Consider the following 52,977-nt stretch of genomic DNA (forward strand, 5'->3'; position numbering starts at 1 on the left):
GACGGCGACCGCGTCGCCTGGACCGGTGAGTCCAGGAAAGCACCCCCCACTGACAACCGGGTCGACGTCGGCGGCCGGGCGGTGATCCCTGGCTTCGTCGACTCCCACTCGCACCTGGTCTTCGCGGGCGACCGCACCGAGGAGTTCAACGCCCGTATGTCCGGCCGCGGCTACTCGGCGGGCGGCATCCGTACAACGGTGGCGGCGACCCGGGCGGCGTCGGACGCGGAGCTGGAGGCGGGCCTCGTCCGCTACCTCGCGGAGGCCCTCCGCCAGGGCACCACCACCTTCGAGACCAAGTCCGGCTACGGCCTCACGGTCGAGGACGAGGCGCGCGCCCTGCGCATCGCCTCCGCGCACACGGACGAGGTCACCTACCTCGGGGCCCACATCGTCTCCCCGGACTACGCCGGCGACCCTGCCGCGTACGTCGCCCTGGTGACCGGCGAGATGCTCGACGCCTGCGCGCCGTACGCCCGGTGGATCGACGTCTTCTGCGAGAAGGGCGCCTTCGACGGCGACCAGGCCCGCGCCATCCTTACGGCAGGCAAGCAGAAGGGCCTGCACCCGCGCATCCACGCCAATCAGCTGTCGTACGGCCCCGGCGTGCAGCTCGCCGTCGAACTCGACGCGGCCAGCGCCGACCACTGCACGCATCTGACGGACGCCGATGTGGACGCGCTCGCCCACAGCCGCACCGTCGCCACCCTCCTGCCCGGCGCCGAGTTCTCGACCCGCGCCGCGTGGCCCGACGCCCGCCGCCTTCTGGACGCGGGTGTGACGGTGGCCCTGTCGACGGACTGCAACCCGGGCTCGTCCTTCACGTCCTCGGTGCCGTTCTGCATCGCGCTGGCCGTCCGGGACATGGGCATGACCCCGGACGAGGCGGTGTGGTCGGCCACGGCGGGCGGAGCCAGGGCCCTGCGCCGCACGGACATCGGCCGCCTCGGCCCGGGTGCGTACGCGGACCTGGCGGTTCTCGACGCCCCGAGCCATGTCCATCTGGCGTACCGGCCGGGGGTGCCCCTGGTGTCCCAGGTGTGGCGTCGGGGCCGTAAGGCCGTCTAGCCGTCAGGAGGCGCCCGCCCGCCACCGCTGTGCGTCGCCGCCCTGGTCCGGAATCAGGAACACCGTGTCGCCGCCGTAGGGCGTCACCGCGTGGTCCGGGGCGATCTCCGGGCGGATGACGCCACGGGAGTCGACGGTGAAGCGCAGGTTCTGGCCGTTGGAGCCGTCGACCGAGGAGCACGTCCAGATGCCGACGCCGCGGTAGGTGGAGCCGCGGCTGTCCAGGCAGTAGTCCGGGTCGGCGTACGACTGGAGGACCTCGCTGGAGGCGTCCACGCGCCAGCGCTGGGTGCCGGACGAGGTGCAGGGCGCCGTGATGACGTCCGTGCCGTCGTCCATGACGCCGTCGCGGATGTCCAGGCACAGGCCCGAGGCGACATTCACCACTTGGGCGTACGTGCCGTTCGGCGGGTGCGGCGCGGGTGGCTTCGGCTGGGGTTTCGGGGACGGGGGCCGGGTCGTCCCGGATGGTGTGGGAGTCGGCGTCGGGCTGGGGGACCGGGTGGTCGGGCTCGGGCTCGGCGTCGGTGTGGGCGAGGGCGTCAGCGAGACCGTCGCCGTCACCGTCACCGCGGGCGGAGGGGGAGGGGTGATGACGTCGCTCGCGGCGCGCGCGGATCCCGAACCGTCCGAAGCGAGCAGATAGACCAGCAGCGGGGCCAGCGCCACGCCCACGGCCGTAGCGGCCAGCACGAAGCGGCGCGAAGGCCACCAGCCCGGCAGCCGGGCCGCGCTGCCTGTGCTCTGCTCGTCCGCCTCAGCCATGGCGTACGCCGTACCGCCCCAGGGGAGCAGGCCTTCCGCCAGCGCCGTACGAGGGGTGTCGCGCAACTGCGACAACTCCTCGTACGCGGTGGCGCAGTGCACACAGTGCGCCATGTGGGCATGCAGATCGGCGCTGTGGCGCGGTGTGCCGGGGCGTACCGACTCCTCGATCAGCCGCCGGAAGTCCTGGCAGCGCGGATTGCCGGAGGCGGCCAGCCTGGTCCTCAGGAGTGACTGGCGCAGCGCACCGAACGCCGGTTCGATGCCGTACGCCACGTCCTGCGGGGACAGGCCCAGCAGCCCGGCCGTCCGCTCCGACGGCTCCTGTTCGACGACGCCGTACCAGATCAGCCCCTGCACCCGGACCGGAAGCGCCTGGAAGGCGGCGAGCATCGGCGGCGCGGAGGCTCCGGGAGCGGCCGCGCGCAGATGGGCGAGCAGGGCCGCGTCGAGGCGTGGGGCGCGTTCGTCCGTGGCCCAGGAGGCGGTCACCCGTCCTGCCAGGAGCAGGAGTTGGTGGCGCCAGGGGCCACGCGGATCGCTGCCCCGGGCGGTGTCGCGGGCCGCGAGCGCGAATGCCTGCGCGGTGAGCTGCCGGGCCGCGGTGTCGTCGACTGTGCACAGGCGCGCGTAGGCGAGGACCGCGGGGCGGTGGCGCACACGGAGCTCACGCAGGGCCGGATAGGCGATCGGGGTGTCGCTCCGCAGCAGTTCGGTCAGCCGGGCGTCGGACACCGTACTGTGCATCCCGCCCTCGGTCTCGACGTCGTCGTCGTCCCGCTCAGCCCGGGCCATCCCCCTGCCTCCTTGCACCCTCGTTCTGCCGGCGGGCGTGACCTTGGCTGAAACCTACCGGCTGGTATGGGGGACCATAGTGATGGAAGTTACACCGGAGGAAAAGGGGTTCCCGAGGGTAACAAGGAGTGGAGCGTCAGCGGTCCGGTGGGCGACCGGCAAATACGTGAGATACCGCGGGGCCGGACACAAGTCGCCCGCTGCCCGGCCGGGTTGGCCGGCCGGGCAGCGGGCGGATGGTGACCTGTCTGCGGACTCGGGCCGTCACTCCTCGACGGTGAGCCCCTTCCTCAGCCGCACCAGCGTCCGCGTCAGCAGACGTGACACATGCATCTGCGAGATACCCAGCTCTTCGCCGATCTCCGACTGCGTCATGTTCGCCACGAAACGCAACGACAGGATCTGCCGGTCGCGCGGCGGGAGTTCGGCGATCAGAGGCTTCAACGACTCGACGTACTCGATGCCTTCGAGCCCGTGGTCCTCGTACCCGATACGGTCCGCGAGCGCGCCCTCGGAGTCGTCCTCCTCCGGCTGCGCGTCGAGGGAGCTTGCCGTGTAGGCGTTCGACGCCGCCATGCCCTCGACGACCTCGTCGTTCGAGATGCCCAGGCGATCCGCCAGTTCCGCGACCGTCGGCGCGCGATCGAGCTTCTGCGCGAGTTCGTCGCCGGCCTTCGCCAGGTCCAGACGGAGTTCCTGCAGCCTGCGCGGTACCCGCACCGACCACGACGTGTCGCGGAAGAAGCGCTTGACCTCACCGATGATCGTCGGCATCGCGAAGGTGGGGAACTCCACGCCGCGGCTGAGTTCGAAGCGGTCGATCGCCTTGATCAGGCCGATCGTCCCGACCTGGATGATGTCCTCCATCGGCTCGCTGCGGGAGCGGAAGCGGGAGGCGGCGAACTTCACCAGGGCGAGGTTCAGTTCCACCAGTGTGTTGCGGACGTAGGCATGTTCGTGCGTGCCCTCTTCGAGCGACTCCAGCCGTTCGAAGAGCGTCCTGGAAAGGGCCCGTGCGTCAACCGGGCCCACCTCGTCGTACGGGGGGATCTCCGGAAGGCCGGCCAGACCGTCATGGGGGGCGAGGGCGTCGGTGCTGTCGTGGTCCGGTCGTGCTGTGGGGGGTGTCGACGTCGCCCTCAGGGTCTGCGATGCGTCGAGCCGGGGTGACATGATGTCCTCCATCGTTCTCGGCATATGGCCGCCGATGCCAATACGTGCACTGCGGTGTGCGGCGCCTCCGAAGCCGGCCGTGGTCGAATCTGTGTCCCTACTAGGCCTACCCGCTTTCAACTGCCCACCGCAAGTGCATTATGCGGCGAAATGTCCGATTTAGTGGGGTTGTTCGGGTGTCGAGACACGTGAGGAAGGCGTAGTGTTCGAGAGCGTCCACCAACAGCCACGACGGTCAGGAGAGAGACGGCATGGACCGCGGGACGGTCGGCAGCGCACAGTCGGGCCGGCTTCTGGTCGAAGTCCGGCACGAGGGCATCAGTGCCGTCGTGACCCCGGCGGGTGAGTTGGATCACCACACCGCCGATCTGCTGCGTGAACCCCTCGAGGACTGCCTCGGGAAGGGGTGCTCACGCCTGGTCGTGGACTGCTCACGGCTGGAGTTCTGCGACTCCACCGGGCTGAACGTCCTGCTGGCCGCCCGGCTCAAGGCCGAGGCCGCGGGTGGCGGAGTCCACTTGGCGGGCATGCTGCCGGTGGTGGCCCGGGTCTTCGAGATCACCGGGGCGGACGCCGTCTTCACCGTCCACGAGACGCTGGACGCGGCCCTGGCCGAATGAGCGGCCGGTGTGCCCGCCCCCCGGCGTGTCCCTGTGTGACCAGCGCGTTACGCGTGTCACAGGTTCCGGCCGAATCCACGGGTGTTCCAGCGGTTCGCTCGGGCAGGAGACATTCTGAACATGTCGGCAGCCCGGCCCGAAGCGGCCGTGGCGAGGGCTCGCACGAACGGCACGAGCAACAACTGACGGAAACGCCGTCGACCCACGTACTGAGTCTTGAATCGTGAACTGGTGAATCGGTGAGGTGAAGCGCTGATGAGCACCACCCGGCCCTACCCGCCGGGCGACCGCGGCCCCGAGCCCAGCGGCGCTTCCGGGGCGCCTGCGCAGGGTCCGTCCGCCGAGGGCGCGTCCTCCGGTGCGTCCGGGGAGGAGCCGCCCTCCTCAGGCCGGCAGGTCCGCAGGCTGAGCTTCGAGGGCGAGAGCGGCGTCGTCCCGCTCGCCCGCGACTTCACCCGCCAGGCGCTGTACGCGTGGGGCTGGCTGCCCGCGGCAGGCGCGGACCAGCGGGCCGCCGCCGAGGACGTGCTGCTCGTCGTCTCCGAACTCGTCACCAACGCGTGTCTGCACGCCGACGGCCCTCAGGAGCTGTGGATCGGGTGCGACAACAAGGTGCTGCGCATCGAGGTGTCCGACCGTGGCGCCGGCCAGCCCGCCCCGCGCACCCCGCACCGTGCCGGACGCCCCGGCGGCCACGGGATGTTCATCGTGCAGCGGCTCTGCCTGGACTGGGGTGTCGTAAGGACCCCCGGGGCCGGCGGCAAGACGGTGTGGGCGGAACTCGGCGCCCCCGCTTAACGCTCACCTTCGGTTACCCCGGGTTCGAACCCTTCGTCGTACGTCCCCGCACACCTCACTTCTTGCGCGCCGGATCACCACAGATCCGGCGCGCACTGTGTCTTCCCTCCACACGGCCCCGGGCGTACCTTGACGGCCGATCTGATGTGCCGTCAGGAAATGAGGGGACCGTGACGTACCACAAACGAAGTGCCGCGCTCGCGTCCGCCGCTGCCCTGGCCGGCTCGGCGGTACTGATGGCCGCTCCCGTGGCCCGGGCCGCGGTCGTCGACGTCAACTACCACTGCAAGACGCCGATCGGCGACAAGAGTGCCGTCTCGCCCATAGACATCAAGGGTGCCAGGAGCGGCAGCGGCTACCGGATCACCATGTCCTGGCAGAAGGGCGTCTCCTCCAGCCCGGTCGAACTGGGCAAGGGCGCGATGAACCCGAGCGCGACCGTCGAGCTGGGCGGCGCCGACAGCGGCACCATCACGGTGACCGGTCCCGCCAACCAGGCGGCGATCCCCGCCAACACCCCCATCAAGATCAATGACTTGAGCGGTACGTACACGCCGAAGAAGACCGGCAAGGTCACCTTCACCGCGGGCGTGCTGACCATCACCGCGCTCGGCACGACGACCACGTGCACACCCAGCAACGGCCCGGGGCCGTCGCTGACCCTCGACGTCACCGCCGTGGGCGGCGGTACCCCCGGCTCCGCCTCGAGCGGTACGGACCCAGGAGGGCAGCTCCCGCAGACGGGTCCCGAGGACTCCGTGATCGCCCTCGGCACCCTCGGCGGCACCGTCCTGCTCGGCGGAGCGGCCGGTGTGCTGTGGCTGACGCGCCGGAACCAGGCGGTACGCCGCTGAGGCGCTCCCCGGGTCCCGTACGAGTCGCCGCCAGGAGAGCCGCCCATGCCGTACCCCCGCCCCGTCCTCCGTCTGCCCCTCCTGCCCTTCGCCGTCCTGAGCCTGCTCGTCGCCGCGCCCGCCGCGGTCGCCGACGAGGGCTGGTCCCTCACGCCCGTGACCGGGGGCGCCGACGGGCGGCCGTACGTCTACGCGGAGGGCGGACCGGGGACGGTCCTCGAGGACGCGGTCTCGGTCTTCAACCCGGGCGGGAAGCCGCTGACGGTCCGGCTGGGCGGCGCCGACGCGGACGCCGGATTCACGGTACGGAGCGAGTCGGCGGACACCGGCGCATGGATCGGCTTCGCCCGCACGACGGACGGACGGCGTACTGCCGCGCACACGGTCACGGTGACGGTGCCCGCCCGCACCCGGGCCGATGTGCCGTTCACCGTGACGGTTCCCGTGGGCGCCGCGCCCGGCGACCACCCCGGTGCGATCGTGGCGAGCGCCGACGGCCGTTCCTCGGCCGTACGCGTTCAACTCCGCGTCAGTGGAACCGCGTTGTCCGCGCTGACCGTCGAACACCTGGCCGTGCGTGGCGGAGGGATCTCCTACGAGCTGGTCAACCGCGGCACCACCGTGCTGACCCCGACGCTCGCGGTGCGGGCCGACGGGGTCTTCGGCCGGGTCCTCGACCGCGCCCCGCGCACCCTGCCCCTCCGACTGCCGCCGGGCCACCGGGTCCGGCTGACCGAGCCGTGGCCGCGGCGCCCCGCGCTCGACGCGGTGGATGTGCGGCTCACGGTGACGGCGGCGGGCGGGGCGCACGGTTCCGCGGCGGTACAGGCGGGGTTCGTGCCTTGGGGGCCGGTGGCCCGGGCCGGTGCCGGGCTGTTCACGGCCGCGGGCGCCGCGGTGGCCGTACGACGTCGCAGGCGCCGCCCCTCGGTCCGGGGGACGGGCGACCGGACCCCTGCGGAGGCCGAGTTGACGGGAGCGGTGCTGTGAAGGGGCGTATCCCGGTGCTGCTGGCGCTGCTCGCGCTCGTCCTGGCGCCCTTGGCGGCGGCGCCGGCCCGGGGCGCCGGGCGGCCCGCCGTCACGCTGTCCGCGTCCCAGGCGGGGACGGGCGGTTCGATCACCGTGACCGGTGCCGGCTGGCGTCCCAGGACCCTGCTGATGATCCTGATCTGCGGGCAGTCCGCGCCCTCCCGCGGGGTGGTCGGCGGCACCAACTCCTGCGCCAACGCCGACGGCCGGGCTGTCACGACCGACGCACACGGGGCGTTCCGCAGAAGGCTTCCGGTGGCCGAACCGCCGGTGCCGTGCCCCTGTGTGGTGCACGTCGCCACCGTGACCGGGAGCCAGGCGGACGCCGACGCGATCTTCCAGGTCGCCGGGCACGCCGTGGAGCCCCTGCCCGCCGAGTCCGCCGCAGGGCGGCTGTCGGTGCTGACGGACACCCGACTCGACGGCTCCAGCGGACTGCTGACCTGGTTCGGGGCACCGCCGTCCCGCACGCTCGTGTTCACCGTCGGCAACGTCGGCCCCTCGCCGGTGAAGGATCCCGTCTTCCGGATCGGCACCTCCCACGGGGTCTTCGCCCCGCAGTGGGACGACCAGCAGTGGCGCGGCACGATCGCGCCCGGCGGGAAGGCGCGGATCACGCTGCCGGTGGAGCTGTCGGCGGGTGCCCACGGCGACTACACCGTCTCCCTCGAGTACGGCGGGAAGGTCCTCGCCGAACAGCCGTGGGGCGTCGGCCGCCCCTGGGGCGTGACCCTCTTCTGGATCCTGGTCTGCGTGGTCGTACCGGCCGCCGTGTTCCGCCTCGGCATGGCCGTCGTGGACCGGGTGCGGCCGCGCGGCCGGTCGCGGAGGGCCGTACGCCACCGTGGTCCGCGGCTGTCCGGTTCCGCCTGGCGCATCCCGAGGCCGGGCGCTCCTTCGCCCGCCCCCGCAGCCCGCACCGCTTCGGCCCTGCCGTGGTTCACCCCGGACGCCGATCCGGGGACCGCGGTGAACGGCCGGCTCTCCGCACCGCACGACAGCAGCCCGACGACCCCGACGAAGGGAAACACGTGAGCGCGCAACGGAGAGCCCTGGCGGCAGGGGGCAGAAGCGGCAGAGCGAGCGCGGCCGGAGTGGTGCTGATGCTGGGCGGCGCGGGCATCCTGCTCGGCGTGGCGGCCGCCCCGGCCCAGGCAGCGGAGGTGTCGTACCGGACCGAGTGCATTCCGCCCCCGATCTCCGGGCTGCCCCCGGTCGAGGGCACCACGAAGGTGGAGATCACGGCGCCGGCCCTGGCGAAGGTCGGCGACGAGGTGGCGATCACCTGGAAGTTCGTGCAGGCCGCGTCGAAGAACCCCGATGTGCTCGATCTGGGCAAGGACACGGTCAAGCCGACGGGGACGCTGAAGGCGGCAGGGGCGCAGATCGCGGACATCGCGATGGAGGGGCCCCGGTCGAACCCCCCGATCCCCAAGAACAGCGACATGAAGCTGTCCGACATGACGGGCAGGCTGAAGCTGACCGCGGCCGGCCGGGTGACGCTCACGCCGGACGCGTACGACATCAACGTCGACAAGCCCATCTCGACCGACACCAAGTGCTCCCCCAAGGAGCCGGTGCAGCCGGCCGCGACCATCAACGTGACGGACGGCGGCGGCACTTCGGGCGGTACTACGGGAGGGTCCCCGACGGTCGTCCCCACTCCGCCGACGAGCGTGCCCACGGGCCTGCCGACCGGGTCCTCCTCGGCCACCCCCACGGCGAGCGCGACCGAGACCGGCGGCGGCGCGGGCGGTACCGGCGGCGGGCAGACGGACTTCACCGGCAAGGAGGTCCAGGTCCCCTACGCCTGCAAGACGCCCATCGGCGACAGGAGCGCCACCTCGCCGGTGCAGATCAACGCCAGGAGCAGCGGCGGGAGTTTCGATCTCACGGTGCAGTTCAAGAAGTCGGTGATGAACAGCCCGGCGGACATCCCCAAGGGCTCGGTTAAGCCGTCGATGGAGGTCGCACTGGGCGGCGCGGACAAGGGCACGGTCCATGTCGAGGGCCCCACGAACGCGAGCGCCATCAAGTCGGGCGATCCCATCGAGATCCCGGATCTGACGGGCACCTACAAGCCGGGAGCGAGCGGGCGGTCGACGCTGTCGCCGGGCGTGCTGACCATCGAGGCCCTCGGCACCACCACGACCTGTACGCCGACGAGCACGCAGGTGTCGCTGACCCTGGACACCTCGCAGCAGCCGGGCGGAGCCTCCGGCGGTTCGTCGACCTCCTCCGGCACGTCCTCGGGCACATCGGGCGGCCTGGCCCAGACGGGTGCGGACGACCACGGCAGCCTCAGGGCCCTGGGGCTGGTGGCCGGCACGGCTGTCCTGCTGGGCGGCGCGGTCTTCACGTTCCTGCCCAGGCGCGTCCGCTGAGCCTCCCCGGACGAACGCCGGAGGGCCGCCGCACCCAGCCGGGTGCAGCGGCCCTCCGACGGCCCGCGACGTGCGTCAGTGCACGTCGCCCATGAGCTCCTTGACCTTCTTGCGGTACATCCACACGGCGAGACCGGCGACCACGGCGACCGCGGCCTCCAGGGCCACGATGCCCGTCTTGTTCAGGTCGACGCCCGCGATGGAGAGCAGACCGGTCGTGGCGTCACCGGCGGTGACGGCCAGGAACCACACACCCATCATCTGGGAGGCGTACTTGACCGGAGCCATCTTCGTGGTGACGGAGAGGCCGACCGGGGAGAGCGTCAGCTCACCGACGGTCTGCACGAAGTAGATCGCGACCAGCCACATCGCCGCGGCCTTGTGACCGCCGTCGGCGATCGCCAGCGGGGCCAGGAACAGGAAGAAGGACGCACCGATCAGGACCAGACCCGAGGCGAACTTCACCGCGGTGCTCGGCTCCTTGCCGCGCCGGTTCAGCGCCAGCCACATCCAGGCGAAGACAGGAGCGAGCGCCATGATCATGACCGGGTTGACCGACTGGTACCAGGAGACGGGGAAGTTCCAGCCGAAGATCGTGTTCTTGGCCGAGGCGTCGGCGAAGATCGACAGGGTGGAGCCACCCTGGTCGTAGATCATCCAGAACGCGGCGGCGGCCACGAAGAACCAGATGTAGGCGGACACCTTCGACTGCTCGACGCGGTCCAGATCCTTGTCCCGCTTGATCCGGGCGATGACCATGACCGGGATGACCAGACCGGCGATGGTGATCGGGACCAGCAGCCAGTTCAGGGTGTAGACGCCGGAGAAGCCGACGATGCTGTAGAAGACGACCGCGACAGCCGCCCACAGCGCCGACTTGAGCAGCGTCGAGGACTTCTCCGCCGGGGTCAGCGGCGTCGGGACGACGTTCGAGCGCGCGCTCAGGTGACGGCCGCCGAGCAGGTACTGGCCGAGGCCGAGCGCCATGCCGAGCGCGGCGAGCGCGAAGCCCATGTGCCAGTTGACGCTCTCACCGACGGTGCCGATGACCAGCGGCGCGGCGAAGGCGCCCAGGTTGATGCCGACGTAGAAGAGCGTGAAGCCACCGTCGCGACGGGGGTCGTCCGGGCCGTCGTAGAGGTGGCCGACCATCGTGGAGATGTTGGCCTTCAGCAGACCCGAGCCGATGGCGACGAGGCCGAGACCGGCGAAGAACGTCCCGGACGACGGCAGGGCCAGCGTGAGGTGGCCCAGCATGATGATGGTGCCCGCGACGGCGACCGTCTTGCGGGGGCCGAGAACGCGGTCGGCGAACCAGCCGCCCGGCAGGGCGAGCAGGTACACGAGCGACACGTACACCGAGTAGATCGCGGTCGCGGTGGCCGCGCTCAGGTGCAGGCCGCCCGGGGCGACCAGGTACAGCGGGAGAAGGGCCCTCATGCCGTAGTAGGAGAATCGCTCCCACATCTCGGTCATGAAGAGAGTGGCCAGTCCGCGGGGGTGGCCGAAGAAGGTCTTCTCGGAACCGGGGGTGCCCGGGCGGACCGAGTCCTTCGTCAGGCTGGACGCCATGGTCGTTCCTTGCTGGTCGGGGCGTGCGGCGGTGGGGGTACCGCGTCTCGGCCGGGGCCGAGACCGTGGGTTGCGCGCCCGGTGGGGGGCGGCCGGCACCGGCGCGATCGGTCGTCCACCCCACGCCCACGGGGAGTCCGCTCCGGATCGCGGAGCGGCGGACGGCGATCACCGGGATCCACGCCTCTACGCGCGTAAGTGCGCCCAGGGCCCGGCCACAGGTCATTCCTTTCGAGGCCGGCCGAAACCAGCCCGCACACAAAAAAGACCCTCAGCGTCAAGTGCCCGCCAAAGGTCTCCGGTGGTGCTACAGGCGTTCTGGTCACCATACGGCATGACACTGCCCCATATGGAAGGACATGAGAGGTGAATCACAGGTGATACCGGAACCGCTCATCCCATTCGAAGGCATTCACCTGGATGGCCCCCGGAAGGTGAAGGCGTGACTCCACTCCGTGACCACGGATGTCCCCCTCGTATCGTCGCAGCGCAAGGTAAGAATCCGTCTTCGTCGATCACACCCGCGATCACACCGTTCCTCTTGTCGTGGGCGGACTACCATCACCCCATGACCCGTGTACTGCTCGCCGAGGACGACGCGTCCATCTCGGAGCCGCTGGCCCGTGCCCTGCGCCGGGAGGGTTACGAGGTCGAAGTGCGCGAGGACGGACCCACCGCGCTCGACGCCGGAATGCAGGGCGGCGTCGACCTCGTCGTGCTGGACCTCGGGCTGCCCGGCATGGACGGCCTGGAGGTGGCCCGCCGACTGCGCGCGGATGGCCACACCGTCCCGATCCTGATCCTGACCGCGCGTGCCGACGAGGTGGACACCGTCGTCGGCCTCGACGCGGGCGCCGACGACTACGTCACCAAGCCCTTCCGGCTCGCCGAACTGCTCGCGCGGGTCCGGGCCCTGCTGCGGCGCGGCTCCACCGAGCCCGCGCAGCCGCCCGCCACGCACGGGGTGCGCATCGACGTCGAGTCGCACCGCGCGTGGATGGGCGACGAGGAGCTGCAGCTCACCGCCAAGGAGTTCGACCTGCTGCGGGTTCTCGTCCGGGACGCGGGCCGGGTCGTCACCCGTGACCAGCTGATGCGCGAGGTCTGGGACACCACATGGTGGTCGTCCACGAAGACGCTGGACATGCACATCTCCTGGCTGCGCAAGAAGCTGGGCGACGACGCGGCGAACCCGCGCTACATCGCGACCGTGCGGGGAGTGGGCTTCCGCTTCGAGAAGAGCTAGGCGCATTCGGGAAGAGCTGGGCGCTCTCGAGAAGGGCTGGGCGCTGCCGCCGGGCTCCGCCGGATCCGGTGCGCTCGGGTGGCCGGGCGCGTCACGCCGCCGTGACCGGTGACTTGTGCGGCGTGACGGCTGCGGGTCGTCTGTGGCTGGTCGCGCAGTTCCCCGCTGCCCTCGACGGGGTGCCGCCCGCCCCGGGTGCGGACGCGACTGCGGCACACTGGTCGTCGTAAAGCCATCGCCCGGAGGGCCCCGTGCGTCGTCGTCTCATCCAGTCCACTCTTGCCGTCGTCCTGGTGGTGATCGCCGTCTTCGGCGTCTCCCTGGTGATCGTCGAGACCCGCACGATCAGCAACAGTGCCCAGGAGCGCGTCGACTCCGAGGCGCTGCGGCTGGCCAGCATCGTGGACAGCAGGCTCCTCGGTAACGGGAAAGTCACCTCCGCGACCCTCGAGGACCAGGTCACCGGCGACAAGTACGCGGTGATCGACATCCCCGGCCGGCCCTCCCTCGAGGCCGGTACCAAGCCCGTCGGCGACGTCATCCACTCCACCGCCACGGGCGAGGAGGGCGAGACGGTCCGTGTGGAGGAGCCGCGTTCCGCCGTCACCCGCGAGGTCGGCCGGACGCTGCTGGTCATCGCCCTGGTCGCGCTGCTCGCCATCATCGCCGCGGTCCTGCTCGCGGTGCGCCAGGCCAACCGCCTCGCCTCCCCGCTCACCGACCTCGCCGAGACCGCGGAGCGCCTCGGCTCCGGCGACCCACGGCCGCGCCACAAGCGATACGGCGTACCGGAGCTGGACCGGGTCGCCGACGTCCTCGACTCCTCGGCCGAACGGATCGCGCGGATGCTGACGGCCGAGCGGCGCCTGGCCGCCGACGCCTCCCATCAACTGCGCACGCCCCTCACGGCCCTGTCGATGCGCCTGGAGGAGATCACCCTCACGGACGATCCGGACACGGTGAAGGAGGAGGCGACCATCGCGCTCACGCAGGTGGAGCGGCTCACGGACGTCGTGGAACGGCTGCTGACCAATGCCCGCGACCCGCGCACCGGCTCCGCCGTCTCCTTCGACCTCGACGAGGTCATCCATCAGCAGATCGCCGAGTGGCGCCCCGCGTACCGCAGCGTGGGCCGGGCGATCGTCAGCTCCGGCAAACGGCATCTGCGGGCCGTGGGCACACCGGGCGCGGTCGCCCAGGTGCTGGCCGCCCTGATCGAGAACTCCCTCATGCACGGCGGCGGCACGGTCGCGCTGCGCACCCGTGTCACCGGCAACCAAGCGGTCGTGGAGGTCACCGACGAGGGCCCGGGCGTGCCGCCCGAGCTGGGCTCCCGCATCTTCGAGCGCACGATCAGCGGCCGCAACTCCACGGGTATCGGCCTGGCGGTCGCCCGCGACCTCGCGGAGGCCGACGGCGGCCGTCTGGAGATGCTCCAGGCCAAACCGCCGGTCTTCGGCCTGTTCCTGTCGCGCACCCCGTTGAAGGTGCCGCCGCAGGGCGAGGAGACGGAGCGGACGGTCAGGTAGGGCTCAGGACCCGTGCCTCAGCGGCGGGCGTGCTGGTCGCGGTGGCTCTGCTTCTCGGCCTCCGCGAGTATCGACTCCGCGCCCGCCACGGCCTCCCCGGCAGGCATCGCCTTGAAGACCCAGCTGCGGTAGGACCAGAAGCGGAACAGCGTCCCGAGGCCGATGCCGAGGAACTTGAAGATGTTGCTCTGCAGCGGGCTGTCCCACCCGAACCCGTACGTCGCCACGTACAGCACGCCGTTCTCGATCACCAGGCCCGCCGCGCTGAACACCAGGAACAGCGTCATCTCGCGGGTGCGGCCGCTCTTGTCACGGTCCCGGTAGGTGAAGTACCGGAACCCGATGTAGTTGAAGATGATCGCGACGACGGTGGCGACGATGCTGGCACGGACCACCTGAAGACCGGTGGCGTGCCGCACCAGGTTGAACACCAGGAGGTTGACCAGCAGACCCGCCCCGCCGACGGCGCCGAATTTGGCGATCTCGCGCACCAGGCGGTCGAAGCGGCGGCGCACCGCGCCCCGGGGGTTGTCCTTCAGGCCCGTGGAACCACTGCCCATCGTGTCGCCAGCCCCCGTCGGGTTCGAGTCGGTCGGTCGTTTCGTATCGGTCACAACCGGTGATATCGGTCATGCCGGTCGTATCGGCCGGTCGGCTGAACGCGCCGAGCGGTTCCGTCAACGCCGCCATGCTAACCAGCGCCCGTGAACGGCGCCCACGGACGTCTACATGAGGACGGAAAGAAAGCGACCACGGGGACGGAAACCGGCCGCCGTGGCGTGGCCGATACCCTAGGTGCGTGACGTTCCCGGTAGTCGGCATGGTCGGCGGGGGCCAGCTCGCTCGTATGACCCACGAGGCAGGCATCCCGCTCGGCATCAGGTTCAAGCTCCTCAGTGACACCCCTCAGGATTCCGCGGCGCAGGTCGTAGGTGACGTCGTCATCGGCGACTACCGCGATCTGGAGACGCTGCGCGCCTTCGCGCGGGGCTGTGACGTGATCACCTTCGATCACGAACATGTGCCCACCGAGCACCTGCGGGCCCTCGAGGCCGACGGCATCCCCGTCCGCCCGGGCCCGGACGCGCTCGTGCACGCCCAGGACAAGGGCGTGATGCGCGCGAAGCTCGACGCGATCGGAGTGCCGTGCCCGCGGCACCGGATCGTGGCGGACCCGCAGGACGTGGCCGCGTTCGCCGCGGAAGGCGACGGCTTCCCGGTCGTCCTCAAAACCGTCCGCGGCGGCTACGACGGCAAGGGCGTGTGGGTGGTCCGGTCGGCCGAGGAGGCCGCCGAGCCGTTCCGCGCCGGCGTTCCTGTCCTCGCGGAGGAGAAGGTCGACTTCGCCCGGGAGCTGGCCGCCAACGTCGTCCGCTCGCCGCACGGCCAGGCCGTCGCCTACCCCGTCGTCGAGTCCCGCCAGGTCGACGGGGTCTGTGACACCGTGATCGCGCCCGCCCCCGGCCTCGGCGAGGAGTCGGCGCTCAAGGCCGAGGAGCTGGCCCTGACGATCGCCAAGGAACTCGGCGTCGTCGGCCACCTCGCCGTCGAACTGTTCGAGACCCGTGACGGCCGCATCCTCGTCAACGAACTGGCGATGCGCCCGCACAACTCGGGCCACTGGACCCAGGACGGCGCGATCACCTCGCAGTTCGCCAACCACGTCCGGGCGGTCCTCGACCTCCCGCTCGGCGACCCGCGCCCGCGCGCGAAGTGGACGGTCATGGCGAACGTCCTCGGCGGCGACTACCCGGACATGTACTCCGCGTATCTGCACTGCATGGCCCGCGACCCGCAGCTCAAGATCCACATGTACGGCAAGGATGTGAAGCCCGGCCGCAAGGTCGGTCACGTCAACACCTACGGCGACGACCTCGACGACGTGCTGGAGCGCGCCCGTCACGCTGCCGGCTACCTGAGAGGCACCATCACCGAATGAGCCCTGTTGTTGGCATCGTCATGGGGTCGGACTCCGACTGGCCGGTCATGGAGGCCGCCGCCAAGGCCCTCGACGAGTTCGAGATCGCGTACGAGGTCGACGTCGTCTCCGCGCACCGGATGCCGCGCGAGATGATCACTTACGGTGAGCAGGCCGTGGACCGCGGCCTGAAGGTGATCATCGCGGGTGCCGGCGGCGCCGCGCACCTGCCCGGCATGCTCGCCTCCGTCACCGCCCTGCCCGTCATCGGCGTCCCCGTCCCGCTGAAGTACCTCGACGGCATGGACTCGCTGCTGTCGATCGTGCAGATGCCGGCCGGTGTGCCGGTGGCGACGGTCTCGGTGGGCGGTGCCCGAAACGCCGGTCTGCTGGCGGCCCGCATCCTGGCCACGCACGACGAGGAGATCCTCGGCAGGATGCGCGAGTTCCAGCAGGACCTCAACGATCAGGCCGCCGAGAAGGGCAAGCGCCTGCGCTCCAAGGTCGAGGGATCGACGGCGGGCTTCGGCTTCAACTCGGGGAAGTGACGGGTATGACGGGGACGACCTCGCTGGACGAAGCCCGGGAGCTGCTGCGCGCCTACCCGGTCGTCGACGGGCACAACGATCTGCCCTGGGCGCTGCGCGAACAGGTCCGCTACGACCTGGACGCCCGCGACATCGCCGCCCACCAGAAGGCGCATCTGCACACCGATCTGCCGAGGCTGCGCGAGGGCGGCGTCGGCGCCCAGTTCTGGTCCGTGTACGTGCGCTGCGATCTGCCCGACCCGGTCCCCGCGACGCTCGAACAGATCGACTGCGTACGGCAGTTGATAGCCCGTCACCCGGCCGATCTGCACAGGGCTCTGACCGCGGCCGACATGGAGGCGGCGCGCGACGACGGCCGCATCGCCTCCCTGATGGGGGCCGAGGGCGGCCACTCGATCGCCAATTCCCTCGGCACGCTGCGGGGGTTGTACGAGCTGGGGGTGCGCTACATGACGCTCACCCACAACTACAACGTCGCATGGGCGGACTCGGCGACCGACGAGCCGAAGGCCGGCGGCCTGACGGAGTTCGGCCGTGAGGTCGTCCGCGAGATGAACCGCGTCGGCATGCTCGTCGACCTCTCCCATGTGGCCGCGACGACGATGCGGGACGCGCTGGACACCACCACCGCCCCGGTGATCTTCTCCCACTCCTCCGCCCGGGCTGTGTGCGACCACCCGCGGAACATCCCCGACGACGTCCTCGAACGCCTGCCCGCCAACGGTGGTGTGGCGATGGTGACGTTCGTGCCGAAGTTCGTGCTCCAGGCGGCGGTCGAGTGGACGGCCGCGGCGGACGAGAACATGCGGGCGCACGGCTTCCACCACCTCGACACGACCCCCGACGCGATGAAGATCCATCGCGCCTTCGAGGAGCGGAACCCGCGCCCCGTCGCGACGGTCGCGACGGTCGCCGACCACCTGGATCACATGCGCGAGGCGGCGGGCATCGACCATCTGGGCATCGGCGGCGACTACGACGGCACGGCTTTCACGCCGGACGGCCTCGGCGATGTCTCCGGCTACCCGAACCTCGTCGCGGAACTCCTGGACCGCCGCTGGTCGAAGTCGGACCTGGCCAAACTGACCTGGCAGAACGCGGTCCGGGTGCTGGGCGCGGCCGAGGACGTGGCCCGTGACCTCCAGGCACGCCGCGGCCCGTCGAACGCGACGCTGCAACAGCTGGACGGCTGACGCCGAGGGGGCACCGACCGCGGCCGGTGCCCTGCCGGCCGCGCGCCAGACAAACAGGCTCGGCGCAGGTTACGCGGCGCGCACGAAGCCCGACTGCAACACGGGCTGGTCGAAGAACTCCGCTCCCACAGTCTCAGTCGGTCTCGGTCGGCGACGGCTCGGCGTCAGCGTCTTCCCCGCCCTTGCTTCCCTTGCTGCCCTTGCCGTCCTTCCCGGTCCTTCCGTCGTTCCCGTTCCTCCCGTCCTTCCCGTTCCTTCCGTCAAGACCCCTCCTGCCCTCATGCCCCCTCCTACCGCTATGACCGTCCCTCCCGTCCCGCCCGCGCTTGCCCTCCTTGCCCGGCGGGCCGGTGGGGCCGGCGGGACCGGTCGGGCCGGACGGACCGGAGGGGCCGGGCTCGACGAGGTGTCCCTGGAGGTCGATGTGCTGTGTCCGCAGATCGTCGATCTGCATTTGGTGGGCGATGAGCGCAGTTGACTGCGCGACGAGCGCGACGATCACCGCGGCGCCAAGGGTGCGCCACGGTCTGCGCGGCGTTTTGTTTACGCTGCTCACATTATTCCTCACGCTGTGTGACGACGAAAGTGTAAAGGACGGGGGCTGGAGAGGCGGACTTCCTCGTCGAGTGTCTGTCCCGGGATGACGGGGACCACCGCTCATACGACGTCACGGCCGGATGCCTTACGGAGGAGGCGCAGCTGAGCCTTGTCCCGTAAATGATCTACGGGTGTCGGCCGGCCTGCTCGCCTTCCGTCGTCCGAACCCCGTACGAGAACAGCCCCCGGCATCATGCCGAGGGCTGTGTCGTTTGTGCTGGTGGCCGTCAGGGGAGGTTCCTGGCCATCACGATCCGCTGAACTTGGTTCGTGCCTTCGTAAATCTGCGTGATCTTCGCGTCGCGCATCATGCGCTCCACCGGGTAGTCACGGGTGTAGCCGTACCCGCCGAGGAGCTGGACGGCGTCCGTGGTGACCTCCATCGCCACGTCCGAGGCGAAGCACTTGGCCGCCGCGCCCTGGAAGGTCAGGTCGCTGTCGCCCCGCTCCGACTTGGCCGCGGCCGCGTACGTCAGCTGCCGGGCCGCCTCGATCTTCATCGCCATGTCGGCGAGCATGAACTGGATGCCCTGGAAGTCGGCGATCGGCTTGCCGAACTGCTTGCGCTCCTGGACGTAGTTCTTGGCGTAGTCGAAGGCGCCCTGGGCGACGCCGAGGGCCTGGGCGGCGATGGTGATGCGGGTGTGGTCGAGGGTGCGCATCGCCGTGGCGAAGCCGGTGCCCTCCTCGCCGATCATGCGGTCCGCCGAGATGCGGACGTTGTCGAAGTAGACCTCGCGGGTGGGGGAGCCCTTGATGCCGAGCTTCTTCTCCGGGGCGCCGAAGGAGACACCCGGGTCCGACTTCTCGACCACGAAGGCCGATATGCCCTTGGAGCGCTTGGCCGGGTCGGTCACCGCCATGACCGTGTAGTACTCGGATACGCCCGCGTTGGTGATCCAGCGCTTCACGCCGTTGAGGACCCACTCGTCGCCGTCGCGGACCGCCTTCGTCTTCATGCCGACGGCGTCGGAGCCCGCCTCCGGCTCGGACAGGCAGTACGAGAACATCGCATCGCCCTTTGCCAGCGGAGCCAGGTACCTCTTCTTCAGCTCCTCGGAGCCGGAGAGGATCACCGGCAGGGAGCCGAGCTTGTTCACGGCCGGGATCAGCGAGGAGGACACGCAGACGCGGGCCACCTCCTCGATCACGATGACCGTGGCGAGCGCGTCCGCGCCGGCCCCGCCGTACTCGTCGGGCACGTGGACCGCGTGGAGGTCGTTCGCGACGAGGGACTCCAGCGCCTCCTGCGGGAAGCGGGCCTCCTCGTCCACCGCTGTGGCGTGCGGCGCGATCTTCGCCTCGGCCAGCGAGCGGATGGCGTCACGGAGCATGTCGTGCTCCTCCGACGGGCGGTACAGGTCGAAGTCAGCCGATCCGGCCAAGGTCTCTCACGCTCCAAAACGCTGCGATGCCGACGCTAATTACCGTTAAGTAACCCAAATTTTAGGGGTACGCCCACACGAGTGATACGTGAGCTTGGCGACAGCGGGAAACCTGCCCGCCAAGGGCCCCGGCTATGCTCGGGCACCGATTCACCGCCTTACCTCCTGGAGCACCCCATGAGCCTCAAGATCACCGTGATCGGCACCGGCTATCTCGGCGCCACGCACGCCGCGGCCATGGCTGAACTCGGGTTCGAGGTGCTCGCCCTCGACGTCGTCCGCGAGAAGATCGAGAAGCTCGAGCGGGGTGAGGCCCCCATGTTCGAGCCGGGTCTCGAGGAACTGCTGCACAAGCACGTCGCGGGCATCGAGGGCTCCACCGGGCGGCTGCGCTTCACCATGGACTGGGCCGAACTGGCCGACTTCGGCGACGTCCACTTCGTCTGTGTGAACACCCCGCAGAAGCACGGCGAGTACGCCTGTGACATGTCCTACGTCGACGCCGCGATCGCCTCGCTCGCCCCCCATCTGAAGGCCCCCGCCCTCGTCGTCGGCAAGTCGACCGTGCCCGTCGGCTCCGCGGACCGGCTGGCCGCCTATCTCGCCGCGCACGCGCCCGCCGGGGAGGACGCCGAACTGGCCTGGAACCCGGAGTTCCTGCGGGAGGGCTTCGCCGTGGAGGACACGCTGCACCCGGACCGGGTCGTGGTCGGCGTGCGCAGCGAGCGGGCCGAGAAGCTGCTCCGTGAGGTGTACGCGACCCCGGTCGGCGAGGGCTCGCCCTTCGTCGTCACCGACTTCCCGACCGCCGAGCTGGTGAAGACCTCGGCGAACTCCTTCCTGGCCACCAAGATCTCCTTCATCAACGCGATGGCGGAGGTCTGCGAGGCCGCGGGCGGCGACGTGGTCAAGCTGGCGGAGGCCATTGGCCACGACGAGCGGATCGGGAAGAAGTTCCTGCGTGCCGGGATCGGCTTCGGCGGCGGCTGCCTGCCGAAGGACATCCGGGCCTTCATGGCGCGCGCCGGTGAGCTGGGCGCCGACCAGGCGCTGACCTTCCTGCGCGAGATCGACTCCATCAACATGCGCCGCCGCGGCCAGATGGTGGAGATGGCGCGCGAGGCGCTGGGCGGCGGCTCCTTCCTCGGCAAGCGGGTGGCGGTGCTCGGCGCGACCTTCAAGCCCGACTCCGACGACGTACGCGACTCGCCCGCGCTGAACGTGGCCGGGCAGATCCACCTCCAGGGCGGCCAGGTGACGGTCTACGACCCCAAGGGCATGGAGAACGCCCGGCGGATATTCCCGACCCTCGGGTACGCCGACACCGCCCCCGCGGCGGTACGCGGCGCCGACGTGGTGCTGCACCTCACCGAGTGGCGCGAGTTCCGGGAGCTCGACCCGGCGAAGCTGGGCGAGGCGGTCGCCGCCCGGGTGATCCTCGACGGCCGCAACGCGCTCGACCCGGAGCTGTGGCGCCGGGCGGGGTGGACGTACCGGGCCATGGGCCGCCCCACCGCGTAGGGGAGCCGCCCCACCGCTTAGGGGAGCCGCTCCACCGCGTAGGGGAGCCGCCCCGCCGCGCGGGAGAACCGAAGAGCCGCTCCGCCGTCCGAAGAGCCGGGGAGACGGGCGACGCCGGTCCGGCCGAGGCTCAGTCGGCCGGACCGGCGTCCTGTTGCATTCTGCACCACCGCCGTCACGCGCGAGCGGCAAGTGCCCGACGGTGCGCGTCGTGCGCCTACTTCGCCCGGTACCGCCGCATCTTCGCGCGCGCTCCACACACCGACATCGAGCACCAGCGCCCCTTGCCGACCGGGCCGCGGTCGTAGTACGCCCAGTGCAGTCGGGCAGTTCGCAGGCCTTGAGGCGCGGCCAGGTGCCCGCGGTGAGCGCCTCCGGCCACGGCCACCGCCACGCGGGAGAGCAGGGGTCCCCCGTCGGCGGGGGCGAGGGAGGCGGAGGACCGCTCGCGCACCTTCCGGGTAAACGCGGACCCCGCGGGGCATCCGTTCTGCCTCTGCGCCTGCTGAGGCACCTCAGGCCCCCGGGTGCGCGAAGGGCCCCGCCGAAGCGCCCGGCGGGGCCCTTTCCGATGGGGACGCCCGGGGCTCAGTTGCCGGACACCGTCACCGGCTGGTCGTTCTTCAGCTCGTCCGTCAGTGTCTTGACCTTGGCCTTGTCCCACAGCAGGTTGCCGCCGCCGGTCGAGCCGGAGACGGGCATGTTCATGGACTTGCCGCTGCCGCTGGTGACGCCCTTCATCGACCAGAACATGTCGGCCAGGTCCCACAGGCTCATGCCCTTGTCGACGGTGAGGGAGTCCAGGCCCGCGCCCATCGTCGGGTAGAGCCTGAACGGGTTGAGGACCGTCGACGGCGTCGCCACCTGGTGGGCCAGCGCGGACAGGAACATCTGCTGGTTCTTCGTGCGCTGGAGGTCGCTCGCGGCGAAGGCGTGCCGGGTGCGGACGAAGGCCAGGGCCTGGCCGCCGTTGAGCGTCTGGGTGCCGGCCTGGAAGTCGGCTCCCGAGTACTTGTCCTTGAAACCCTTGTCGATCGTGAGCGTGACACCGCCGACCGCGTCCACGATGTTCGCGAAGCCGGCGAACCCGATCTCCGCGTAGTGGTCGATGTGCAGCCCGGTGTTGTACTCGACCGTGCGGACCAGCAGCTCGGGGCCGTCCTCCGCGTACGCGGCGTTCAGCTTCGTGTGGCGGCCTCTGCCCTGGTAGACCTTGCCGGACGCGGAGCCCTTGTAGCTCGGGATCTCCACGTCGGAGTCACGGGGCAGCGAGATCAGCGTGGAGCCGTTGTCGCCGGTGTGCAGGATCATCATCGTGTCCGTGCGCTTGCCCTCGGCGGACCCGGTGTGCAGCTTCTGCTTGTCCGCGTCCGACAGTCCGGCACGGCTGTCGGAGCCGACGATCAGGTAGTTCGTGCCCTGGCCCGCGGCCGGGCGGTCGATGACCTTGGACAGGTCGACATCGCGGTGGAGCTTGGAGTCGGCCCAGAAGTACGTGGCGACGGACGTCACCACCAGCGCGGTGACCAGCGTGATCGCGGTCCACTTGATCCGGCGGCGCCAGTTCGGCCCCGGGCGCGGCCCCAGCGGTCCGCCGCCCGGTCCCTGCGGGCCGCCCCCCGGCGTCCCGTAGACCTGGCCCGTGTTGTAGCCGCTGTCGTAATCGTCGTAACCCTGCTCGTCCGCGTATGTGGGCTGCCGCGGTACCCCGCCGTACGGCGGGGCGGCCTGAGGGCCGCGCGGACCGCCGGGCTCGCGCCGGACCTGGCGCATCACGCGCGCGCCCTCGGGCTGCGCGCTGGTGCTGCCGCGTCCGTAGCGGTTGCCGCGGCTGTGGTCGGACCATCCCTCGGGCCAATCGTTCATGCGCCCCAGTGTGCCGGGTCGGGTGGTGCTCCCGACAAGAGATGACGAAGAACGGGGTCAGTGCTGTTGCGAAGCTGACACAAAGTCTCCAGGTCACGCCCCCGGCATAGGGTGGACGGCATGACAGACCAGGCTCCTGCGCCGGAATCAGTAATTCCGGGTGAAATCGCGGGTGATCTCCCAGGGAAGCCCACCGCCGCGTCCCGGACCACCCTCAGTCACATCATGACCCACAACGACACCAACCTGCTGGGCACCGTGCACGGCGGTGTGATCATGAAACTCGTCGACGACGCGGCGGGCGCCGTGGCCGGCCGGCACTCCGGCGGCCCGGCCGTCACCGCGTCCATGGACGAGATGGCGTTCCTGGAGCCGGTCAGAGTCGGCGACCTCGTCCATGTGAAGGCCCAGGTCAACTGGACCGGCCGCACATCGATGGAGGTCGGAGTCCGGGTCCTGGCCGAGCGCTGGAACGAGTCGGCACCGGCCACCCAGGTCGGCTCCGCGTACCTCGTCTTCGCCGCGGTCGACGCCGACGGCAAGCCGCGGCCGGTGCCGCCGGTCATACCGGAGACCGAGCGGGACAGGCGCCGCTACCAGGAGGCGCAGATCCGCCGCACCCACCGCCTGGCCCGCCGCCGCGAGATCATGGAACTGCGGGAGAAGAGGGCCGCGGAGGGTTACTCGGACTGAGGGTGTCGCGGGGGCGTGACGGACCCGGGGCGGCTGCATCTGCAGGCCGGCGCCCGGCCGCTACGGGCACACCACCTGGTCCCCGGTCACGACCGGCTGGTGCGGCCCCGCCAGCCCCTGCGGATCCGCCGCTCTCACCCGGCGCACCTCCCTGAAGTCCGTGCCCGCGATGACCTTCAGCTGCTCTCCCTGCCCCGGCGCCGTCCGCAGTTCGCTGCCCGGCAGAGCCGCCGCGAGCGCCTTCGCCGGGCGGTCCCAGCGGGGGTCGTACAGCACGACCGTGCGCCGCACGGTGTGGTCCGGCGCGTTCGCCGGATGGCGGGTCGTGCGGAACCCGGTGGCCGCGAGACCGTCGTCGACGCGCCTGCCGAGCCCTTCCGTGGCCGTCCCGTTCTCGACCTGCACCCGGATCTGCGCCGGGTCGGCGTCCACGCGCACCGCGGCCGGGCCCTTGTCCTTGGGTCGGGGCGGTGCGAGCGGCTTGTCGTCGCGCAGGGTCTCGAACAGCGCCCGCGCCTTCGCGTCGTCCCACTTCACCGTCGAGCCGAGGCCCTTGACCTGGTACTTCAAGTCACCGATCGGAACGGTCGTGAACTCGGACGAGCGCGGTGAGAAGTTCCGCATTCCGCGGCCCAGGTCGAGCAGCTGGTCGGTGCCGAAGCCCTGGTCCGCCCGTACCGAGCCGAGCACGGCTCCCGCCACGTCCCGCACCTTCAGCGGGTTCAGAAGTACCCCCGACGAGGTCGCCCGCTCGATCAGCGCGGCGAGGAACTTCTGCTGCCGCTGCATCCGGCCCAGGTCGGAGGCCCCGTCGACATGCCGGGACCGAACGTACTGCAGCGCCTGGCCGCCACCGAGCTGATGGGTGCCCGCGCTCAGGTCGAGTCCGGTGTACGAGTCCTTCAGGGGCTGCGTGGTGCACACGCGGACACCGCCGAGCACGTCGACCGTCCGCATGAAGCTGACGAAGTCGACCTCCAGATAGTGGTCGATCTTGAGGTGGGTCATGCTCTCGACCGTGCGCACGGTCAGACTCGGGCCGCCCTCCGCGTACGCCGCGTTCAGCCTGATCGGATGGACGCCGTGCTGCTGCCCGGTCGTGTTGTCGGTGTGCGCCGGCACCTCCGCGTACGAGTCGCGCGGCAGGCTGACCACGGTCGCCCGGTCCAGGTCCGCCGAGATGTGCACGATCATGATGGTGTCCGTGCAGTGACAGGGGGCGCCACCCAGGTGGAACGTCCGGCGCTGCGCCTCCGTGATCTTTTCGCGGCCGTCGGTGCCGACCAGCAGGACGTTCATGCCGTGGCCCGCGGCTGGGCGGTTCTTCATGTCCCTGAACGGGTCGACGCGGTCGATGCCCGCGTCGAGGCTGGTCAGCACCGCATGCCCGATACCGGCCGAGGCGAGGACCACCACGGAGACCGTGGTGACCATCCGCCCGGCCCAGCGCGACTTCCGCCGCCGGACGGGGGGCCGCCGGGCGGGGGAGCGACGGGCCGGCTGACGGCGCGCGGGCGGGCGGGACGGCGTGGGCACGGGGGAGACCTCCGTGGGACTGGGCAGGGATGCCAGCACCGTAGGCCGATACGATCTGCGGCCCCCGGCGGCGCCCGGGCGGCGCGCACCGGTGTCCCCCGTTCGCGGTAACGTGAGGCCCCTATGAACGCCAAGCCCGACGCGCAGCTCCCCGCCGTATCCGTGATCATGCCCGTCCTCAACGAGGAGCGGCATCTGCGGGGGGCCGTCCAAGCGATCCTGGCCCAGGAGTACGGCGGTGAGACGGAGGTCGTGATCGCCCTCGGTCCGTCCACGGACCGCACGGACGAGATCGCGGCCGAGCTGGTGCGCGAGGACCCCCGCGTGCACACGGTCCCCAATCCGACCGGGCGCACGCCCGCCGCGCTCAACGCCGCGATCAAGGCATCCCGTCACCCCGTCGTGGTCCGCGTCGACGGTCACGGGATGCTCTCGCCGAACTACATCGCGACCGCCGTACGCCTCCTGGAGGAGACCGGCGCGCAGAACGTCGGCGGCATCATGCACGCCGAGGGCGAGAACGACTGGGAGCACGCGGTCGCCGCCGCCATGACCTCGAAGATCGGCGTCGGGAACGCCGCCTTCCACACGGGCGGCGAGGCCGGTCAGGCGGAGACGGTCTACCTCGGCGTCTTCCGGCGCGAGGCCCTGGAGCAGCAGGGCGGCTACAACGAGGAGTTCATCCGCGCCCAGGACTGGGAGCTCAACTTCCGCATCCGCGAGGCGGGCGGCCTGATCTGGTTCTCGCCGGAGCTGAAGGTGTCGTACCGTCCCCGGCCTTCGGTGCGCGCCCTCGCCAAGCAGTACAAGGACTACGGCCGCTGGCGGCACGTCGTCGCCCGCTACCACGAGGGCTCCATCAACCTTCGCTACCTCGCCCCGCCGACCGCGGTCTGCGCGATCGCGGCGGGCGTCGTGGTGGGCGCCGCGCTCACCCCGTGGGGCTTCCTGATCCCCGGCGGCTATCTTGCGGCGATCGCCCTCGGCTCGGTCCCCGCGGGCAAGGGCCTGCCGCTCGCGGCACGCCTGCGGATTCCCGTCGCCCTCGCGACCATGCACATGTCCTGGGGCTGGGGATTCCTCACCAGCCCGAAGTCACTGGCGAAGAAGGTCATCGCGTCGCGGCGGCCAGCGGTCATCGCCGCGAACTGAGCGCCTGCGCAGAGATATCGGGGCCCTGCCCGGGCGGAGAGGGCCCCGACCCACGCGGTCACCAGGAGTAGTTCGGATCCACCTGCATGCACTGCTTGTCCGCGCCGTTGAGCACGTTCGCGGTCGTCGGGGTCTTGTTGTCCTCCTTGGGCGCCTGGTACGCGCTGTCCGAGCGCCAGTCGGCGCCCACCACGAGGGTGACCCCGGAGACGTCCGTCGACTTCTGCACCGAACCCCCCGGGATGCCCAGGGCCTTGGCGACCCGCTCGGCGTCGCCCTTCAGGTCCGCGCTCGGATAGCGGATCACCGTCGTGTCCTCGGAGAGCACCGTCGAGGAGTCGGCCCTTGCCTCGGTGAAGCCCTTGTCGACGAGGACCTGCGCCATCGCGGACGCCCTTCCCCGCACCGGCGCCTGCGTGGAGGTGCGGGTGCCGTTCTGCACCTGAACCGCGATCTTGTCGTCGCTGTCGGTCGGCGCCGTCGCCGGCGCGGGCGCGGGCTTCTTCTGCGTGTCCTTGCCGTCCAGCGCGATGTCCTCGCGCACCAGACGGAACAGCTTCTCCGCGTCGCCCGGCTTGGGCAGCACGCGCTCTCCGGAGTACACGAACGGCATCGTCGTCATCGTGATGCGGGCGGTTGGCACCTTCTTCAGCTCGGTGCTCAGATCGTAGAGCTTCGCGACCGTGCCGAGCCCGTTGTCGACGGTGAGCGCCGAGGTGGCCGTTTCGGCGAGCTTGCGCAGCTTGTCCGGGTTGCTCAGGGTGGCGTTGGCGCGCAGCTGGCGGACCATCGAGCTCATGTACTGGTGCTGCGCCTTGGTCCGCGCGATGTCGCTGCCGTCCTCGAACCCGTACCGCGTGCGCAGCCACTGCAGGGCCTGCTCGCCCTTGACGGAGGTGGTTCCCGCCTTCAGCTTCAGGCCCGAGCCGTGGCCGGAGGAGGTGTGCGAGTAGATGTTCTTGTCGACGCACACCGGGACGCCGCCGATGGCGTCCGCCATCGACACCACACCCGAGAAGTCGACCATCATGAAGTGGTCGATGTGGATGTCGGTCAGCTTCTCCCAGGTGGCGACCGTGCAGCCGGGGCCTCCGCGGCGCAGTGAGTCGTTCGCCATCGCCAGCGTCGAAGCCGTGTAGACCTGCTGGGTCTTCGGGTCGGTGCACTTGGGTACCGGCAGCAGGGTGTCGCGCGGCATGCTGACCACCGACATGTTGGTTCGGTCCGCCGAGACGTGCACCAGCATCTGCACATCGGCGTTCGGCGGTCCCCCGAAGGTGTCCTTCGCGCCGCCGAGTTTCTGGTTCTCCGCGGAGTCACGCGCGTCCGACCCGATGAGAAGGATGTTCAGCGGGATCTGGCCCGCCGCGTTCGGCTTCGACTCGGCCGCCCGGTCCTTGGCGTCGCCGATGTTGAGGTCGTCCTTCTTCAGGTTGTCGTTCAGGTGCTGGTAGTAGAGATATCCCGCGCCGGCGGTGCCGAGTATGACAACCGCCAGGACCGTCGCCGACCAGCGCAGTACGCGGCGTCTGCGGCCCGGGCGTTCCCCGCCCCCGGCGCCGTGGCCCCCTCTGTCGCCGTCGCCCGGCCCGGCCGACGGACCGTCGTGGCCGTCCTGAACGCCGTCGCCGTTCTTTTCGTACACACTGTCGTCCCAGCCCAGTTCACCGGCCTGCCGGACACGTGGTCGCTCCCCCTTTCCACGCACGTCGCTCTGCACCAAGTACCTGCCCTCCCCACCCTGCGCCCGACGAACGGGTCCGTCCGGCGGTCCGGCGGACGCCTCGTTGCGCCCTGGGACCTTCGCCCTGCGGCGGAACGCGTCCCTCGCGCCCGCCGGATCTGTTGCGCGTCCAGTTGGACGCTCGACGCGCCCGGCGGGATGTACAGCCGCCGGGCGCGGCCTGCGTCCTGTTAGACGCACAACGAACCCGTCAGGTCATCACGTCGAGCACACTTGCTTGTCCGCGGTGGCCTTCTGGAGGTCCGCCGGCGCCTTCGTGGGCGCGGTCAGGGACACTCCGGCCCCCTTGAAGTCCTTGCCGAGGGTCAGCACGATCGCGGGCAGACCCTGGGCGTTCTTCTCGCTCGTGCCCGGCTGCAGGGCCGACGCGGGCAATCCCATGAGGTCCGCCAGCTTGCGTGCCTGATCGGCCTGGTCGGGGGAGTACGCGATGGTCGTCCTGCCGAGGGTCTTGCCCGCGTTGCCGAGTTGGCTGGACTTCTCCACGCCCTGATTGTTCTGCAGCCAGCTGAGAGTTTCCTGTGCGCTGCCGGCCGGGGCGCCGCCGTTGTAGATGTCGACGCGGATGTCGGACGCGGCCGAGCGGGAGCCCTTGAGGCGGGCGGCCACGGCGGCGCTCTCCTGCTTCTGCTTCTGCTTGACCGCGGACAGTGAGACGTCGTCGTTGATCATCTGGAAGAGCTGCTGGGCCGGCTGCTCGTTGAGGACGACCGTCGCCTTGACCCTCTCGGCGGGATTGTCGAGGACCGGAACCGTGGTGAAGGTGATGTTCTTCGGCGGCACCTTCTTCAGCTCGAGGGCGACATCCTTGAGCGTGCTCACGCTGCCGATGCCGGTGTCGACGGTGAGCGCCTTGGTGGCGGCCTCCGCGAGGTCCAGCAGCTTGCCGGGGTCGGTGAGGGTGTCGCTGGAGGTCATCTTGCGGGCCAGCGCGCCCAGGAACTGCTGCTGCACCTTGATCCGGTCCAGGTCGCCCTGGTTGCCGAAACTGTGCCGGGTGCGCACGAAGGCCAGAGCCTGCTCACCCTCGATCACCGACTTGCCCTTGGGTAGCTTGAGGTGCGACTCCTTGTCGTTGACCGGCTTGCCCACGCAGACCTCTACGCCGCCCACCGCGCTCGTCAGCGTCTTCACCGCGTTGAAGTCCGCCATCATGAAGTGGTCCGGGGCGATCCCGGTGACTTCCTTGACCGTGCGCATCGTGCAGCCCGGGTCGCGGCCGTCCTGGCCGAGGCTCGTGTTGAAGCGGACGTTCCGCGTGCCGGGGATGACCTTGGTCGTGCCGTCGGGCTGCTTCGTGGGGCAGTCCGGGATGTTGACGATCAGGTCGCGCGGGATGCTCAGCGCGGTCGCGTTCGACCGGTCCTTGGCCACGTGCAGCAGGATGTCGGTGTCGGCGTGCCCGACGCTGCCGGTGTCGCCGTAACCGGTGTTGCCCTTGCCGGTGCGCTTGTCGGTACCGATGATCAGGATGTTGAAGGCCTCGTTCTTGCTGAAGCCCTTCTTGCCCGCGCTGCCGACGTCCGTCGTCGTGACGTTGCCCTCGAGGTGCTTGATGTAGAGGTAGCCGGCCGCCGTGACCGCGACCAGCACGAACGCCATGCCACCGCCGGTCCACAGCAGGACCTTCTTCGCCTTGCCCTTCCTGGGCTTCGTCCGGCCACGGCGCCGTCCCGGCAGCGGCTCCTCGGGCGTTCCCCGGCGGCGGCGCTGCCCCGGGAGGGTGTCCGAAGCCAATTCCTCCGGAGCGGGTCCCCGCGGAGCGGGCGTTTTGGGCGTGCCCGGTCCCTTGCCGCGGGCGGGAGCCCCCCGCCGCGGTCTCGGCACGGCCGACTGCGCTGCGGAAGGGGCCAGTCGCAGTTCGTATTCGCCGGTGTCCGGGTTGAGTACCCACTGATCTGCGGGGTCGATGTTGTCCGCCCGCCCACGGCCTTGCGCGTCCACGGTTGTCCGATCCTCCGTCGGGGCCACGCGGCGCCTTCCCCCTCGAGGCGCTCGGGTCTGTGCAACCAGTGCGCGACCCAGGACGGACCTGATGGGCGTGGCACCGGATCGCTCACACTATCCGCCCAGTTCAGCGCCAGGCCACGGCGGTGACAAATTCCACTCCCCTACAACTGGGCAATCCGCCCTATTTCTCAGGGAGTTCTTAGCTCGAATGTTCGCCGTCTTGACGGTTGCTTTACCTGCAGAGGTCCTGCGCGGCCGTGTTCCCGTGGAAAGTCGGCGGCGGTTCGGTTGCCCGGGCGGCGCCGCCGGGACTCACGGGCTGCTTTCCCCGGGACTTTCCGTCGCCGTGCGACTCCTCGCCGTAACCGGGAGTCGGTGCCGTGTTGCTCGTTTTTGTCGCCGAATCGTCCGGAACTTCCCTGGTGACCTCGACGGGCTGGTCCAGCCGCAGCCGTTCGAAGAGTTTCTCCGCGGCGGGTTGCACGAGCTGGTCGCGATTGGTGTTGTTCGGGTACGGCGTGCGCGGGACCGTCAGGAACTGCACATGTTCCGTGGGAAGGTTCCGCAATCCGCGCACGAGTTCGTAGAGTCCGCGCAGGCTGGCCAGAGCCGGGTCAGTGATGAGGGACGAAGTGGCGGCGTCCAGCACGGGATACAGCTTCACGGGATTCAGCAGGACGTCATTGCTGCGCACCTTGCTGACCAGTGCGCCGAGAAAGCGCTGCTGGCGCTCCATCCGCTCGGTGTCGCTGCCGTCGCCGAGGCTCTTGCGGGCGCGTACGTAGCCGAGTGCCTCTTCGCCGTTGAGCGTCACCCTGCCCGCGGGCAGCTTCAGCTTGGCGGCCCTGTCGTCGATCGGCTGCTTCAGGCACACCCGGACGCCGTCGAGCGCGTCGACCATCTTCTTGAAGCCGTTGAAGTCGACGACCATGTGGTGGTCGATCCGGATGTTCGTCAGCTTCTCGAGGGTCCGGATCGTGCAGGCCGAGCCGCCGGCCGCGAAGGCGTAGTTGAACATCGTGAACGCGGGCGGGGTGCGGCTGCCGTCGTGCCGGTGGCAGCCGGGCACGTTCGCCATGAGGTCGCGGGGGACGGAGACCGCGGTGGCGCTGCGCCGGTCGGCCGCGAGGTGCAGCAGGATCGTGGTGTCGGAGCGCTCGGTGCCGGAATCGCGCCCGTACTGGCCGTTCCCGTGGCCCGACCGCGAGTCGGACCCGATGATCAGGATGTTCTGCGCGTCGCGCACGAGCGCCGTGGGCCGCTCCTTCTCGTACCGGGCGAGTTCGGAGGCCGCGTCGTTGTCCGCGGTGATGTTTCCGTTCAGCTTCTCGTACGCGGCCCAGCCCGCTCCGGCGGCCCCGCAGACGAGCACGGCGAGTGCGAGCGCGCAGCGGCGCACCCAGCGCCGACGCCGACGAGGCGTCGGCCCGGGGCCGCTGGAGGCGGGGCCGAGGGAGCGCGGGGCGCCTTCGGATGTCACTGCGCGGGTCCACCCCCTTGCGGCGTACGAGCGTGTCTGGCTCTTACGACCATGGCCCGGGGCGGGGGCCGGGGGCGGCTGGTGCTGGTCCGAACGGGGGAATGCGCAGCCCGCACCCCCGGCGGCTTCTCAGCGGGCCGTGGCCGTCACCCGCTCGCTCTCGATCCGCTTGGCCAGCGCGTCCTCGCCCAGCTGCTCCAGATGCCGGCAGAGCACCACCGAGCCCCCCGTGGCCAGCGGTGCGTACAACCCGGCGCTCACCCCCTCCCATGTGTCGTACGGCAGCCCGGACAGCAGCCGTGACCCGGGCCCCGTCAGACCGAGGTCGGGCGCGTCCGCGCGCGCCTGCTCCACCACCTCCGCGCCCGTGTGCTCCGCCCCGGCGACGATCAGCGCCGGCTCCTCCGGGTCGACGGGCGCGTACGGCTGGAAGCGGTCACCCTGGCTCGGCACCTCGACCGCGTAGTCGACGAAGCCGTCCGGTGTCTGCGGGAAGCGGCCGCCGAGGGGGCGCAGGGCGAGGGCGACGCGCTCCCCGGCGCAGGCCCGTGCCGCGTCGAGGGAGTCGGGCCCGCTGACGACGATGTCGGCGGCGCCCGGGTCGCCGCCGAGGTCCGCGACGGCGCCGACGGACGAACACGCGAGCAGCCACACCGCCGTCTGCCAGTGGGCGGGCAGCAGCAGGGCGACCCGGTCGCCGGGCTCGGCCGCGAGGTCGCCCTGGAGGAGGTTGGCCGTCTTGGCCACCCAATTGGCGAAGGTGGCCACGGAGAGTTCGACGCGTTCACCCGTGGCGTCGTCGTAGAAGGTCACCAAGGGGCGCGCGGGGTCCGCGGCGAGCGCGGAACGCAGCAGGTCGGCAGGGGTGCGGTCGGTGGCGTTCACGCGCGCAAGCGTACGCGGGAGCGGCTGTCCGGGCGGACCGGCGGGCGGGTGACGGGCCACCGGTTCGGCCGAGCGCAGCCGACGGTCCGTCAATTCCCCGATGGACATATATGTCTGACTTTGTCCAAGATCAGGGGCATGCGTAAATACCTTGCTTCCTCGATCGGCCTCGCCTGCGCGGCCGTACTGACCCTGCCCTGCGTCTTCCCGGCCGCTGCGGCCGGCCCTGGTGTGCGGGGTCCCTCGTCCGCGGCGGTCCCCGGCAGCACCCAGTCCTTCCCCCTCGTACCCCTCAAGCGCAACCGCACCACCGGGACGGTGTCCGAAGAGGGGCTGACCCCCCGGACCGTACGTTCCTTCTCGCTGGTCGGTGTCGTCTGGGACGACCCGGGCACCGAACTGCACGGCAGCGTCCAGGTCCGTACACGGGCGGCCGGCACGAACCGGTGGTCCGGCTGGCAGGATCTCGAGACCCACCAATCCGGCCACGGCCCCGATCCGGCGACCGCGGAAGGCCGTTCGGAGCGGATGCGCGGCTCGACGGACCCGTTGTGGGTCGGCGACTCGGACGGCGTGGAGGTGCGGGTGCGCCCGGAGGAGGCGCACGCCGGTGAGACCCGTGCGCCCGCGCTCCCCAACGGCCTCCGGGTCGACCTGGTCGACCCGGGTGCCGAGACGCAGGCGGACGCCCCGAGACGGGGCGCGTACACCGGCGCTCTGGAAGGGATGCCGGACGCGGACGCGGGCGGTATCGCGCAGGGTGCGGGAACAGCCGCGTCCGCCGTCGAGGGCGCCCTTGCGTCCCTGGGCGGCCCGGTGATCCCGGCCGTGCCCAAGGAGACGGCGAGGGAGACGTCGGAGACGAGGAGAGAAGAGGCGCTGGGGGCGGGCCCGGGGAGCATGACGCCGTACACCGCCCCGCGCCCGACCATCGTGACGCGCGCCGGCTGGGGCGCCGACGAGAGTTTGCGCGAACCGGATTTCCTCTACACGGACAGCGTGAAGGTGGCCTTCGTGCATCACACGGCGACCGGCAACAGCTATGACTGCGCGGAGGCACCTTCCGTCATCCGTGGTATCTACCGCTACCACGTCGTGAGCAACGGCTGGCGGGACATCGGCTACAACTTCCTCGTCGACAAGTGCGGAAACATCTACGAGGGGCGTGCGGGGGGCGTGGAAAAGCCCGTGATGGGCGCCCATACGCTGGGGTTCAACTCCAACAGCACGGGGGTCGCCGTCATCGGCAGCTTCAGCGGCACCCAGCCGTCGGCCGCTTCCGTGACGGCCCTCGCTCAACTCACCGCATGGAAACTCGGCCTTCACGGCATGGACCCGCGCGGCACGACATACCTGGAGTCCGCCGGTGGCAATCTGTTCCCGAAGGGTGAGAACGTACAACTCAACGTGATCTCCGGTCATCGCGACGGGTACGCCACCGACTGTCCCGGAAAGCAGCTGTACGGCAAACTCGGCTCGGTCCGCTCTTCCGCGGCCCGCTTGCAGGGTCGCTGAGAAGAGGGGCTGCCGCGCGACGTCACTCGAACCAACCCGCATGACGTCGTACGGTGACCGGCATCACACCGACGACGACCGCAGGACGCCGTACGAGTTCATTCGCACGAAGGTGTGCAGGGCCAACCCCACCGGCCGTCGAAGGACACCCCGCTGTCATCGAAGGCACCTCTAACGGTCCTCATAACGCCCTTAGCGGTCCTCATAACACGGTCTGCATAGACTGGCCGACCGATTGACAGTTCGGCCGGTCCCGGCAGGAAGCAGAGACGACAGGTGACAGAAGCGATCCTCCTGGTCGGCGGCAGAGGCACCCGGCTGCGCCCGCTCACGGTGCACACCCCGAAGCCCATGGTCCCGGCGGCCGGGGTGCCCTTCCTCACACACCAGCTCGCGCGGGCGCGTGCGGCGGGAGTGGAGCACATCGTGCTCGCCACCTCCTATCTGGCCGAGGTCTTCGAGCCGTACTTCGGTGACGGCTCGGCCCTCGGCCTGCAACTGGAGTACGTGACGGAGGAAGAGCCCCTCGGTACGGGCGGCGCCATCCGCAATGTGGCGAGCCGCCTCCACTCGGGCCCCGACGACCCGGTTCTGATCTTCAACGGCGACATCCTCACGGGCCTGGACATCCGTGCACTCGTCCGCACCCACGAGTCGACGGGGGCGGATGTCTCCCTCCACCTCACCAAGGTGACGGACCCGAGGGCGTACGGTCTGGTCCCCACGGACGAGACGGGCCGGGTGACGGCGTTCCTGGAGAAGCCGCAGACCCCCGAGGAAATCGTCACCGACCAGATCAACGCCGGGGCGTACGTCTTCCGCCGCTCCGTGATCGACACCATCCCGCTGGGCCGTCCGGTCTCGGTCGAGAGGGAGACCTTCCCGGACCTCCTTGCGGCCGGGGCCCATCTGCAGGGCATGGTCGACTCCACCTACTGGCTGGACCTGGGCACCCCGGCGGCCTTCGTGCGCGGCTCGGCGGACCTGGTCCTGGGGCGCGCTCCCTCCCCGGCGGTGCCCGGCCGCTGCGGCGACCGCCTCATCCTGCCGACGGCATCGGTCGCCACCGATGCGAAGCTGACAGGGGGCACTGTCGTCGGCGACGGCGCGTTCGTCGGCGAGGGTGCCCGGATCTCCGGCAGCACGCTGCTCGCCGGCGCGGTCGTGGAGCCGGGCGCGGTCATCACCGACTCCCTTATCGGTGCCCGCTCCCGCATCGGCGAGCGGTCGATCCTGACGGGCGCGGTCATCGGCGACGGCGCGGTGGTCGGCGCGGACAACGAACTGCGTGCCGGAGTCCGGGTCTGGTGCGATGCACGGATCCCGGCGGGCGCGGTGCGCTTCTCGTCGGACCAGTAGGACCCGGCTCGGACCGGAGACCACTGCGGGCTCGCTCGACCGCATCGCCGGGTGCCCCTCACCGAGGGGCACCCGGCGATGCGGCCGTTGCCGCTGAAGCCGGGCCCGGGCGCGACCGCCTGACTTACAACCGCCCGATGTCCCCGCGCCGCATCCGCGGGGCGCGCCGCGGCGGTGCGCAGCCGCTCAACAGGATCAGTCGTGCCGCCCGGTGCCGCTGCCCCGCGTACGGCTCCAGCAGGGCCAGCATCACGGAGTCGTCCGCGTTCCGGTCCCCGGCCAGCGCGTAGCCCACGATCCCCGGCAGATGCAGATCTCCCACGGTCACCGCGTCCGCCGCCCCATGACTGCGCTGCACGGTCTCCGCGGAGGTCCAGGGTCCGATGCCCGGTACCACCTCGAGCCGCGCCTGCGCCTCCGCGGGCTCCATCCCCACCGCCTGCTCCAGCCGCGCGGCGACCCGCACCGCCCGCAGGATCGTCGACGCCCGCTTGTCGTCGACCCCGGCCAGGTGCCACTCCCACGACGGAATCAGCGCCCACGTCCGCGGGGCCGGCATGACATGCAGCCGCCCCGGCGCGGGCCCCGGCGCCGGCTCCCCGAACTTCCGTACGAGCAGCCGCCACGCCCGGTACGCCTCGTCCGTCGTGACCTTCTGTTCCAGGACCGAAGGAATGAGCGACTCCAGCACCAGTCCCGTCCGCGTCAACCGCAGCCCCTGCCGTCGCCGCTGCGTCAGCGCGACCAGCCGGTGCCGCGGCTCGAACACAGCGGGGTCGTCCAACACGCCCAGCATCTCGGGCAGTTGTTCCAGCAGCCACTCGGCGCCGGGCCCCCAGGCCTCCGCCTCTGCGACCCCGCCCCGCAGCGCGACCCGAAGGGTGCCCGCCCCCATCGGCGTCCGACTGGCGCGCCACACCGACCCGTCCGGCGTCGTCCGGAACGTGGGGTCCGCGGGTCCGCGCCGCAGCGGTCCGAGCACCAGCCCGAGGTCCAGCGGTCCGGGCGGGGTCCAGATGCGCCGCCGTCCCGGCGCCACGGCCTGCCGCGGCACGCCCGTGGGCACGACGACATCCCCACCGCGCAGGGTCGTGGTGGTGGGGCGGGAAGGGAAGCGTCCGGCCACGGATGAGTCCTGAAGATGATGGGGATGTCTTATGGGAGGGGATGTCTTATGAGAGTAGAGGGCGTGGGCGCCGGGGCGGAGACCCCGCGCTTCGCGTCGTGCTCAGCGCACCTCGATGAACGCCTCCGTGTCCCGCCCGGGCCGGGGCCGGGGCTCCTCGGCCGGATGGCCGACGGCCACCGCCCCCATCGGCTCCCAGTTCTCCGGCAGCCCCAGCACCTCGCGGACGACTGCCCGGCAGAACATCGTCGACGACACCCATGCGGAGCCCAGCCGCTCGCCGGCAAGCGCCACGAGGAGGTTCTGCACACCCGCCCCCGTGGCGACCACGAACATCTCCCGCTCCGCCGCGTCCCGCCGTGCGTCGCCGTAGGTGTGGGAGCCGTCCATGACCATGCAGGGGACGACAAGGTACGGCGCGTTGCGCAGCACGTCCCCGCGCCGGACCCGCTTCGCGATCGACTCCTCCGTCCTGCCGTCCCGCCGCAGGTCCGAGATCCAGGCATCCCGCATCGCGTCCAGCAGCTTCGTCCGTGACTCCTCCGATTCCAGGAGCACGAACCGCCAGGGCGTCGTGTGGTGCGGCGCGGGCGCGGTCACGGCGGCGGCCACCGCGCGCCGTACCGCACCGGGGTCGACGGGCTCGTCGGTGAACGCCCGCACCGTGCGCCGCTGGCTCACCGCCTCCCGGATCGCCTCGGAGGTGCCCAGCCGGAACATGTCGTCGCGCGCGCCGCGCACCATGGCTCGCGCCCCCTCGCCGTCGTCCCCGGTCACCACATGGGGCAGCCCGCGTACGACCGCGACGGGCAGTCCGGCGGCCTTGCCCTTTACCAGGTCGCCGGCGGCGGCGAGTTCGTCGGCGGTGGCGACGACGGTCGCGCTCAGCGGACTGCCGTACGTGTCCGTACCGCCGCGCAGGTCGTCGAGGACACGGACGCCCGCGGCGCCGATGGCGACATCGGTCAACCCGGTGCGCCAAGGCCGCCCGAAGGTGTCCGTGACGATCACGGCGACCTCGACGCCGAGCGTGTCCCGCAGCCCTTCCCGGATCGCCCGCGCGGAGGCGTCGGGGTCCTCGGGCAGCAACAGCACCGTCCCCAAGGGGGTGTTGGATGCGTCGACCCCGGCCGCGGCCATGATGAGCCCCTGCCGGTTCTCGACGATCCTCAGCGGTCCGCGCCGGGCCACGACCCGCACGGTTTCCGCGTCTATCGCGGCCTCCCGGTCGTCCGCCCGGATGACACGCCCCTCGGCCTTGGACACGATCTTCGAGGTGACGAGCAGTACGTCCCCGTCGACGAGTCCGGGGTCGCAGGCGGTGATCAGCTTGGCGATGTCGTCTCCGGGACGCACCTCGGGCAGGCCGGGGAGGGCCCAGACCCGGTACCCGGGAGGTGTGCGGTCGTCCGCGCCTTCGTACGCCGTCCGCGCTCCGCCGGACGGAAGCCGGCCACCCGGTCCGCCGCCCGTCCCGTCCGGCTCGGGCGCGCACGCGTGTGCCGCGCCGTGCCCCGTGCCGCCCTCCGGTTCCTCCGGGGGAAATCCGCTCAAGACGCCCGCACCTCCTCCGCCAGCGCCAGCGCCTCCCGGGCCATCCGGACCGTCGCCTCCAGATCCGTCATCATCAGCGGCACGGCGCGGCAGCGGATCCCCGCGGCCTCGACACGCTCCACCACGGCCGCGTCCACCGTGTCGACGAGCCAGCCGTCCAGCAGCCCCGAGCCGTAGTGCTCGGCGACCGCCGCGGCCGTCGACTCCACACCGACCGCCGCGAGCACCTTGTCGGCCATGCCGCGCACGGGTGCGTCACCGACGATGGGGGAGAGCCCCACCACCGGCACCCCGGCGTCCGCGATGGCCTCCCGGATGCCGGGCACGGCGAGGATCGTGCCCACGGACACCACCGGGTTGGACGGCGGGAAGAGCACGACGTCCGCCTCGGCGATGGCCTCCAGGACGCCCGGTGCCGGCTTCGCCTGCTCGGCTCCGACGGGCACGACGGCCTCGGCCGGGACGGAGGCCCGCAGCCGCACCCAGTACTCCTGGAAGTGGATCACCTTGCGCTCGCCGGACCCCCCGGCGGAGCCGGTGTCGGGCAGGGTGACGGCGACATGCGTCTCGACCCGGTCGTCCGACATGGGGATGAGGCGCACGCCCGGCTTCCACCGGTCGCACAGCGCCTCGGTGACCGCGCTGAGCGGATAGCCCGCGCCCAGCATCTGCGTCCGCACGATGTGCGTCGCGAAGTCGCGGTCGCCGAGCCCGAACCAGTCCGGTCCGACGCCGTACGCCGCGAGCTCCTCCTTCAGGTGGAAGGTCTCGTCGGCCCGGCCCCAGCCCTGTTCCTCATTGATGCCGTCGCCGAGCGTGTACATCACCGTGTCGAGGTCCGGGCAGACCTTCAGCCCGAAGAGGTGGATGTCGTCTCCGGTGTTTCCGATGACCGTGATGTCCGCGTCGGGCACGGCCCGCTTCAGACCACGCAGAAACCGGGCACCGCCGATGCCGCCTGCCAGAACCACAATGCGCATGGCAGCCAGTCTTGCAGGCGGGTACGACAGCGTGTGCGCGGGTTGGGGCGGCCCGCCGTTCCCACTTGGGCCGCCGGGTTTCCGTTTGGGGCCGCCACGATTCCGCCGGGGCCGCGACGTTTCCCGCTTCCGTCCGGTGCCCGCTCCGGTGCCGTCGGGCTTCAGGCGGTGACCGTGTCCGCCGTGCCGCGCTCCGCCGCGCAGGCCCGCGCGTGCATGGGCATCTCCGTGAGGCCCGGGAAGTAGACGTGCAGGCTCACCGCCGGCTCCAGCGAGTCGTTCACCACTTCGTGCACATATCCCGGCGCGAACACCCGTTGCGCCCCCGCACCCAATGCGCGGGTGCCGCGCTCCGTGCGCTCGGTCAGTGCGCCGTTCAGGACGGTGAGTACGCCGGACGAGCGCCCGTGGTCGTGCAGCCCGCTGCCCTGCCCGGGCACCCAGGACAGCAGCCAGACCTCGTAACCGGGGCCGGTGAGCAGCCGGTGGTACCAGCGGGACGTCGCGTCGTACCGCACGAGGTCGGCCCATCGGGAGCGGTCGGCGGCGATGGAGCGGGCGAGCCCGGCGAACTCGGCCACCGTGGCCGGGTGCTCGCGCGGCGGCTGGAGCAGGTGCGGTACTTCGAGGATGTCGCCGGCGATCTGGAGGTCGCTGTCGCTGTTCATGGGTGCGGTGGTTCCTCGGCGGGAGAGGGGGCTGGGTGTCGCGTGTCGTCCACCCGGGTCGCGGGCGTGGCGGCGGCCCTGGTGCGGGCGGAGGGAGCAACGGCCGAGTCGCGTGGACTCAGCGGCGGCCGGAGCGCTGGGGGAGGCTCAACAGCCGGAACAGCAACAGCTACAGCGAGCGCGGGCAGCACCGTGGGACCCGGCGGGGCGGGTCGAGGTGAGTGCCGAGTACGCGAGCATGCCCACTAGGACATCGGTTCACACCTTCCCTGTCAACTTGGAGTCCGGGATGCGGGAGGTGTTTCACCTCATCCGGTTCATCTGGCAGATGAAAGGTTTGTTCACGGGGAGTCAGGGACACATGGAGCCCACCACTGGGCCTGCGAACGCCGTTATGATCTCGTGATCCGACTGTGATCCGGTTCGCTTCGACGTTCGTGCCGGAACGGGATCGAACGTCTGGGCGTCCTTGCCTGTGAGGGATGAGGAGCCCGTGGTGACCCCATCTGAGGGTCCGGGTTTATGCCGATTTGAACACTTTCCGCATAGCCTTGGTTCCGCAGAGTGAATAAGGGGCCCAATAGCAGATCTCGGCTTGACTGGCCCGGATCGGCACACTTGTAATTTCACTCGTGTCGTTAAGCCGAAATCGGTTACGGCTACATCACGGGGACGCGAAAGACTGACGAGGGGCGCACATGACCGAGCTGGTGCAGCAACTGCTGGTCGACGACGCGGACGAGGAACTCGGCTGGCAGGAGCGCGCGCTGTGCGCCCAGACCGACCCCGAGTCCTTCTTTCCTGAGAAGGGCGGCTCGACCCGCGAGGCCAAGAAGGTCTGCCTCGCCTGCGAGGTCCGCTCGGAGTGCCTTGAATACGCCCTCGCCAACGACGAGCGGTTCGGCATCTGGGGCGGTCTGTCCGAGCGCGAGCGCCGCCGCCTCAAGAAGGCTGCCGTCTGAGACCCCGAGGCACCGCTGTCCGAAAAGAGTCTTCCAGGACGTCGTCAAGCAGTCGCACGCGTGCGTGGCAGCCGACCTGTCCGGCAGGCCGGGAAAGGCGCACATCCTCACGTAACGAACGGCCCGGTGCGGGGAGGTTGTCCACAGGCGGCGGGCCGTGATCTTGTCCAGCCGTTAGTGTGGGCCTCCGTCCGAGACGCCCCGTTGCCCTCCCCGGGCACAGGCGTCCACCGCAGTCCAGCGAACCGGGGCCCGTACCTCGATGTCCGAGCACAGCCATTCCGCGGTCCAACACGGCACCGCCACGACGCCGTTCGACTCGACGCGCCCAGCGCCGGTCGATCCGACCCGCTCGGCGCTGGTCGATCCGACCCGCCCACCCGAGTTTCCGCGTCATGTGGTCACCGCGGTGCTCGTCTCCCACGACGGCGCCCGCTGGCTGCCCGACGCGGTCGCAGGGCTGCTCGCCCAGGAGCGTCCGGTGCAGAACGCCGTGGCGGCCGACACCGGCAGTGCCGACGACTCCGCCCAGCTGCTCACCGAGGCCCTCGGCTCCGACCGCGTCCTGCACCTCGCCCGGCGCACCGGTTTCGGCCAGGCCGTCGAGGAGGCCGGCCGCGCCGCGGCCGTGCTGACCCCGGACGACCTGCCCTACCTCAAGCGCCCCAGCGGCTGGGACCCCGTGACCCGCACCTGGCGGGACGAGGCGTACGACATGCCGGAGCTGCCGTTCGGCGAGCCCGTGCAGTGGCTGTGGCTCCTGCACGACGACTGCGCCCCCGAACCGGACGCCCTGGCCCAGCTCCTGCGGGTGGTGGAGAACGAACTGGAGCTGGGCCGCGACGACGTGGCCGTCGTAGGGCCCAAACTCCGCGGCTGGTACGACCGCCGGCAGCTCCTCGAGGTCGGCGTCACCATCGCCAACTCCGGCCGCCGCTGGACCGGCCTGGACCGCCGCGAACAGGACCAGGGTCAGCACGACCATGTGCGTCCGGTGCTCTCCGTGTCCACGGCCGGCATGCTGGTCCGCCGCGATGTCTTCGAGCAGCTCGGCGGGTTCGACCGGCACCTGCCGCTCATGCGCGACGACGTCGACCTGTGCTGGCGCGCCCAGGCCGCCGGGCACCGCGTCCTCATCGCCCCTGATGCGGTCGTACGGCACGCCGAGGCGGCCTCCCGAGAGCGCCGCACCGTCGACTGCGTCGGCCGTACCGCGGCCTCCCCGCACAAGGTCGACAAGGCGGGCGCCGTCTACACCCTCCTCGTCAACGCCCGCACGGCACAGCTGCCGTGGGTCCTGCTCCGCCTGGTGTTCGGCACCCTGCTGCGCACACTGGCCTACCTCGTCGGCAAGGTGCCCGGACAGGCCCTCGACGAGATCCGAGGCCTGCTGGGAACACTGCTGCGGCCCGAGCGGATCATCGCAGGCCGACGCAGGCGCGGCCGTCCGCAGGCCGGAAAGGACGAGCTGCGCCCGCTGTTCCCGCCGCCCGGGGCGACCGTCCGGGCCACCGTCGAGCAGGTCGCGAGCAACCTGGTGGGCCGCTCCGACCCCGAGGTCTCCTCGGCCGGCCGGCACGGCGGCGCCACGGAGTCCGGACCCGGCGGCGACGACGCCGACTTCCTGGAGGTCGAACAGTTCGCGCGGCTCAAGCGCATCGCCCGCAAGCCCGGACCGATGCTCTTCGTCGTCCTCCTGCTCGTCTCGCTCGTCGCCTGCCGCGGTCTGCTCGGCGGTGGCGCGCTCGCGGGCGGCGCGCTGCTGCCCGCGCCCGCCGACTCCTCCGAGCTGTGGTCGCGGTATCTCGACGCCTGGCATCCGGTGGGCGCGGGGGGCACGCACTCCGCGCCGCCCTACATCGCGCTCGTCGCCCTGCTCGCCGCGATCCTGTTCGGCTCCACCGGACTCGCGGTCACGGTGCTGCTCGTGTGCTCGGTGCCGCTCGCCGGATTCACCGCGTACTTCGCCTCGCGTCCGCTCGTCGAGTCGCGGCTGCTGCGCGCGTGGGCGTCCGTCGCGTACGCGTTTCTGCCCGCCGCCACCGGCGCCCTCGCCGGCGGACGCATCGGCACGGCGGTCCTCGCGGTCCTGCTGCCGCTCATGGCGCGCGCGGCGATAGCAGCCGGCGGACTCGCCCACCGGTCCGGCGCCCGCGGCAGCTGGCGCGCGAGCTGGGCGTACGCCCTCCTGCTCACGATCACCACCGCGTTCACACCCGTCGTCTGGCCGATCGCCCTGGTCCTCGGCCTGGCGTTGCTCGGGGTGCGCAGGAACGACGTCGTCGCCCACGGGCTGCGCTTCCTCGCCCAGTTGGGCACGCCGCTGCTGATGCTGGCCCCCTGGTCGCTGTCGCTGCTGCCCTTCGGCTTCTTCAAGGAGGCCGGTCTCGCCTACGGCAAGAGCGCGGCCTCGGCCTCCGACCTGCTCGGCGCGAGCCCGGGCGGCCCCGGCACCGTCAGCGGGCTGATGCTGCTCGGCATCGTGCTCGCCGCGCTGGCCGCCCTGATGCGCACCGAGCGCCGGGGAGGCATCTGGACGGCATGGGCGGTGGCCCTGGTGGCGCTCGTCTTCGCGGTTCTGTCCAACGGTTCCACCTGGGCCGGACCCGCGACCCTCGTCTACGGCCTCGCGCTGCTGGCCGCCGCCGCGATCGGAGCGGACGGCGCACGCACACGCGTGGCCGAGCAGAGCTTCGGCTGGCGCCAGCCGGTCGCCGCGCTCATCGCGTTCGCCTCCGCGGCCGGGCCGCTGCTCATCGCCGCCGGATGGATGATCCGCGGCGCCGACGGGCCCGTGGAGCGGCGCGACCCGGTGCAGGTGCCGGCGTTCGTCGCCGAGGAGGGCGGCACCAGCGACCAGGCCCGCACCCTCGTCCTGGACAGCGACTCCAGCGCGCGTGTGGGCTACACCCTGGTCCGCGGCTCCGGCGCCCGGCTCGGCGACGGCGAACTCGCCGCGGGCGGCGGCAACAAGCAGCTCGACAAGGTCGTCGCCAACCTGGTGGCGGGTTCCGGCGCCGACCAGGCCGACGAACTCGGCGGCTTCGCCGTGCGCTACGTACTCGTCCGCAAGGGCGCGCCCCGCGAGATGGGCCGCGTCCTGGACGCCACGCCCGGTCTGACCCGGCTCAGCCAGCAGGACGGCAGCGCCCTGTGGCGGGTGGACCGGCAGGTCTCCCGCGCCGCGATCGTCACCGGCTCCGCCGCACCGCAGCCCGTCCCGGCAGGACCCGTCGACATCCACACCACCATCCCCTCCGGCGGCGCGGGCCGCATCCTGCGGATCGCCGACACCGCGGAGCCGGGCTGGACCGCCACCCTGGACGGCACACCGCTCACCCGGACCACGGTCGACGGCTGGGCGCAGGGCTTCCAACTGCCTGCCTCCGGCGGCAGGTTGAACGTCACGTACGAGGCGCCGCTCGGCCACACCGCCTGGCTGTGGGCGCAGGGCGCGCTCGCTGTCGTGCTCGTGGTGCTCGCCCTGCCCGGGCGCCGCCGGGACATCGACGACGACCTGCCCGAGGAGCGGTCCGTGCCCGCGCAGGACACCACCGGCGAGGGCCGCAGGGCCCGCCGTCTGCGCGCCCAGGCGGAGACCGCCCAGGACGCGGAGGCCGCCCAGGACGAGACGCCTCCTCCTCCGCAGGAGACCCCCGCCCCCGCTGCCGTCCCGCAGCAGCCGTCCTACGGCGAGTGGGACACGGCGGGCTACGCGGGCACCGAGTACGGCACGTACGGAGCCGAGCAGTACCCGGGTGCGCAGCAGTACCCGCAGGGCACCTACGAGCAGGGCACGTACGAGCAGCACCCGTACCAGGCCGACCCCTACCAGGGCGCCCAGTACGACCCGTACGCCTACGGGAACACGGCGCCCTACGACCCGACGTACACCCAGGGCTACGCCACGCCGTACGACCCGGCACATGGCACCGACAGTGAGCGCCCCGACGGGAGCCAGCAGTGAACCGCACGACCCTGTCCCTGATCGCCGGCGCGACCGCGCTCGCCGCCGTCACCGGATTCGCGGCCCTCACCGCCCCGGCAGCGTCCGGCGGCGACACCGCCAGGACTGCCGCCCGGCTGCCCGTGGAGCAGACCCGGCTGCTGTGCCCCGAGCCGAGCACCTCCGACATCGCCGAGACCTCGTACACGTCCTTCACGCCCGTCGCGCAGGGCGTCGGCGGCAGCGGCAAGGCCGAACTGACCGCGGCGACCGCGCAGTCGGCGGACGGCTCGGGGCCGGCATCCGGCTCGGGGTCGGGTTCCGGAAAGGGCGGCAAGACCAGTAAGAGCGGCAAGAGCACCAAGACCCAGTCCAACGCACCGACCCTGACCCCCAAGGAGCCCGGCACGCCGGTCACCGGGGACAGCTCCGGTGCCGACACGCCCGCGCTCGTCGGCACCGCCACGGGCCGGTTCGCGCCCGGCTGGACGGTCCAGGAGACGACCCAGGTCGCCGCGGGCAGCGGCCGCGGGCTGCTCGGCACCAACTGCACCGCCCCGGACACCGAGTTCTGGTTCCCGGGCGCCAGCACCGTCGCGTCCCGCACTGACTATGTGCACCTCACCAACCCCGACGACTCCGCCGCGGTCGTCGACATCGAGCTGTACGGCAAGGACGGCAACCTCAAGTCGACGGTCGGCGAGGGCATCACCGTCCAGCCGCACTCCAGCGAGCCCGTTCTGCTGTCCACCCTCACCAACGCACAGGAGGCCGACCTCACGGTCCACGTCGGCGTCCGCAGCGGCCGCGTCGCCGCCGCCGTACAGGCCCTCGACGACAAGCTGGGCGGCGACTGGCTGGCGGCCTCCACGGACCCCGCGGGCTCCCTGGTGATGCCCGGCATCCCCAAGGACGCCTCGGACGTCCGCCTGGTCGCCTTCGTGCCGGGCGACGCCGACGCCGACCTCAAGGTGCGCCTGTCCTCGTCGTCCGGGCAGATCACCCCGGCCGGGAACGAGACGCTGCACGTGAAGTCCGGCATGACCACCGCCCTCGACCTCGGCGACGTCACGCGCGGAGAGGCGGGCTCCCTGGTGCTGACGCCCAACGGCAGCCCGGTCCCGGTGGTCGCCGCACTGCGGGTGGTGCGCGGCAAGGGCGACAAACAGGAGACGGCGTTCATCCCGGCCACCGCGCCGGTGTCCGCGCGCGCCTCGGTCGCGGGCAACACCGCCAAGGGCACGACGCTCGCACTGAGCGCCCCGGGCGGCACGGCCACGGTCAAGGTCACCGCGTCCGCGGGCAGCGAGGGCGGCACGGCGGTGACGAAGCAGTACACGCTCAAGGGCGGTACGACGCAGGACGTGGACGCGCCCGTGCCGAGCGGACTCAAGGGCGCGTACGCGCTCACCGTGGAGCCGGTCTCGGGAGGACCCGTCTACGCCGCCCGCACCCTCGAGACGACCAGCGAGGGCGTACCGGCGTTCACGGTGCAGACTCTCCCGGACGACCGGGGCACGGTCGCGGTGCCGGAGGCGGGCCAGGATCTGTCGGTGCTGCTGAAGAAGTGACGGCCAGGGGCGCTCCGGCCTCCGGCGATCAGTCCTCGCCGTAGCGCGGATCCACCGTCTCCGGGGTGAGCCCCAGCAGCTCCGCCACCTGCTCCACGACCACCTCGTGGACCAGAGCGGCCCGCTCGTCACGGCTCTTCGTGCGGATCTCGACCGGGCGGCGGTAGACGACGACCCGTGCCCGGCGGCCGTCGGCGGCCGGGATCGTGCCCCCCAGGGGCACGGCCTCGTCGTTCCAGCCCGCGCCGGGGCCGTCGAGGCGGGGCACCTCCAGCACCAGGAAGTCGATGTCGGCGAGCTGCGGCCAGCGCCGCTCGAGTCGTTCCACGGAGTCCTGCACCAGATCCGCGAACACCTCGGCACGGCTCGCGGAGAGCGGCACCTGAGGCGGTGCGACGGGGCCGCGCATGCCTCTGCCGTGGCGGTCACGGCGGCGGGGCCCGGGTGCGGCTGCGCGGGGCGGTACGGGGGTGTCCATCACTGACGAAGCGTAGTCCTCGCCGGGGTCCCGTGCCCGGGTCCACGCGGCAGCGCACCCTCACGCCGCCCCCTGTCCAACCGGCCCGCCGGGGGGCGGGCCGGTTGGACAGGGCACCGAGGCCGTACGGCATGTCACAGGATGACCATTCCAGCCAAGCTTGGGCTCGATTCGGTATGTCTCCGAGACCGTCGGCATCAAGAAAATTGACGAGGTTTGTACCAAGTGGTGACCGGTTTCAGCGCCGTCCGGTTTCTCCGCCGAGGGAGTCGATGCAGGTCACTGAGGCGCGCCGGAAGGGGCGTGTGGGGCGTTTCACAGCACGACACGGTGGAGTGACCTGGGGGAGAGTCGTCGCGGCCCGCTCAAGAGTGCGGTACCGTCCAACGTCGTGAGCCCTGTACGTCGCTGTTCGCGCACCGCTTGCGGCCGACCCGCCGTCGCGACGCTGACGTACGTCTACGCCGACTCGACCGCGGTCCTCGGCCCGCTCGCCACCTACGCCGAACCCCACTGCTACGACCTGTGCGCCGAACACTCCGAGCGCCTGACCGCGCCGCGTGGCTGGGAGGTCGTCCGGCTCCTGGACGGCTCGGCTCCCGCGCGCCCCAGCGGCGACGACCTCGAAGCGCTCGCCAACGCGGTCCGCGAGGCGGCCCGCCCCCAGCAGCGGGCCGCGGAGGCGGGCGGCGGCGCTCGTACGGCGGACCCGATGGAGGTCGCCCGCCGTGGTCATCTGCGGGTGCTGCGCTCACCGGACAACTGATCCCGGCGCTCACCGTCAACTGATCCCGCGCTCACCGGACAGCTGATCCCGGTATGAACTCCGTGGGAACTGTCCGCCCAGCCCACCCGAGCCACCGCAGGGCATGAGTCCCAGCAGGTAGTTTGGGGTCATCGTTGAGACCTCAGGAGGGTTTGGCCGTGACTGCTGATCTGTCACAGATCGTGAAGGCGTACGACGTGCGCGGGGTTGTCCCGGACCAGTGGGACGAGCCGCTCGCCGAACTCTTCGGCGCGGCCTTCGCTCAGGTGACCGGCGCGGACGCGATCGTGATCGGCCATGACATGCGGCCCTCGTCCCCGGGACTGTCGGGTGCCTTCGCGCGCGGGGCGGCCGGACGCGGCGTCGATGTCACCGAGATCGGCCTGTGTTCGACGGACCAGCTGTACTACGCGTCGGGCGCGTTCGACCTGCCGGGCGCGATGTTCACCGCCTCGCACAACCCCGCGCAGTACAACGGCATCAAGATGTGCCGGGCGGGCGCGGCCCCGGTCGGCCAGGACACGGGCCTCGCCGAGATCCGCGCGCTGGCCGAGCAGTGGCTGGAGTCGGGCGCGCCGGAGCCCGTTCCGACGCCGGGAACGATCACGCAGCGGGAGACGCTGGACGACTACGCCGCATACCTGCGCTCCCTCGTCGATCTGACGTCCATCCGCCCCCTGAAAGTCGTCGTCGACGCGGGCAACGGCATGGGCGGGCACACCGTGCCGACCGTCTTCGCGGGGCTGCCGATCGACCTGGTCCCGATGTACTTCGAGCTGGACGGCACGTTCCCGAACCACGAGGCGAACCCGCTCGACCCGAAGAACATCGTCGACCTGCAGCGGCGGGTGCGCGAGGAGGGTGCCGACATCGGTATCGCCTTCGACGGCGACGCCGACCGCTGCTTCGTCGTCGACGAGCACGGCGACCCGGTCTCGCCGTCCGCGATCACGGCGCTGGTCGCGGCCCGCGAGCTCGCCAAGCACGGCGGGAAGGGCACGATCATCCACAACCTGATCACGTCGTGGTCGGTGCCCGAGGTCGTACGGGAGCACGGCGGTACGCCGGAGCGCACGCGCGTGGGCCACTCCTTCATCAAGGCCGAGATGGCGCGTACCGGAGCGATCTTCGGCGGGGAGCACTCCGCGCACTACTACTTCAAGGACTTCTGGAACGCCGACACGGGCATGCTGGCCGCCCTCCACGTCCTGGCGGCCCTCGGCGGCCAGGAGGGCCCGCTGTCCCAACTGGTCGCCGAGTACGACCGCTATGTGGGCTCCGGCGAGATCAACTCCACGGTCGACGACCAGAAGGGTCGCCTCGCCGCGATCAAGTCGGCGTACGAGGGCCGTGACGGCGTCGAACTGGACGAGCTGGACGGCCTGACGGTCTCGTCCGCCGACTGGTGGTTCAACGTCCGCCCCTCCAACACCGAGCCCCTCCTCCGGCTGAACGCGGAGGCGAGGGACGAGGCGACCATGGCGAAGATCCGGGACGAGGTACTGGCGATCATCCGCGCCTGACCCCGCGCGGCACGGCTCCCCTTCTCCCCCGCGAACCCCGTGGGGCGAGCACTGAGGAGGGGGAGCCGTGCCTTGCCCAACCCCCGCACGCCGCCCGCCGCGGCGGTACTCTGACCAGGCCAAGCGCACCCGCCCCGAAGGGACCCCTCATGCCGCTCGAAGCCGGCCTCCTCGAGATCCTCGCCTGCCCGGCGTGCCACGCCCCGCTCAAGGAGGAGGAGAGCGAGCTGGTCTGCACGGGCCAGGACTGCGGCCTCGCCTACCCCGTTCGGGACGGCATCCCGGTCCTGCTCGTCGACGAGGCCCGCCGCCCCGCGTAACGGACCCGGCGATCGGAGGCTGCCGCCCATGCTCGACGAATCGCTGCTCGACGACCCCGAGGCGCTGGCGCGCGCCGACCGCCGCGCACTGCTCCGAGGCGCCGCCGAGGCCGGCGCCCGGGTCCGCACCGCCGTGCGGCACGCCGCGGAGGCAGGGATCAACGACCTGAAGCCCGACGGCCGCCCCCGCGCCGTCCTCATCGCCGGCCCCGGCACCGCCTCCGTGGGCGTCGCCGAACTGCTCGATACCCTCGCGGGCGTCGCCTGCCCGGTCAGCCGCATCCACCCCACCGGTGTCGCACCGGCCGCGGGCGCCCTGCGCTGGGAACTGCCCGGCTGGGCGGGCCCCGTCGACCTGCTGCTGATCGCCACACCGGACGGCACCGAACCGGGCCTGGCCCTCCTGGTCGACCAGGCCTACCGTCGCGGCTGCACCGTCGTCGCCGTGGCCCCCGACCGCTCCCCGATCACGGACTCGGTGGTCGGTGCCCACGGCCTGTTCGTCCCGATGGCCACTGCCCCCTACGAGCAGGAGGAACCCCTCACCGCGGCCGCCCCCGGTGTCCTGTGGGCCCTGCTCACCCCGCTGCTCGCCCTCCTCGACCGCACCGGGCTGCTCTCCGCGCCGCCCGACATCCTGGAGAAGGTCGCCGACCGCCTCGACCAGGTCGCCGAGCGCTGCGGGCCGGCCATCGCGACCTACAGCAACCCCGCAAAGAACCTCGCCGCCGAGCTGGCCGAGTCGCTCCCGGTGATCTGGACGGAGGGTGTCTCCGCCGCACCGGCCGGCCGACGCTTCGCCGCCGCGCTCGCCGAGTTGGCCGGCCGCCCCGCGCTCACCGGGCAACTGCCCGAGGCGCTCGCCTCGCACAGCGTTCTGCTGTCCGGCGCGCTCGCCGCCGGTGCCGACCCCGACGACTTCTTCCGGGACCGCGTCGAGGAGGCACAGGCCCTCCACGCGCGGGTGGTGCTGCTGCGCGACCGCCCGATCGGCGGCCTGAGCGCGGCTCCCGCCGCACGCGATCTGGCCCTTAGCCACGACACCGCGATCAGCGAACTCGAACCTGAGGACGGCGGCGAACTGGAGACCCTCGCAGAACTGATCGCCATCACGGATTTCGCCGCTGTTTACGTGGCGCTTGCCTCGGGGGCCTGATCTGGGCTCACGGCCCCTGACCCGCGGCCCGCCGAGCAGCGTACATACGGAGAAAGACACCCATGGATCGCCTCGACAACACCATCCGTCCCTATGCCTGGGGTTCCACCACCGCCATCCCCGGCCTCCTCGGCGTGGAGCCGAACGGTCAGCCACAGGCCGAGATGTGGATGGGCGCCCACCCGGGCGCACCCTCGCGCACCCCGCGCGGTCCCCTCGACGAGGTGATCGAAGAAGCACCGGAACAAGAGCTGGGGAAGCACACCGTCGCCAAGTTCGGACCCCGGCTGCCCTTCCTGCTGAAGATCCTCGCTGCCGGCGCCCCGCTCTCCCTCCAGGTGCACCCCAACCTGGACCAGGCCAAGGAGGGCTACGCCGACGAGGAGTTCCGAGGCATCCCGATCGACGCGCCCCACCGCAACTACAAGGACGCCAACCACAAGCCCGAACTGATCTGCGCTCTCACCGAGTTCGAGGGGCTGTGCGGCTTCCGCGCGCCCGACGCCGCGGCCGAACAGCTCGCGGGTCTCGACGTCGACTCCCTCAAGCCGTACGTCGACCTGCTGCGCGCACACCCGGAAGAGGCCGCCCTGCGCGAGGTCCTCACCGCGATTTTGAGCGCCGACCGCGAGGACATGGCCGGCACGGTCGCCGAGGCCGCGGCCGCCTGCGAGCGCCTCGGCGGCGTGTACGCCCCGTACGCCGAGCTCGCCCACCACTTCCCCGGCGACCCCGGCGTGATCGCCGCCATGCTGCTCAACCACGTCCGACTCCAGCCCGGCGAAGCCCTCTTCCTCGGCGCCGGTGTCCCGCACGCCTATCTGAACGGCCTCGGCGTCGAGATCATGGCCAACTCCGACAACGTCCTGCGCTGCGGCCTGACCCCCAAGCACGTCGACGTCCCCGAGCTGCTGCGCGTCGTCCGTTTCGAGGCGGGCGACCCCGGGGTCCTGCGTCCGGAGGCGTCGCCCGACGGCGAGGAGGTCTACGAGACCCCCATCGACGAGTTCCGCCTGTCCCGTTACGTCCTCCCGGAGGGCGCCGCCCCGCACGACCTGACGCTCACGACCCCGCAGATCCTGCTGTGCACCGCGGGTTCCGTACGCGCCGGGGAATACGTCCTCGGACCCGGTGAGTCGGTCTTCGTACCGGCGGACGAAAAGGCCGAAGTGTCCGGCCCCGGCACGGTCTTCCGGGCCACGGTCGTCGTCTGATCCGGTCTCCTGCCGACCGCGGCGGACCGCTCAACCGGCCCGCCGCGGCGCCGTCGTACCGGGCTGCAACAATGGCCCACCGGCAAAGGGCGGGCAAAGGCCCGGACCTGGCCGCACGGCATACGACCGGGTTCGGGAACGGCGTACGAAGGGACAACGCGAACACATGAGCGCGTCAGGCGGCACCAGGGCGATCGTGGCGGCACTCGGCGCCAACCTCGCGATCGCGGCATCGAAGTTCGTGGCGTTCGCCTTCAGCGGTTCCTCGTCGATGCTCGCCGAAGGCGTCCACTCGCTCGCGGACTCCGGCAACCAGTTCCTGCTGCTGATCGGAGGCAAGCGCGCCCAGCGCGAGGCGACCCCGCAGCATCCGTTCGGCTACGGCCGCGAACGTTTCATCTACGCCTTCCTCGTCTCGATCGTCCTCTTCTCGGTCGGCGGCATGTTCGCCATCTACGAGGGCTACGAGAAGATCCAGCACCCCCACCAACTGGAGAACTGGTACTGGCCCGTGGGCGTGCTCGTCTTCGCGATCATCGCCGAGGGCTTCTCGTTCCGCACCGCCATCAAGGAGTCCGACGAACTGCGCGGCACGCTGTCCTGGGCGCAGTTCATCCGCCACGCCAAGGCGCCAGAGCTGCCGGTCGTCCTCCTGGAGGACTTCGGCGCGCTCATCGGCCTGGTCCTCGCGCTCGGCGGCGTCGGCCTCTCGCTGCTCACCGGCGACGGCATCTGGGACGGCATCGGCACCGTCTGCATCGGCGCGCTCCTCGTCCTGATCGCCCTCGTCCTCGCCGCCGAGACCAAGTCCCTGCTCCTGGGTGAGGCCGCGGGCCTCGAGGACGTCAAGAAGATCGAGGCGGCCGTCGTCGACGACGAGACGGTCACCGGCATCATCCACATGCGCACCCTCCACCTCGGCCCCGAGGAACTGCTGATCGCCGCCAAGATCGCTGTCCGGCACGACGACACGGCCGCGCAGGTCGCCGCCGCGATCAACGCCGCCGAGGCCCGCATTCGTGCCGCCGTCCCGATCGCCCGCGTCATCTACCTGGAACCGGACATCTACAGCGAGGCCGAGGCGGCCAAGGGCCCGGACCCCGAGGCGACGCCCGGAGGCCCGCCCCGGACCACCGGACACTGAGCCCCGTGCCCGGCAGGGCGAGATCGAGGGCGCGGCACCCCTGGGTGTTCTGTGCCGGTTCCGTTCCCCGCCCCGTGATCGGCGCAATGTGTACGCAGGCGGACTGGGGGCGGCTGGGTCCTCCGGTGTAGCTTGGGACGGAGCCAGACGTCGCTGCTGATGGCGGTCGGGCGGCCCACGCGGGCCGACCGAGGGAGAGAGGGCCTCCGACGGACTGCGCTGCGCGCACGTGGGCATGCCTGTGTGCCCTCTTTCGGGCACCTCGGTGCCCTCCGCCGCGCAGACCAGCCGTACCCACCTCGACCCGAATCCGAGGAGCAGCTCGCAATGACGACTGTCGAGAACCGACAGGACTTCAAGGTCGCCGACCTCTCCCTGGCCGAGTTCGGCCG

General features: G+C 71.2%; 43 protein-coding genes and 2 pseudogenes (1 of these 45 only partly in view). 27 read left to right on the plus strand and 18 right to left on the minus strand.

The window, feature by feature from the left end; translation table 11 throughout:
* Positions 1–1,068, plus strand: partial view of an imidazolonepropionase gene (gene hutI / locus AAW14_RS15540; protein ID WP_265564289.1) — the 3' portion only. It extends 105 nt beyond the left edge of the window; 1,068 of the gene's 1,173 nt are visible here — the last part of the coding sequence; its start codon lies beyond the left edge, outside the window; the stop codon is at positions 1,066–1,068.
* 3 nt (positions 1,069–1,071) lie between these two features.
* Here hutI and AAW14_RS15545 read toward each other — a convergent pair whose 3' ends face one another.
* Both AAW14_RS15545 and AAW14_RS15550 read right to left on the minus strand, forming a co-directional pair.
* A complete protein-coding gene (locus AAW14_RS15545) occupies positions 1,072–2,628 on the minus strand; it encodes a ricin-type beta-trefoil lectin domain protein (RefSeq protein ID WP_265564290.1) in 1,557 nt (518 codons plus the stop codon).
* A 264-nt stretch (positions 2,629–2,892) separates the two neighbouring features.
* Positions 2,893–3,801: an RNA polymerase sigma factor SigF gene (locus AAW14_RS15550; protein ID WP_265564292.1), complete on the minus strand. Its 909-nt coding sequence runs from the start codon at positions 3,799–3,801 to the stop codon at positions 2,893–2,895.
* Positions 3,802–4,052: 251 nt separating this feature from the next.
* On the opposite strand from AAW14_RS15550, the gene AAW14_RS15555 reads away from it, so the two are divergent.
* The 6 genes from AAW14_RS15555 to AAW14_RS15580 all read left to right on the plus strand — a co-directional run bounded on the left by AAW14_RS15555 (position 4,053) and on the right by AAW14_RS15580 (position 9,488).
* A complete protein-coding gene (locus AAW14_RS15555) occupies positions 4,053–4,421 on the plus strand; it encodes an STAS domain-containing protein (protein ID WP_265564294.1) in 369 nt (122 codons plus the stop codon).
* A 255-nt stretch (positions 4,422–4,676) separates the two neighbouring features.
* Entirely contained in the window at positions 4,677–5,219 is a 543-nt protein-coding gene (locus AAW14_RS15560) for an ATP-binding protein (RefSeq protein WP_265564296.1), read from the plus strand.
* A 170-nt stretch (positions 5,220–5,389) separates the two neighbouring features.
* Positions 5,390–6,073, plus strand: a complete 684-nt coding sequence (locus tag AAW14_RS15565; RefSeq protein ID WP_265564298.1) for an LPXTG cell wall anchor domain-containing protein — start codon at positions 5,390–5,392, stop codon at positions 6,071–6,073.
* A 45-nt stretch (positions 6,074–6,118) separates the two neighbouring features.
* On the plus strand, positions 6,119–7,063 hold the full coding sequence (locus tag AAW14_RS15570; RefSeq protein ID WP_265564300.1) for a hypothetical protein: 945 nt from the start codon (positions 6,119–6,121) through the stop codon (positions 7,061–7,063).
* Positions 7,060–8,139 carry a hypothetical protein gene (locus tag AAW14_RS15575; protein ID WP_265564302.1) on the plus strand — a complete coding sequence of 360 codons (1,080 nt, stop codon included), beginning with the start codon at positions 7,060–7,062 and terminating at the stop codon, positions 8,137–8,139. The genes AAW14_RS15570 and AAW14_RS15575 overlap by 4 nt, the downstream gene beginning before the upstream one ends.
* Positions 8,140–8,207: 68 nt before the next feature.
* Positions 8,208–9,488: a hypothetical protein gene (locus AAW14_RS15580; protein ID WP_265564383.1), complete on the plus strand. Its 1,281-nt coding sequence runs from the start codon at positions 8,208–8,210 to the stop codon at positions 9,486–9,488.
* Positions 9,489–9,563: 75 nt separating this feature from the next.
* Here AAW14_RS15580 and AAW14_RS15585 read toward each other — a convergent pair whose 3' ends face one another.
* Complete coding sequence (locus AAW14_RS15585) at positions 9,564–11,060, minus strand: oligopeptide:H+ symporter (protein WP_265564305.1); 1,497 nt, start codon at positions 11,058–11,060, stop codon at positions 9,564–9,566.
* 568 nt (positions 11,061–11,628) lie between these two features.
* On the opposite strand from AAW14_RS15585, the gene AAW14_RS15590 reads away from it, so the two are divergent.
* Together AAW14_RS15590 and AAW14_RS15595 are read left to right on the plus strand one after the other, a co-directional pair.
* Positions 11,629–12,306 (plus strand): response regulator transcription factor, encoded by a 678-nt coding sequence (locus AAW14_RS15590; protein WP_055490227.1) that lies wholly within the window; start codon positions 11,629–11,631, stop codon positions 12,304–12,306.
* A gap of 251 nt (positions 12,307–12,557) precedes the next feature.
* The gene (locus AAW14_RS15595; protein ID WP_265564307.1) at positions 12,558–13,835 is read left to right on the plus strand and encodes an ATP-binding protein; all 1,278 of its coding nucleotides are present in this window, start codon (positions 12,558–12,560) and stop codon (positions 13,833–13,835) included.
* A 17-nt stretch (positions 13,836–13,852) separates the two neighbouring features.
* On the opposite strand, the gene AAW14_RS15600 is transcribed toward AAW14_RS15595, so the two are convergent.
* A complete protein-coding gene (locus AAW14_RS15600) occupies positions 13,853–14,395 on the minus strand; it encodes a GtrA family protein (protein ID WP_265564309.1) in 543 nt (180 codons plus the stop codon).
* 239 nt (positions 14,396–14,634) lie between these two features.
* Between AAW14_RS15600 and AAW14_RS15605 the strand changes: the two genes are divergently transcribed.
* The 3 genes from AAW14_RS15605 to AAW14_RS15615 are packed head-to-tail and all read left to right on the plus strand — an operon-like array spanning position 14,635 to position 17,494.
* On the plus strand, positions 14,635–15,774 hold the full coding sequence (locus AAW14_RS15605) for a 5-(carboxyamino)imidazole ribonucleotide synthase (protein WP_265564312.1): 1,140 nt from the start codon (positions 14,635–14,637) through the stop codon (positions 15,772–15,774).
* Positions 15,771–16,301, plus strand: a complete 531-nt coding sequence (gene purE, locus AAW14_RS15610; RefSeq protein WP_265564315.1) for a 5-(carboxyamino)imidazole ribonucleotide mutase — start codon at positions 15,771–15,773, stop codon at positions 16,299–16,301. The genes AAW14_RS15605 and purE overlap by 4 nt, the downstream gene beginning before the upstream one ends.
* A 5-nt stretch (positions 16,302–16,306) precedes the next feature.
* Positions 16,307–17,494, plus strand: coding sequence for a dipeptidase (locus tag AAW14_RS15615; protein WP_265564316.1), 1,188 nt, complete (start codon positions 16,307–16,309; stop codon positions 17,492–17,494).
* A 133-nt stretch (positions 17,495–17,627) separates the two neighbouring features.
* On the opposite strand, the gene AAW14_RS15620 is transcribed toward AAW14_RS15615, so the two are convergent.
* Together AAW14_RS15620 and AAW14_RS15625 are read right to left on the minus strand one after the other, a co-directional pair.
* The gene (locus AAW14_RS15620) at positions 17,628–18,050 is read right to left on the minus strand and encodes a hypothetical protein (protein ID WP_265564318.1); all 423 of its coding nucleotides are present in this window, start codon (positions 18,048–18,050) and stop codon (positions 17,628–17,630) included.
* A 268-nt stretch (positions 18,051–18,318) separates the two neighbouring features.
* Positions 18,319–19,476 carry an acyl-CoA dehydrogenase gene (locus tag AAW14_RS15625; RefSeq protein ID WP_265564321.1) on the minus strand — a complete coding sequence of 386 codons (1,158 nt, stop codon included), beginning with the start codon at positions 19,474–19,476 and terminating at the stop codon, positions 18,319–18,321.
* 177 nt (positions 19,477–19,653) lie between these two features.
* Between AAW14_RS15625 and AAW14_RS15630 the strand changes: the two genes are divergently transcribed.
* A complete protein-coding gene (locus AAW14_RS15630; protein ID WP_265564323.1) occupies positions 19,654–20,997 on the plus strand; it encodes a UDP-glucose dehydrogenase family protein in 1,344 nt (447 codons plus the stop codon).
* Positions 20,998–21,214: 217 nt separating this feature from the next.
* Here the strand turns inward: AAW14_RS15630 and AAW14_RS15635 are convergent.
* A pseudogene (locus AAW14_RS15635) lies at positions 21,215–21,436 on the minus strand (CGNR zinc finger domain-containing protein); the annotation flags it as partial.
* Here AAW14_RS15635 and AAW14_RS15640 point away from each other — a divergent pair.
* A pseudogene (locus AAW14_RS15640) lies at positions 21,429–21,506 on the plus strand (VOC family protein); the annotation flags it as partial. The pseudogenes AAW14_RS15635 and AAW14_RS15640 sit on opposite strands and share 8 nt — an antisense overlap.
* A gap of 79 nt (positions 21,507–21,585) precedes the next feature.
* Here AAW14_RS15640 and AAW14_RS15645 read toward each other — a convergent pair.
* Positions 21,586–22,863 carry an LCP family protein gene (locus AAW14_RS15645; RefSeq protein ID WP_265564325.1) on the minus strand — a complete coding sequence of 426 codons (1,278 nt, stop codon included), beginning with the start codon at positions 22,861–22,863 and terminating at the stop codon, positions 21,586–21,588.
* 120 nt (positions 22,864–22,983) lie between these two features.
* On the opposite strand from AAW14_RS15645, the gene AAW14_RS15650 reads away from it, so the two are divergent.
* Positions 22,984–23,556 (plus strand): acyl-CoA thioesterase, encoded by a 573-nt coding sequence (locus AAW14_RS15650; RefSeq protein WP_265564327.1) that lies wholly within the window; start codon positions 22,984–22,986, stop codon positions 23,554–23,556.
* Positions 23,557–23,616: 60 nt separating this feature from the next.
* Here the strand turns inward: AAW14_RS15650 and AAW14_RS15655 are convergent, their stop codons facing one another.
* The gene (locus AAW14_RS15655) at positions 23,617–24,990 is read right to left on the minus strand and encodes an LCP family protein (RefSeq protein ID WP_265564386.1); all 1,374 of its coding nucleotides are present in this window, start codon (positions 24,988–24,990) and stop codon (positions 23,617–23,619) included.
* Between the two features lie 225 nt (positions 24,991–25,215).
* Here AAW14_RS15655 and AAW14_RS15660 point away from each other — a divergent pair, with 225 nt between their 5' ends.
* Positions 25,216–26,244 carry a glycosyltransferase family 2 protein gene (locus tag AAW14_RS15660; protein WP_265564329.1) on the plus strand — a complete coding sequence of 343 codons (1,029 nt, stop codon included), beginning with the start codon at positions 25,216–25,218 and terminating at the stop codon, positions 26,242–26,244.
* A gap of 58 nt (positions 26,245–26,302) precedes the next feature.
* Here AAW14_RS15660 and AAW14_RS15665 read toward each other — a convergent pair whose 3' ends face one another.
* The 4 genes from AAW14_RS15665 to AAW14_RS15680 all read right to left on the minus strand — a co-directional run bounded on the left by AAW14_RS15665 (position 26,303) and on the right by AAW14_RS15680 (position 32,303).
* The gene (locus AAW14_RS15665; RefSeq protein ID WP_265564332.1) at positions 26,303–27,967 is read right to left on the minus strand and encodes an LCP family protein; all 1,665 of its coding nucleotides are present in this window, start codon (positions 27,965–27,967) and stop codon (positions 26,303–26,305) included.
* Between the two features lie 219 nt (positions 27,968–28,186).
* Positions 28,187–29,932 carry an LCP family protein gene (locus AAW14_RS15670; protein WP_265564334.1) on the minus strand — a complete coding sequence of 582 codons (1,746 nt, stop codon included), beginning with the start codon at positions 29,930–29,932 and terminating at the stop codon, positions 28,187–28,189.
* Between the two features lie 238 nt (positions 29,933–30,170).
* Positions 30,171–31,418 (minus strand): LCP family protein, encoded by a 1,248-nt coding sequence (locus tag AAW14_RS15675; RefSeq protein ID WP_265564336.1) that lies wholly within the window; start codon positions 31,416–31,418, stop codon positions 30,171–30,173.
* A gap of 129 nt (positions 31,419–31,547) precedes the next feature.
* On the minus strand, positions 31,548–32,303 hold the full coding sequence (locus tag AAW14_RS15680; protein WP_265564338.1) for a TIGR03089 family protein: 756 nt from the start codon (positions 32,301–32,303) through the stop codon (positions 31,548–31,550).
* Positions 32,304–32,441: 138 nt separating this feature from the next.
* On the opposite strand from AAW14_RS15680, the gene AAW14_RS15685 reads away from it, so the two are divergent.
* Together AAW14_RS15685 and AAW14_RS15690 are read left to right on the plus strand one after the other, a co-directional pair.
* Entirely contained in the window at positions 32,442–33,818 is a 1,377-nt protein-coding gene (locus AAW14_RS15685) for a peptidoglycan recognition protein (protein WP_265564340.1), read from the plus strand.
* A 276-nt stretch (positions 33,819–34,094) separates the two neighbouring features.
* Positions 34,095–35,177: a nucleotidyltransferase family protein gene (locus tag AAW14_RS15690; RefSeq protein ID WP_265564342.1), complete on the plus strand. Its 1,083-nt coding sequence runs from the start codon at positions 34,095–34,097 to the stop codon at positions 35,175–35,177.
* A gap of 124 nt (positions 35,178–35,301) precedes the next feature.
* On the opposite strand, the gene AAW14_RS15695 is transcribed toward AAW14_RS15690, so the two are convergent.
* The 4 genes from AAW14_RS15695 to AAW14_RS15710 form a co-directional block, all read right to left on the minus strand.
* Positions 35,302–36,303, minus strand: coding sequence for a DNA-3-methyladenine glycosylase family protein (locus AAW14_RS15695; protein WP_265564344.1), 1,002 nt, complete (start codon positions 36,301–36,303; stop codon positions 35,302–35,304).
* 102 nt (positions 36,304–36,405) lie between these two features.
* A complete protein-coding gene (locus AAW14_RS15700; RefSeq protein WP_416223305.1) occupies positions 36,406–37,857 on the minus strand; it encodes a coenzyme F420-0:L-glutamate ligase in 1,452 nt (483 codons plus the stop codon).
* Positions 37,854–38,837 (minus strand): 2-phospho-L-lactate transferase, encoded by a 984-nt coding sequence (cofD, locus tag AAW14_RS15705; RefSeq protein WP_265564346.1) that lies wholly within the window; start codon positions 38,835–38,837, stop codon positions 37,854–37,856. Before cofD ends, AAW14_RS15700 begins: the two co-directional genes overlap by 4 nt.
* 161 nt (positions 38,838–38,998) lie before the next feature.
* Positions 38,999–39,505: a cysteine dioxygenase gene (locus AAW14_RS15710; protein WP_265564348.1), complete on the minus strand. Its 507-nt coding sequence runs from the start codon at positions 39,503–39,505 to the stop codon at positions 38,999–39,001.
* A gap of 698 nt (positions 39,506–40,203) precedes the next feature.
* Between AAW14_RS15710 and AAW14_RS15715 the strand changes: the two genes are divergently transcribed.
* The 3 genes from AAW14_RS15715 to AAW14_RS15725 all read left to right on the plus strand — a co-directional run bounded on the left by AAW14_RS15715 (position 40,204) and on the right by AAW14_RS15725 (position 45,984).
* The gene (locus AAW14_RS15715; RefSeq protein ID WP_003975777.1) at positions 40,204–40,467 is read left to right on the plus strand and encodes a WhiB family transcriptional regulator; all 264 of its coding nucleotides are present in this window, start codon (positions 40,204–40,206) and stop codon (positions 40,465–40,467) included.
* Positions 40,468–40,729: 262 nt separating this feature from the next.
* Entirely contained in the window at positions 40,730–44,434 is a 3,705-nt protein-coding gene (locus AAW14_RS15720) for a glycosyltransferase family 2 protein (RefSeq protein WP_265564350.1), read from the plus strand.
* Positions 44,431–45,984, plus strand: a complete 1,554-nt coding sequence (locus AAW14_RS15725; protein ID WP_265564353.1) for a DUF5719 family protein — start codon at positions 44,431–44,433, stop codon at positions 45,982–45,984. Before AAW14_RS15720 ends, AAW14_RS15725 begins: the two co-directional genes overlap by 4 nt.
* 28 nt (positions 45,985–46,012) lie before the next feature.
* Here AAW14_RS15725 and AAW14_RS15730 read toward each other — a convergent pair whose 3' ends face one another.
* Positions 46,013–46,462 carry a metallopeptidase family protein gene (locus AAW14_RS15730; RefSeq protein ID WP_265564355.1) on the minus strand — a complete coding sequence of 150 codons (450 nt, stop codon included), beginning with the start codon at positions 46,460–46,462 and terminating at the stop codon, positions 46,013–46,015.
* Between the two features lie 391 nt (positions 46,463–46,853).
* Here AAW14_RS15730 and AAW14_RS15735 point away from each other — a divergent pair, with 391 nt between their 5' ends.
* The 6 genes from AAW14_RS15735 to AAW14_RS15760 all read left to right on the plus strand — a co-directional run bounded on the left by AAW14_RS15735 (position 46,854) and on the right by AAW14_RS15760 (position 52,585).
* Complete coding sequence (locus AAW14_RS15735) at positions 46,854–47,228, plus strand: DUF3499 domain-containing protein (RefSeq protein WP_265564357.1); 375 nt, start codon at positions 46,854–46,856, stop codon at positions 47,226–47,228.
* Between the two features lie 158 nt (positions 47,229–47,386).
* Entirely contained in the window at positions 47,387–48,751 is a 1,365-nt protein-coding gene (locus tag AAW14_RS15740; RefSeq protein ID WP_265564359.1) for a phosphomannomutase/phosphoglucomutase, read from the plus strand.
* A 149-nt stretch (positions 48,752–48,900) separates the two neighbouring features.
* On the plus strand, positions 48,901–49,071 hold the full coding sequence (locus AAW14_RS15745; protein WP_079102319.1) for a Trm112 family protein: 171 nt from the start codon (positions 48,901–48,903) through the stop codon (positions 49,069–49,071).
* 28 nt (positions 49,072–49,099) lie between these two features.
* On the plus strand, positions 49,100–50,227 hold the full coding sequence (locus AAW14_RS15750; RefSeq protein WP_265564362.1) for an SIS domain-containing protein: 1,128 nt from the start codon (positions 49,100–49,102) through the stop codon (positions 50,225–50,227).
* 62 nt (positions 50,228–50,289) lie between these two features.
* Positions 50,290–51,441: a mannose-6-phosphate isomerase, class I gene (gene manA / locus AAW14_RS15755; protein ID WP_265564364.1), complete on the plus strand. Its 1,152-nt coding sequence runs from the start codon at positions 50,290–50,292 to the stop codon at positions 51,439–51,441.
* 166 nt (positions 51,442–51,607) lie between these two features.
* A complete protein-coding gene (locus AAW14_RS15760) occupies positions 51,608–52,585 on the plus strand; it encodes a cation diffusion facilitator family transporter (protein ID WP_265564366.1) in 978 nt (325 codons plus the stop codon).
* Positions 52,586–52,977: the final 392 nt, after the last annotated feature.

This window comes from Streptomyces hygroscopicus (assembly GCF_026168105.1).
Classification (GTDB): Bacteria; Actinomycetota; Actinomycetes; order Streptomycetales; family Streptomycetaceae; genus Streptomyces; species Streptomyces hygroscopicus_D.

What these genes read in the sequence shown, in the direction of transcription:
- AAW14_RS15545 (WP_265564290.1), bottom strand. Translation starts at nt 2,628, where the DNA reads ATGGCCCGGGCTGAGCGGGACGACGACGACGTCGAGACCGAGGGCGGG.
- AAW14_RS15550 (WP_265564292.1), bottom strand. Translation starts at nt 3,801, where the DNA reads ATGTCACCCCGGCTCGACGCATCGCAGACCCTGAGGGCGACGTCGACA.
- AAW14_RS15555 (WP_265564294.1), top strand. Translation starts at nt 4,053, where the DNA reads ATGGACCGCGGGACGGTCGGCAGCGCACAGTCGGGCCGGCTTCTGGTC.
- AAW14_RS15560 (WP_265564296.1), top strand. Translation starts at nt 4,677, where the DNA reads ATGAGCACCACCCGGCCCTACCCGCCGGGCGACCGCGGCCCCGAGCCC.
- AAW14_RS15570 (WP_265564300.1), top strand. Translation starts at nt 6,119, where the DNA reads ATGCCGTACCCCCGCCCCGTCCTCCGTCTGCCCCTCCTGCCCTTCGCC.
- AAW14_RS15580 (WP_265564383.1), top strand. Translation starts at nt 8,208, where the DNA reads ATGCTGGGCGGCGCGGGCATCCTGCTCGGCGTGGCGGCCGCCCCGGCC.
- AAW14_RS15585 (WP_265564305.1), bottom strand. Translation starts at nt 11,060, where the DNA reads ATGGCGTCCAGCCTGACGAAGGACTCGGTCCGCCCGGGCACCCCCGGT.
- AAW14_RS15590 (WP_055490227.1), top strand. Translation starts at nt 11,629, where the DNA reads ATGACCCGTGTACTGCTCGCCGAGGACGACGCGTCCATCTCGGAGCCG.
- AAW14_RS15600 (WP_265564309.1), bottom strand. Translation starts at nt 14,395, where the DNA reads ATGGGCAGTGGTTCCACGGGCCTGAAGGACAACCCCCGGGGCGCGGTG.
- purE (WP_265564315.1), top strand. Translation starts at nt 15,771, where the DNA reads ATGAGCCCTGTTGTTGGCATCGTCATGGGGTCGGACTCCGACTGGCCG.
- AAW14_RS15615 (WP_265564316.1), top strand. Translation starts at nt 16,307, where the DNA reads ATGACGGGGACGACCTCGCTGGACGAAGCCCGGGAGCTGCTGCGCGCC.
- AAW14_RS15630 (WP_265564323.1), top strand. Translation starts at nt 19,654, where the DNA reads ATGAGCCTCAAGATCACCGTGATCGGCACCGGCTATCTCGGCGCCACG.
- AAW14_RS15645 (WP_265564325.1), bottom strand. Translation starts at nt 22,863, where the DNA reads ATGAACGATTGGCCCGAGGGATGGTCCGACCACAGCCGCGGCAACCGC.
- AAW14_RS15650 (WP_265564327.1), top strand. Translation starts at nt 22,984, where the DNA reads ATGACAGACCAGGCTCCTGCGCCGGAATCAGTAATTCCGGGTGAAATC.
- AAW14_RS15655 (WP_265564386.1), bottom strand. Translation starts at nt 24,990, where the DNA reads ATGGTCACCACGGTCTCCGTGGTGGTCCTCGCCTCGGCCGGTATCGGG.
- AAW14_RS15660 (WP_265564329.1), top strand. Translation starts at nt 25,216, where the DNA reads ATGAACGCCAAGCCCGACGCGCAGCTCCCCGCCGTATCCGTGATCATG.
- AAW14_RS15685 (WP_265564340.1), top strand. Translation starts at nt 32,442, where the DNA reads ATGCGTAAATACCTTGCTTCCTCGATCGGCCTCGCCTGCGCGGCCGTA.
- cofD (WP_265564346.1), bottom strand. Translation starts at nt 38,837, where the DNA reads ATGCGCATTGTGGTTCTGGCAGGCGGCATCGGCGGTGCCCGGTTTCTG.
- AAW14_RS15710 (WP_265564348.1), bottom strand. Translation starts at nt 39,505, where the DNA reads ATGAACAGCGACAGCGACCTCCAGATCGCCGGCGACATCCTCGAAGTA.
- AAW14_RS15715 (WP_003975777.1), top strand. Translation starts at nt 40,204, where the DNA reads ATGACCGAGCTGGTGCAGCAACTGCTGGTCGACGACGCGGACGAGGAA.
- AAW14_RS15720 (WP_265564350.1), top strand. Translation starts at nt 40,730, where the DNA reads ATGTCCGAGCACAGCCATTCCGCGGTCCAACACGGCACCGCCACGACG.
- AAW14_RS15730 (WP_265564355.1), bottom strand. Translation starts at nt 46,462, where the DNA reads ATGGACACCCCCGTACCGCCCCGCGCAGCCGCACCCGGGCCCCGCCGC.
- AAW14_RS15745 (WP_079102319.1), top strand. Translation starts at nt 48,901, where the DNA reads ATGCCGCTCGAAGCCGGCCTCCTCGAGATCCTCGCCTGCCCGGCGTGC.
- AAW14_RS15750 (WP_265564362.1), top strand. Translation starts at nt 49,100, where the DNA reads ATGCTCGACGAATCGCTGCTCGACGACCCCGAGGCGCTGGCGCGCGCC.
- manA (WP_265564364.1), top strand. Translation starts at nt 50,290, where the DNA reads ATGGATCGCCTCGACAACACCATCCGTCCCTATGCCTGGGGTTCCACC.
- AAW14_RS15760 (WP_265564366.1), top strand. Translation starts at nt 51,608, where the DNA reads ATGAGCGCGTCAGGCGGCACCAGGGCGATCGTGGCGGCACTCGGCGCC.